The organism is Leisingera sp. NJS204, from assembly GCF_004123675.1.
Lineage (GTDB): Bacteria > Pseudomonadota > Alphaproteobacteria > Rhodobacterales > Rhodobacteraceae > Leisingera.
Map to the genome: position 1 here is coordinate 879483 of NZ_CP035417.1, position 57103 is coordinate 936585.

Annotated in this window: 49 protein-coding genes, 3 tRNA genes, 3 rRNA genes and 2 pseudogenes (2 of these 57 only partly in view); 26 read left to right on the plus strand and 31 right to left on the minus strand. The window is 60.4% G+C overall.

From position 1 onward, the window contains the following. The 5 genes from phnC to ETW24_RS04470 all read left to right on the plus strand — a co-directional run. Positions 1-81: the final stretch of a phosphonate ABC transporter ATP-binding protein gene (gene phnC, locus ETW24_RS04450; protein WP_129369940.1), read on the plus strand. 738 nt of this gene lie to the left of the window's left edge; only the last 81 of its 819 coding nucleotides appear in the window; its start codon lies off the left edge, out of view; its stop codon occupies positions 79-81. A 68-nt stretch (positions 82-149) separates the two neighbouring features. After that, positions 150-1052 carry a phosphonate ABC transporter substrate-binding protein gene (gene phnD, locus ETW24_RS04455; protein WP_129369941.1) on the plus strand — a complete coding sequence of 301 codons (903 nt, stop codon included), beginning with the start codon at positions 150-152 and terminating at the stop codon, positions 1050-1052. Between the two features lie 116 nt (positions 1053-1168). Further along, a complete protein-coding gene (gene phnE, locus ETW24_RS04460; protein WP_129369942.1) occupies positions 1169-2038 on the plus strand; it encodes a phosphonate ABC transporter, permease protein PhnE in 870 nt (289 codons plus the stop codon). Beyond that, positions 2035-3408, plus strand: a complete 1374-nt coding sequence (gene phnE / locus ETW24_RS04465) for a phosphonate ABC transporter, permease protein PhnE (protein ID WP_129369943.1) — start codon at positions 2035-2037, stop codon at positions 3406-3408. Before phnE (ETW24_RS04460) ends, phnE (ETW24_RS04465) begins: the two co-directional genes overlap by 4 nt. A 25-nt stretch (positions 3409-3433) precedes the next feature. Next, positions 3434-4048, plus strand: a complete 615-nt coding sequence (locus ETW24_RS04470) for a chloramphenicol acetyltransferase (RefSeq protein WP_129369944.1) — start codon at positions 3434-3436, stop codon at positions 4046-4048. A gap of 222 nt (positions 4049-4270) precedes the next feature. Here ETW24_RS04470 and ETW24_RS04475 read toward each other — a convergent pair whose 3' ends face one another. Together ETW24_RS04475 and gap are read right to left on the minus strand one after the other, a co-directional pair. Then, entirely contained in the window at positions 4271-5344 is a 1074-nt protein-coding gene (locus tag ETW24_RS04475; protein WP_129372841.1) for an Mrp/NBP35 family ATP-binding protein, read from the minus strand. A gap of 278 nt (positions 5345-5622) precedes the next feature. Continuing rightward, a complete protein-coding gene (gap, locus tag ETW24_RS04480) occupies positions 5623-6651 on the minus strand; it encodes a type I glyceraldehyde-3-phosphate dehydrogenase (protein WP_129369945.1) in 1029 nt (342 codons plus the stop codon). Positions 6652-6794: 143 nt separating this feature from the next. On the opposite strand from gap, the gene ETW24_RS04485 reads away from it, so the two are divergent. Continuing rightward, positions 6795-7799 (plus strand): LacI family DNA-binding transcriptional regulator, encoded by a 1005-nt coding sequence (locus ETW24_RS04485; protein ID WP_129369946.1) that lies wholly within the window; start codon positions 6795-6797, stop codon positions 7797-7799. 147 nt (positions 7800-7946) lie between these two features. Next, on the plus strand, positions 7947-8162 hold the full coding sequence (locus ETW24_RS04490; protein ID WP_129369947.1) for a hypothetical protein: 216 nt from the start codon (positions 7947-7949) through the stop codon (positions 8160-8162). 69 nt (positions 8163-8231) lie between these two features. Here the strand turns inward: ETW24_RS04490 and ETW24_RS04495 are convergent, their stop codons facing one another. The 7 genes from ETW24_RS04495 to ETW24_RS04525 form a co-directional block, all read right to left on the minus strand. Beyond that, positions 8232-9377, minus strand: a complete 1146-nt coding sequence (locus ETW24_RS04495; RefSeq protein ID WP_129369948.1) for an iron-containing alcohol dehydrogenase — start codon at positions 9375-9377, stop codon at positions 8232-8234. Between the two features lie 65 nt (positions 9378-9442). Then, positions 9443-10825, minus strand: a complete 1383-nt coding sequence (locus tag ETW24_RS04500) for an aldehyde dehydrogenase family protein (RefSeq protein ID WP_129369949.1) — start codon at positions 10823-10825, stop codon at positions 9443-9445. A gap of 100 nt (positions 10826-10925) precedes the next feature. Further along, positions 10926-12278 carry a glutamine synthetase family protein gene (locus ETW24_RS04505; protein WP_129369950.1) on the minus strand — a complete coding sequence of 451 codons (1353 nt, stop codon included), beginning with the start codon at positions 12276-12278 and terminating at the stop codon, positions 10926-10928. Between the two features lie 117 nt (positions 12279-12395). Further along, complete coding sequence (locus ETW24_RS04510; RefSeq protein ID WP_129369951.1) at positions 12396-13430, minus strand: TRAP transporter substrate-binding protein; 1035 nt, start codon at positions 13428-13430, stop codon at positions 12396-12398. Between the two features lie 52 nt (positions 13431-13482). Beyond that, entirely contained in the window at positions 13483-14985 is a 1503-nt protein-coding gene (locus ETW24_RS04515) for a TRAP transporter large permease (protein WP_129369952.1), read from the minus strand. Continuing rightward, entirely contained in the window at positions 14985-15581 is a 597-nt protein-coding gene (locus ETW24_RS04520; protein WP_129369953.1) for a TRAP transporter small permease subunit, read from the minus strand. Before ETW24_RS04520 ends, ETW24_RS04515 begins: the two co-directional genes overlap by 1 nt. Then, positions 15574-16359 (minus strand): N-formylglutamate amidohydrolase, encoded by a 786-nt coding sequence (locus tag ETW24_RS04525; RefSeq protein WP_129369954.1) that lies wholly within the window; start codon positions 16357-16359, stop codon positions 15574-15576. The genes ETW24_RS04520 and ETW24_RS04525 overlap by 8 nt, the downstream gene beginning before the upstream one ends. Positions 16360-16512: 153 nt before the next feature. On the opposite strand from ETW24_RS04525, the gene ETW24_RS04530 reads away from it, so the two are divergent. The 4 genes from ETW24_RS04530 (at position 16513) to ETW24_RS04545 (ending at position 19527) form a co-directional block, all read left to right on the plus strand. Beyond that, the gene (locus tag ETW24_RS04530; RefSeq protein ID WP_129369955.1) at positions 16513-17385 is read left to right on the plus strand and encodes a MurR/RpiR family transcriptional regulator; all 873 of its coding nucleotides are present in this window, start codon (positions 16513-16515) and stop codon (positions 17383-17385) included. An 87-nt stretch (positions 17386-17472) separates the two neighbouring features. Beyond that, the gene (locus ETW24_RS04535; protein WP_129369956.1) at positions 17473-17814 is read left to right on the plus strand and encodes a hypothetical protein; all 342 of its coding nucleotides are present in this window, start codon (positions 17473-17475) and stop codon (positions 17812-17814) included. A gap of 49 nt (positions 17815-17863) precedes the next feature. Further along, a complete protein-coding gene (locus ETW24_RS04540; RefSeq protein WP_129369957.1) occupies positions 17864-18214 on the plus strand; it encodes a RidA family protein in 351 nt (116 codons plus the stop codon). A 269-nt stretch (positions 18215-18483) separates the two neighbouring features. After that, a complete protein-coding gene (locus ETW24_RS04545) occupies positions 18484-19527 on the plus strand; it encodes an Ldh family oxidoreductase (RefSeq protein WP_129369958.1) in 1044 nt (347 codons plus the stop codon). A gap of 71 nt (positions 19528-19598) precedes the next feature. Here ETW24_RS04545 and ETW24_RS04550 read toward each other — a convergent pair whose 3' ends face one another. The 9 genes from ETW24_RS04550 to ETW24_RS04590 all read right to left on the minus strand — a co-directional run bounded on the left by ETW24_RS04550 (position 19599) and on the right by ETW24_RS04590 (position 28818). Next, complete coding sequence (locus ETW24_RS04550; protein WP_129369959.1) at positions 19599-20873, minus strand: aspartate aminotransferase family protein; 1275 nt, start codon at positions 20871-20873, stop codon at positions 19599-19601. 66 nt (positions 20874-20939) lie between these two features. Beyond that, positions 20940-22043, minus strand: coding sequence for a mandelate racemase/muconate lactonizing enzyme family protein (locus ETW24_RS04555; protein ID WP_129369960.1), 1104 nt, complete (start codon positions 22041-22043; stop codon positions 20940-20942). After that, positions 22040-22633 carry a dimethylsulfonioproprionate lyase family protein gene (locus tag ETW24_RS04560; RefSeq protein WP_129369961.1) on the minus strand — a complete coding sequence of 198 codons (594 nt, stop codon included), beginning with the start codon at positions 22631-22633 and terminating at the stop codon, positions 22040-22042. Before ETW24_RS04560 ends, ETW24_RS04555 begins: the two co-directional genes overlap by 4 nt. 4 nt (positions 22634-22637) lie before the next feature. Beyond that, positions 22638-23747, minus strand: coding sequence for a mandelate racemase/muconate lactonizing enzyme family protein (locus tag ETW24_RS04565; RefSeq protein ID WP_129369962.1), 1110 nt, complete (start codon positions 23745-23747; stop codon positions 22638-22640). Further along, positions 23744-23914: a hypothetical protein gene (locus ETW24_RS25160; protein ID WP_368075942.1), complete on the minus strand. Its 171-nt coding sequence runs from the start codon at positions 23912-23914 to the stop codon at positions 23744-23746. Before ETW24_RS25160 ends, ETW24_RS04565 begins: the two co-directional genes overlap by 4 nt. Positions 23915-24024: 110 nt before the next feature. Next, entirely contained in the window at positions 24025-24555 is a 531-nt protein-coding gene (locus ETW24_RS04575; RefSeq protein ID WP_129369963.1) for a hypothetical protein, read from the minus strand. A 17-nt stretch (positions 24556-24572) separates the two neighbouring features. Next, entirely contained in the window at positions 24573-25181 is a 609-nt protein-coding gene (locus ETW24_RS04580) for a dimethylsulfonioproprionate lyase family protein (protein WP_129369964.1), read from the minus strand. Further along, the gene (locus tag ETW24_RS04585) at positions 25178-26260 is read right to left on the minus strand and encodes an alcohol dehydrogenase family protein (RefSeq protein WP_129369965.1); all 1083 of its coding nucleotides are present in this window, start codon (positions 26258-26260) and stop codon (positions 25178-25180) included. The genes ETW24_RS04580 and ETW24_RS04585 overlap by 4 nt, the downstream gene beginning before the upstream one ends. Before the next feature lie 98 nt (positions 26261-26358). Then, positions 26359-28818: an FAD-dependent oxidoreductase gene (locus tag ETW24_RS04590; RefSeq protein WP_129369966.1), complete on the minus strand. Its 2460-nt coding sequence runs from the start codon at positions 28816-28818 to the stop codon at positions 26359-26361. 70 nt (positions 28819-28888) lie between these two features. Between ETW24_RS04590 and ETW24_RS04595 the strand changes: the two genes are divergently transcribed. The 10 genes from ETW24_RS04595 (at position 28889) to ETW24_RS04640 (ending at position 39332) form a co-directional block, all read left to right on the plus strand. Then, on the plus strand, positions 28889-29776 hold the full coding sequence (locus ETW24_RS04595; protein ID WP_129369967.1) for a MurR/RpiR family transcriptional regulator: 888 nt from the start codon (positions 28889-28891) through the stop codon (positions 29774-29776). After that, entirely contained in the window at positions 29773-30873 is a 1101-nt protein-coding gene (locus ETW24_RS04600; protein ID WP_129369968.1) for an aromatic ring-hydroxylating oxygenase subunit alpha, read from the plus strand. Before ETW24_RS04595 ends, ETW24_RS04600 begins: the two co-directional genes overlap by 4 nt. A 5-nt stretch (positions 30874-30878) precedes the next feature. Further along, entirely contained in the window at positions 30879-32333 is a 1455-nt protein-coding gene (locus tag ETW24_RS04605; protein WP_129369969.1) for an aldehyde dehydrogenase family protein, read from the plus strand. Between the two features lies 1 nt (position 32334). Then, positions 32335-32718, plus strand: a complete 384-nt coding sequence (locus ETW24_RS04610; RefSeq protein ID WP_129369970.1) for a carboxymuconolactone decarboxylase family protein — start codon at positions 32335-32337, stop codon at positions 32716-32718. A 947-nt stretch (positions 32719-33665) separates the two neighbouring features. Then, positions 33666-35131: ribosomal RNA gene (locus tag ETW24_RS04615) — 16S ribosomal RNA — on the plus strand. Positions 35132-35296: 165 nt separating this feature from the next. Next, positions 35297-35372, plus strand: a tRNA-Ala gene (locus ETW24_RS04620). Between the two features lie 143 nt (positions 35373-35515). Next, positions 35516-35592: transfer RNA gene (locus ETW24_RS04625), tRNA-Ile, on the plus strand. A gap of 435 nt (positions 35593-36027) precedes the next feature. Beyond that, positions 36028-38871: ribosomal RNA gene (locus tag ETW24_RS04630) — 23S ribosomal RNA — on the plus strand. Between the two features lie 223 nt (positions 38872-39094). Next, positions 39095-39209 (plus strand): 5S ribosomal RNA (rrf, locus tag ETW24_RS04635). Together the 16S, 23S and 5S rRNA genes with 3 tRNA genes alongside form the textbook arrangement of a ribosomal RNA operon. Before the next feature lie 46 nt (positions 39210-39255). Next, positions 39256-39332 (plus strand) — tRNA-Met (locus tag ETW24_RS04640). On the opposite strand, the gene ETW24_RS04645 is transcribed toward ETW24_RS04640, so the two are convergent. The 5 genes from ETW24_RS04645 to ETW24_RS04665 form a co-directional block, all read right to left on the minus strand. Then, positions 39311-41014 (minus strand): recombinase family protein, encoded by a 1704-nt coding sequence (locus tag ETW24_RS04645; protein WP_129369971.1) that lies wholly within the window; start codon positions 41012-41014, stop codon positions 39311-39313. The two genes, ETW24_RS04640 and ETW24_RS04645, sit on opposite strands and share 22 nt — an antisense overlap. After that, the gene (locus tag ETW24_RS04650) at positions 41011-41430 is read right to left on the minus strand and encodes a recombinase family protein (protein ID WP_129369972.1); all 420 of its coding nucleotides are present in this window, start codon (positions 41428-41430) and stop codon (positions 41011-41013) included. Before ETW24_RS04650 ends, ETW24_RS04645 begins: the two co-directional genes overlap by 4 nt. Positions 41431-42014: 584 nt before the next feature. Continuing rightward, a complete protein-coding gene (locus ETW24_RS04655; protein WP_129369973.1) occupies positions 42015-42464 on the minus strand; it encodes a hypothetical protein in 450 nt (149 codons plus the stop codon). Next, on the minus strand, positions 42461-43018 hold the full coding sequence (locus ETW24_RS04660; protein WP_129369974.1) for a hypothetical protein: 558 nt from the start codon (positions 43016-43018) through the stop codon (positions 42461-42463). The genes ETW24_RS04655 and ETW24_RS04660 overlap by 4 nt, the downstream gene beginning before the upstream one ends. A gap of 420 nt (positions 43019-43438) precedes the next feature. Continuing rightward, entirely contained in the window at positions 43439-44371 is a 933-nt protein-coding gene (locus tag ETW24_RS04665) for an IS5 family transposase (protein WP_129369975.1), read from the minus strand. Between the two features lie 686 nt (positions 44372-45057). Between ETW24_RS04665 and ETW24_RS04670 the strand changes: the two genes are divergently transcribed. Beyond that, positions 45058-45297, plus strand: coding sequence for a hypothetical protein (locus tag ETW24_RS04670; RefSeq protein ID WP_129369976.1), 240 nt, complete (start codon positions 45058-45060; stop codon positions 45295-45297). Between the two features lie 419 nt (positions 45298-45716). Here ETW24_RS04670 and ETW24_RS04675 read toward each other — a convergent pair whose 3' ends face one another. Beyond that, positions 45717-46736, minus strand: coding sequence for an IS110 family transposase (locus ETW24_RS04675; protein WP_129369977.1), 1020 nt, complete (start codon positions 46734-46736; stop codon positions 45717-45719). 183 nt (positions 46737-46919) lie between these two features. Continuing rightward, entirely contained in the window at positions 46920-47396 is a 477-nt protein-coding gene (locus ETW24_RS24430) for a hypothetical protein (RefSeq protein ID WP_205877354.1), read from the minus strand. Between the two features lie 314 nt (positions 47397-47710). Here ETW24_RS24430 and ETW24_RS04690 point away from each other — a divergent pair. Next, positions 47711-48920: pseudogene (locus ETW24_RS04690) on the plus strand (IS3 family transposase). A 306-nt stretch (positions 48921-49226) separates the two neighbouring features. Here the strand turns inward: ETW24_RS04690 and istA are convergent. Continuing rightward, positions 49227-49949 (minus strand): IS21 family transposase, encoded by a 723-nt coding sequence (gene istA / locus ETW24_RS04695; protein WP_164982687.1) that lies wholly within the window; start codon positions 49947-49949, stop codon positions 49227-49229. A 349-nt stretch (positions 49950-50298) separates the two neighbouring features. On the opposite strand from istA, the gene ETW24_RS04700 reads away from it, so the two are divergent. After that, complete coding sequence (locus ETW24_RS04700) at positions 50299-51339, plus strand: IS481 family transposase (RefSeq protein ID WP_129369363.1); 1041 nt, start codon at positions 50299-50301, stop codon at positions 51337-51339. Between the two features lie 74 nt (positions 51340-51413). Here the strand turns inward: ETW24_RS04700 and ETW24_RS04705 are convergent. From ETW24_RS04705 to ETW24_RS04725, 5 genes and pseudogenes are all read right to left on the minus strand, one after another. Next, positions 51414-51659: pseudogene (locus tag ETW24_RS04705) on the minus strand (transposase); the annotation flags it as partial. Positions 51660-51914: 255 nt separating this feature from the next. After that, a complete protein-coding gene (locus ETW24_RS04710; RefSeq protein WP_129369980.1) occupies positions 51915-52994 on the minus strand; it encodes a hypothetical protein in 1080 nt (359 codons plus the stop codon). Continuing rightward, positions 52972-53796, minus strand: a complete 825-nt coding sequence (locus ETW24_RS04715) for a luciferase domain-containing protein (protein ID WP_129369981.1) — start codon at positions 53794-53796, stop codon at positions 52972-52974. Before ETW24_RS04715 ends, ETW24_RS04710 begins: the two co-directional genes overlap by 23 nt. A gap of 100 nt (positions 53797-53896) precedes the next feature. After that, complete coding sequence (locus ETW24_RS04720) at positions 53897-55078, minus strand: AraC family transcriptional regulator (protein WP_129369982.1); 1182 nt, start codon at positions 55076-55078, stop codon at positions 53897-53899. After that, positions 55029-55901: a fumarylacetoacetate hydrolase family protein gene (locus ETW24_RS04725; protein WP_129369983.1), complete on the minus strand. Its 873-nt coding sequence runs from the start codon at positions 55899-55901 to the stop codon at positions 55029-55031. Before ETW24_RS04725 ends, ETW24_RS04720 begins: the two co-directional genes overlap by 50 nt. 265 nt (positions 55902-56166) lie before the next feature. Between ETW24_RS04725 and ETW24_RS04730 the strand changes: the two genes are divergently transcribed. Together ETW24_RS04730 and ETW24_RS04735 are read left to right on the plus strand one after the other, a co-directional pair. Beyond that, on the plus strand, positions 56167-56778 hold the full coding sequence (locus tag ETW24_RS04730) for a TetR/AcrR family transcriptional regulator (protein ID WP_129369984.1): 612 nt from the start codon (positions 56167-56169) through the stop codon (positions 56776-56778). A gap of 79 nt (positions 56779-56857) precedes the next feature. After that, a protein-coding gene (locus ETW24_RS04735; protein WP_129369985.1) for a bile acid:sodium symporter family protein crosses the window boundary here: on the plus strand, positions 56858-57103 show its start. It continues 630 nt past the right edge of the window; only the first 246 of its 876 coding nucleotides appear in the window; the start codon lies at positions 56858-56860; the stop codon falls past the right edge of the window.

Consider the following 57103-nt stretch of genomic DNA (forward strand, 5'->3'; position numbering starts at 1 on the left):
TTTTCCGAGGCAGCAACCTCAACCGAGATTGAAACACTGGAAAAGACGGACGCAATGTGCGCCGCCATTCCTGCCGAATAACCCCTGATTTGTTTTCATCGACCCCGGGGGGCTGCTCCCCGGGGCGTGACCAACCGGAGAGACTTGAGATGAAGAAACTGATTGCTGCCGTTCTGGCAACCACCGCGCTGACTGCCCCCGTTGCGGCGGAGGAAATCAAAGAGTTCCGCATCGGCATCCTGGGCGGCGAGAACGCACAGGACCGTCTGAGCAAGCAGGAATGCCTGCGCGAGAAGACCGAGGAACTGTTGGGGGTCGAAACAAAACTGTTTGCACCTGCCGATTATAATGGTGTGATCCAGGGCCTGCTGGGCGGCACCATCGACATGGCCTGGCTGGGCGCGTCGGGCTATGCCAAGACCTATCTGTCCAACCCCGAAGCGGTTGAACCGGTTCTGGTCAAGGTCAATGCGGACGGCGGTTTTGGCTATTATTCGGTTGGCTTTGCCCGCAAGGACAGCGGCGTTGCTTCGCTGGAAGACTTGAAGGGCAAATCCTTTGGCTTTGGCGATCCGAACTCCACCTCGGGCTATCTGATCCCGTCGATTGAAATCCCGCAAGTGACGGGTGCCACCATGGAAACGGGCGACTATTTTGGCGAAGTGAAATTCACTGGCGGCCATGAACAGACCATTGTTGCCGTGGCCAATGGCGACGTTGCTGGCGGTGTCAGCTGGGCCGATGGGCTTGGCGAATGGGAAGACGGCTACAACTCCGGCGCTCTGCGCCGTGCGGTGGATGCGGGCCTGGTGGACATGAACGATCTGGTTGAGATCTGGAAATCCACGCCGATCCCGGAAGGCCCGTTTGTGCTGCGCACCGAATTGCCTGCGGATGTGAAGGTCAAGATGACCGGCCTGCTGGCCTCGATGAACTCGATCGACCCGGATTGCATGTACAATGTGCTGGGCGGTGAATCGAAAGGCCTGATGCCGATCACCCATGACGCCTACGAGGTGATCATCGAAGCCCGTAAATTGAAATCCCAGTAATTTCAGTACCGTACCTTTGATACTGTGCTCTGCGGGGGGTCGGGCCTGGCTCGGAACCCCGCAATTTCCTTGATGGCACGTGAAAATTGCCACCACCTCAAGACTAGGACCCCTACATGGCAGATCTCACAGCCGCCCGGCCGGGCATCGAGGACATCCGGCAGCAATACACTGCTCATACCCAGCGCAAGCGGCTGTACGGTGGCATTCTGCTGGCCGTTTTTGTGGCGCTGATGGCTGCAGGTTTCCGCACCGCCGATGCGCGTAATGCAGGCTCCTTTGCTGATGGGTTCACCCGCGTTTTCGACTACCCGGCCGAGGTTCTGGCAGAGGCGTCCCAGAAGGCCGCCCAGCTGCCGGGCCATGTGGTGCATTTCTTCCCGGCCTTGGTAGAGACGCTGAATATCGCCGCGGCATCAACACTGGTGGGCGCAGTGTTCGGAACCCTGCTGTCGCTCTTGGCAACCCGCGGCATGGCGCCGTGGCCTGCACTGATCCCGCTGTTCCGCCGCATCAGCGATATTTGCCGGGCTGTCCCGGAAATCGTTATTGCGCTGGTGCTGATCTTTGTCCTTGGCGGCGGGCCGGTGCCTGCGATGATCGCCATTGCTATCCACACCGCCGGTGCGCTGGGCAAGCTGTTCTCCGAGGTGAACGAGAACGCCTCTTTGAAACCAGTGGAAGGCCTGTCATCGGTCGGCGCCACCTGGGCGCAGCGGATGGCGCTGGGGGTGATCCCGCAGGTCGGGCCGAACTACGTCAGCTACTCGCTGCTGCGGTTTGAGATCAATATCCGGGCCTCGGCCATTCTCGGTTTTGTCGGCGCAGGCGGCATCGGCTATGAGCTGAAGAACGCAATGTCCTGGGGGCAGGGGCGTTATGACGAGGCCGCCGCGATTTTCCTGCTGCTGTTCATCACCATCGTTGCCGTTGACCAATTGTCTGGCCTGCTGCGCGACCGTCTGACCCATGGAGCGAAAGCATGACCACTTTCGATACCACTCTCACCCCGGCAGAGCTGAAGCTGGATATCTCAAGGCTGTTCCTGAAGAAGCGGCTGCTGGGCTTCGCATTGCCCGCCGCGGTGCTGGTCTATCTGGCCTATGTCTTTGTGGCTTTTGATGTCTTTGGGTTGTGGGAGAAAGCAAGCCTTAAGAACGCCAGAACCCTGGTCAGCGACAGCTACAGCTACAAGACCCATGTGACCCGCGACAACCGCAACGGCGCGGTTTCGGTGTCAATCGAAGGGGAGCGCAAGGGCGCCTATCCCGATGGCTCTGCACCGGATTGGGTAGCCCTGGGCGAGACCACGGTGATTGATCTGGAGGACGGCCATACCGTCACCTTCGGCCCGGAGATCATCGAGTACAAAATCCCCGGCTATGGCACCGTGCGCGCCACCCCCAGCCGCAGCGCAGGTGTGCAGGCAGAACTGCCGCCGGGCGAAGTTCCGGAGTGGATCAGCGTCTCCAAGAACCGTCTGGCGGTCAAAACCGGGGCCGGGCGCCTGACGGTGACCCGCAACCGGGCTGAAGTGTTCCGCTATTTCGCAGGCTGGGAGCTGTTCTTTTTCACTCTCGACAGCCCGTACTACGAGATGGGGGCAGGGGAGCTGCTGCAGCGCGCGGCCACGGGTGAGGCAGGCGCGATTTTCCAGGAGTTCTGGACCAACAAGATGTGGCGTCATCAGGATGTGGCCTGGGCGATTGCGGAAACTTTGCTGATGGCCTTTCTGGGCACTATTGGCGCCGGGATCATCGCGCTGCCGCTGGCCTTTGCTGCCACCCGGAACTTTATGCCGTTCCGGGCGCTGCGCTTTGCCATGCGCCGGTTGTTCGATTTCTTCCGCGGCGTGGACTCGCTGATCTGGACCGTGGTTCTGGCGCGTGCCTTTGGCCCCGGCCCCCTGACCGGTGCGCTGGCGATCCTGGTCACGGATACCGGCACCTTCGGCAAGATCTTCTCAGAAGCGCTGGAAAACGTTGATCAGAAACAGATTGAGGGCGTCGCCTCCACCGGCGCAAAACCGCTGCAGCGTTACCGGTTCGGAGTGATTCCGCAGATCACCCCGGTGCTGCTGAGCCAGTTGTTGTATTTCCTGGAATCCAACACCCGCTCGGCCACCATCATCGGTGCAATCACCGGTGGCGGCATCGGCCTGCTGCTGACCCAGGCGATCATCACCCAGAAAGACTGGGAGGAGGTGGCCTATTATATCACGCTGATCATCCTGATGGTGATGCTGATGGATTGGTTCTCGGGCTGGCTGCGGCGGAAACTGATCACGGGCGGCAGCGGCCCGGCCAAACGCAAGGCATCCAAGGCACAAGAGGGCGGCACCTTCCTGCTGCCCTGACCCCGGAAGTTTCGGAGAAATGACCATGGCTCGTTTGCAGGCAGAAGCCCCGTTCCTTCACCCGGAATGCCAGATCACAGACAGCCGGTTCGGGCGCTATGTGGAGATCGGCGCCGGCAGCCGGGTCGCGAATTCAGCGGTTGGCGACTACAGCTATTGCGACCGCAGCTGCGATATCGCTAATGCAAAGATCGGCAAGTTTGCCAATATCGCCAGTCTTGTCCGGGTCGGCGCGACCGATCATCCGATGGAGAAGGCCTCGCTGCATCATTTCCACTACCGGTCCGGCGACTACTGGGACGATGCGGAACAGGATGCAGAGTGGTTTTCCCGCCGCGCCGGGCGCACGGCCTTTATCGGTCACGACACTTGGATCGGCCATGCCGCAATTATCAAACCGGAGGTGACCATCGGCCATGGTGCGGTTGTAGCCGCGGGCGCTATCGTGACCAAGGATGTGGCGCCCTACACGATAGTAGGAGGTAACACCGCTAATGTGATCCGCCGCCGCTATACCGAGGCTGTCGCCGGGCAGATGATGGAGCTGGCCTGGTGGGACTGGGACCACGGCACTTTGCGCGCCGCATTGCCGGATTTCCGCACATTGCGGGCGGAGGCGTTTCTGGAGAAATATGCCTGATCCGGCGGGCGGGAAGCTCCCGCCTGTTCCAGCGCATTCATAGAATGCGCCTCACAGTTGGGCGTGGCGCCGCTGCGCGGCGAAAGGGCCTGCCGAGACGCGCTTGAGGGGCAAATCTGCCCTTCAAACGCCTTGTTCATTTTAAGGTCTGCCATCCCCGCCTCAAGGGTGAACGGCGCTGCGCGCCGCTGCTTTGCGGCCTCTGGCCCGGGGACGGCAGGATTATGCGGCGCCTGCGTCTACCAGCTGGGTGGCGATATCAAGGAACACTTTGGCCTGGGCGCTGTCGGGCTGCGCTGCCACAATCGGGGTGCCGTTGTCGCCGGCCAGGCGCACGTCCAAGTGCAGCGGCACCTCGCCCAGCAGCGGAACGCCCAGCTTCTTGGCCTCCTGCGCCACGCCGCCATGGCCGAAGACATGCTCCTCGTGGCCGCAGTTCGAGCAGATGTGAGTCGACATGTTCTCAATCATGCCCAGCACCGGCACGTTCATCTTGCGGAACATGTCGATGCCTTTGCGGGCGTCGATCAATGCAACGTCCTGCGGGGTGGAGACCACAATGGAGCCGTCTACATGGGTCTTTTGCGCCAGCGTCATCTGCACATCGCCGGTGCCGGGCGGCAGATCGACGATCAGCACGTCCAGCTCGCCCCATTGCACTTGCAGCAGCATCTGCTGCAGCGCGCCCATCAGCATCGGGCCGCGCCAGATCACCGCTTGGTCTTCGCCGGTCATCAGACCCATCGACATCATGGTGACGCCATGGTTGCGTAAGGGAAGGATGGTCTTGCCGTCAGGGCTGGCGGGCCGGCCGCTGACACCCAGCATCTTGGGTTGCGACGGGCCGTAAACATCGGCGTCCAGCAGCCCCACCTTGCGCCCCTGCATCGCCAGCGCGCAGGCGATATTGGCCGAGACTGTGGATTTTCCGACCCCGCCCTTGCCGGAGGCAACTGCCAGGATCCGCGCCACACCCGGAACCTTCTGCGGCGCTGCCGGCTGTTGTGCCTGGGCGGGCTGCTTGGGCTTCAGATCCGGCGGCGCCTTTTGCGAATGGGCGGTCAGCATGGCCGAGACCTTCCCGACCCCCGGCAGCGCAGTCACAGCGGCGTCAGCCTGATCGCGGACCGGACCATAAGCCTCGGACTTGCCGGGGTCGATTTCCAGCACAAAGCGGACGGTGCTGCCCTCGACGGTCACTGCGCGGGCGATGCCAGCGCTGACGATATCACTGCCGCTGACGGGGTCGGCGACAGATTTGAGCGCCTCAAGGACGGTTTCACGGGAGATGGTCACGCCGGTCTTGCTCCTGTAGCTGGTCATGCCTTGCGCCTGTTCTGGCGCAATTCAGCGCGGTATGCCAGCGGTTCGCTGCCCGGAGTTTGATTTGGCGCATCCTGGAGTCAGCTTTTGTGCCAGCTGGCCTTGCCCATCGGGCGGCACGCAGGGCTAGCGGCAGAACGCAGCAGCGCCGCGCGTCAGCGCGGCGCCGGGCCCAACGGGAGGAAGGCACCGGCAGGCGCCGGACGACGGGCGGGAGGCTCCCGTCAACAGGCGTCCGCCGATTGACCCTGTCAGCTGGCCAGGGCGACCTCGGCGGACCTCATCACCTCGCCAATACGGCGGCCGGTGTCCACCATGCGGTTGGAAAAACCCCATTCGTTGTCATACCAGCTGACCACCCGCACCAATCCTTCGGTGGTGACAGCAGTCTGCGCCGCGGCAAAGCAGCTGGAATGCGGATCGTGGTTGAAATCGACAGAGACCAACGGGTCTTCTTCATACGACAGAATGCCCGCAAGCCCGCTCTCGGCAGCTGTCTTCACTGCGGCATTGACGGCTTCCACGGTGGCGGTGCGTTCCGGCACAAAGCTGAGGTCCACGACGGACACATTCGCGGTGGGCACCCGGATTGCCGAACCTTCCAGCCGCCCCTTCAGATGCGGCAGCACCTCGGAGATCGCCCGGGCCGCTCCGGTGGAGGTGGGGATCATCGACAGCGAGGCCGCGCGGGCGCGGTAGAGATCCGAGTGGCTGGTGTCATGGGTCGGCTGGTCGCCGGTATAGGCGTGGATCGTGGTCATGTAGCCGGTCTTGATGCCAAAGGCGCCGTCCAGCACTTGCGCCAGCGGTGCCAGGCAGTTGGTGGTGCAGGAGGCGTTGGAGACGATCACGTCGTCCGCCGTCAGATCCATGTGGTTGACGCCGAAAACCACGGTGCGGTCGGCATCTTTGCCGGGAGCGGAGATCAGCACCCGCTTGGAGCCGTTTTTCAGATGCCGCGCGGCGTCACCGCGGGCCGTGAACAGTCCGGTGCATTCATAGGCGATATCGACATCCTGCCAGGGCAGCTCTTCCGGGTTGCGGATCGCGCTCAGCCGGATGCTGTGGCGGCCCACGCGGATCAGGTCATCGGCCAGAAACACCGGCGTCTTCAGGCGGCCGTGCACGCTGTCGTATTTCAGAAGATGCACCAGGGTCTCGGGCGGCGACAGGTCGTTGATGGCAACAACTTCGATGTCTTTTTCGCCGCTTTCCAGAAGTGCGCGCAGCACCCCGCGGCCAATCCGTCCAAATCCGTTGATTGCGATTTTCAGTGTCATGCCTCACCTCTGGCTGCTGGGCCGGAATGATTCCGGTAACGATAACGGTTGCGGTACCGATAGCGATAACGGTTCTGGAAATCAACCCCCGTGCCGGCAGACCAGCCCTTGCGGCTGCGGACAAAGTGCTTGACCATGGGCAGATGACCAAGAAACTGCTGCTGAAGGACGTGGCCCATCTGGCCGGCGTCAGCGAGATGACCGCCTCCCGTGCCCTGCGCGGTGCCCCGGATGTGTCCGCCAAAACCAAGGCCAAGGTTGAAGAAATCGCCCGCAGCCACGGCTATGTGCCCAATCGGATTGCCGGCTCGCTGTCCTCGCAATCGGTCAATCTGGTGGCGGTGGTGGTGCCGTCGCTGAACAGCTTTGTTTTCCCGGAGGTGCTTTCGGGCATTTCCGCTGTTCTGAAGGACAGCCAGCTGAAGCCGGTGGTCGGGGTGTCGGGGTATGATCTTGAGGAAGAGGAAGGTGTTATCCGCGAAATGCTCAGCTGGCGCCCCTCCGGTTTGATCGTCGCAGGGCTGGAGCATACCGAAACGACACGGCGGATGCTGCAGCAGGCGGATTGCCCGGTGGTCGAGGTTATGGATGTGGACGGCGATCCGGTCCGCCATTGCGTCGGCATTTCGCATCTGCAGGCAGGCCGCGACATGGCAGAGCAGATTCTGGCCTGCGGTTACCGCAAGATCGGCTTTATCGGCACCAAGATGCCGCAGGACTTCCGCGCCCGGAAACGCTTTGACGGTTTCACCGACGGTTTGGCCGCCCAGGGTATCGCTCTGGGTGATATCGAGCATTATGCCGGCGAAAGTGCGATCCAGACCGGCCGCCAGCTGACCGCGCAGATGCTGGCGCGCAACCCGGATCTTGATTGCATCTACTATTCCAGCGACGTGATGAGTGTTGGCGGCTTGATGCATTGCCTGGCCGCAGGCCTATCGGTGCCGGGCGATATTGCGCTGGCCGGCTTCAACAATCTGCAATTCCTGCAGGGCATGCCGCAGCAGCTGGCCACAACGGATGCCTGCCGCCGTGAGATTGGTGAACGTGCCGCGCGGGTCATCCTGCAATCGCGCGAGGCCGGCAGCACGGACAGTCTGGTGTTCGACCGGTTGTGCCCCGCGATTAATCTGGGTGAGACGCTCTAACAGCCTCCCGGCGGCTGAAACCGGCGGCGTTTCCGCGATCCGGGGCTGGGCACGGTTGATTTTGGCGCTTTCCTGTGGCTTTGCGGCCCGCCATGGGGCAGCCTGTAGGCAGCCAGTTCAGTCCAGCCAGCCGGAAAAGGAGCCCAGATGCCCCAGTACAACGACATGTTCGAACTGTCCGTTACAGATATGGAGCTGATAGAGACCGCCCTGCAAGCCACAAGGGACACCCTGTCAGAGGCCCAACCGGCAGCGGGCAGCAGCGAGGACGAAACGCTGCGCCGTGTGCACGAGCTTTTGGGCCGGCTGCACAATCAGAAAATCTTCTACTACCCCAAAGACAAGGTCTACGTCAGCGGCTGACGCTGTAGCGGAACGAAACAGCGCTCCCCGCCGGGCGGAGAGCGCTGAAACCTGGCGAAATGCCGTTGTTTACAATGCTGCCTTGAACAGCTGGGTGAGGTTCTCCTCAGTAAGCTCAATCGGGTTGCCACCGCAGCTGGGGTCGATGATCGCGCCTTTGACCAACTCGGGGATTGCAGCCTCGGTGACGCCCAGATCTGCCAGCTTGCGCGGGATGCCCAGGGAGTCGTTCAGTTCCTGCACAAACGTGCGGAACCCGTCAAAACCGCCCTCGATACCGAGGTAGGCCGACGCCATGGTGAACCGGTCTGCGATTGCAGGCGCGTTGAACTCCAGCACCGCTGGCATGCAGACCGCGTTGGTGGTGCCGTGGTGGGTGTTGAAGTGCGCTCCGATCGGGTGGCTCATGGCGTGAATGGCGCCCAGTCCCTTCATGAAGGCGGTGGCCCCCATCGCCGCGGCGGACATCATCTGGGCGCGCGCCTCGATATCGGTGCCGTCGGCATAGGCGCGCGGCAGGTAGTCCTTGACCAGCCGCATGCCTTCCAGCGCGATGCCCTGGGACATCGGGTGATAATGGGGGCTGCTGAACGCCTCGACGCAATGGGCAAAGGCATCCAGACCGGTGCCTGCGGTGATGAACTTGGGCATGCCCACCGTCAGCTCGGGGTCGCAGATCACTACTGCGGGCAGCACCTTGGGGTGGAAGATGATCTTCTTCTGATGGCTGACACTGTCGGTGATCACGCTGGCGCGGCCCACCTCGGATCCGGTGCCTGCGGTGGTCGGTACCGCGATGATCGGCGCGATGGCATCGGCATCGGCGCGGGTCCACCAGTCGCCGATATCCTCAAAATCCCAGACCGGGCGGGTCTGGCCGGCCATAAAGGCAACCATTTTGCCCAGATCCAGGCCTGAGCCGCCGCCGAATGCGATCACGCCGTCGTGACCGCCCGCCTTATAGGCTTCGACACCGGCCTCCAGGTTCTTCTCATTCGGGTTCGGGTCCACGTCCGAGAACATGCCGCGGCCCAGCCCAGCGGCGTCCATGATGTCCAGGGTGCCTTGGGTGACAGGCAGATCGGCCAGCCCCTTGTCGGTGACCAGCAATGGCTTGGTGATGCCGGCAGCGGCGCAGGCATCACCGAGTTCGTTGATCCGGCCGGCGCCGAATTTGATTGCGGTCGGGTAGGACCAGTTTCCGTTAAGGCTCATATCGTGTTCCTTTGATGCAATGGCCCGCCCCGGGGAGGAGACGCCGGGGCGGGCGGGGCCGTCCGTCAGCCGGTCACCTTTTTCAGGTGATAGGACTTGGGACGGGTCAGATTGTGATAGCCGATGACCGACAGCCCGCCGCCGCGGCCTGTATCCTTGCAGCCGGTCCAGCACAGACCGGGATCCAGGTAATCGGCGCGGTTCATGAACACGGTGCCGGTCTCGATCCGGTCGCCTACCGCCTGCGCCCGCTCCAGATCACGGGTCCAGAGCGATGCGGTGAGACCGAAGTTGCTGTCGTTCATCAGCGCAATGGCCTCGTCGTCCGACTGCACCTTCATGATGCCGGCGACGGGGCCAAAGCTTTCCTCGCGCATCACCCGCATATCGTGGGTCACACCGGTCAGGATCTGCGGCGTCAGGTAGGCGCCGCCGTCATCCTCCGGCAAGGTTTCGATATGGGCCACTGCACCTGCCTCCACGGCCTCGGCGATCTGGCTGCGCACCTCATCAGCAAAGCGCACATTGGCCATTGGCCCGATGGTGGTCTCCGCGTCCAGCGGGTTGCCCAGCTTGTAGCCTTTGACGATGGCAATCGCCTTCTCCAGGAAGGCATCGTAAAGGCTTTCATGCACATAGATCCGCTCGATGCCGCAGCAGCACTGGCCGGAGTTGAACATGGCGCCGTCGATCAGCGTGTCCACCGCCGCATCAAGATCCGCGTCCTCCATCACATAACCCGGATCCTTGCCGCCCAGCTCAGTGCCGACGCCCACAAAGGTGCCTGCCGCCGCACGTTCCATCGCCTGGCCGCCGCCCACCGAGCCGGTGAAGTTCACGAAGTTGAACGCCTTCTCGGCAATCAGCGCCGAAGTGGTGTCATGGTCCAAAAAGACATTCTGGAACACATCCGCGGGCACGCCCGCCGAAGCAAAAGCCTGCGCCATGCGCTCGCCTGCCAGCAGTGTCTGGGTGGCGTGCTTCAGCACTACCGTATTGCCTGCGATCAGGGCAGGGGCCACAGTGTTGATTGCGGTCATATAGGGGTAGTTCCAGGGCGCCACGACAAGCACGACCCCATGCGGGACACGCTTGATATAGCGTTTGAAGGTGGCGTCCTCGCCAACCTCGATATCGGCCAGCGATTCCATAGCGATCTTGGCCATATGCGAGGCACGCTCGTTAAAGCCGCCGAACTCGCCGCCATAACGCACCGGGCGGCCCATCATATGGGCCAGTTCCGGCACAATCTCATCATTCATCGCGCCAACGGCAGCGACGCCTGCCATCACCAGGCCGATCCGCTCCTGCAAGGGGCGTGCGGCCCAGGCGGTTTGGGCCGCGCGGGCGCGTGCCACCGCGTCAAAAGCTGCCTCGCGCGATAGGGTTTCGCGTTCGGCAAAAACCGATCCGTCGATCGGCGAGATGCACTTCAGTGTCTGGCCCATGCCATCAACTCCATTCCAAGGGGCACTGCCGCCCCTGCTTCTTTCTGGTCAAAAATACCCCGGGGGTCAGGGGGCCGGCCCCCTGCCCACCAGCTCCGGATCACGCCCGCTCGAAGCCGCGGGCAATCTCGTAGTCGGTAACCACGCGGTCAAACTCCTCGATCTCCACCTCGGCGGCGCGTACATAATGGTCGACCACATCGTCGCCAAGGGCGGAACGCAGCATCGCCGAGCCTTTCAGCGCCACCGCGGCATCGCGCAGTGTGCCCGGTATCATGCCCGTGTCACCCTGGTAGACATCGCCTTTTAATGGGGGCTGCAGTTCCAGCTCTTCTTCGATCCCGGCAATGCCCGCCGCCAGCATGCCCGCCATCGCCAGATAGGGGTTCATGTCAGAGCCCGGAATGCGGCATTCGACCCGGATCGCCTTGGTCCCGTCGCCGCACAGGCGGTAGCCGGCGGTGCGGTTATCCACCGACCAGATGATCCGTGTCGGCGCAAAGGTGCCCTTCATGAAGCGTTTGTAGCTGTTGATATAAGGCGCCATGAAGGCAGTGTAATCGGGCGCGTATTTCAGCAACCCGCCCATGTAAGCCTTCATCAGCGGCGACATGCCCAGCTCATCCGACGGGTCATGAAACGCGGGCTTGCCGTCCTGCCACAGCGACTGATGCACATGGCTGGAAGAGCCGACCTTATCGTGGCTCCATTTCGGCAGGAAGGTCACCGCATGGCCCTGCTGGTGGGCGATTTCCTTCACAGCGTGTTTGGCGATCGTGTGGTACTCTGCAGTGTCCATAGCCGCGGCGTATTTGATGTTGAGCTCTTCCTGGCCGGTCTCCGCTTCCCCCTTGGAGTTCTCGATCGGCAAGCCCGCGTCCCACAGGTGGTTGCGGATCGGACGCATCACATGCTCTTCACGGGTGGTCTGCAGGATGTTGTAATCCTCGTTGTAGCCCGAGATCGGCGCCAGGTCGCGGAAACCGGACTTACGGATCTCGTCAAAGCTCTTTTCGAACAGGAAAAACTCAAGCTCGGTGGCGCACATGGCGTCATAGCCCATCGCCTTAAGCCGGTTTACTTGGGCTTTCAGAATGGCGCGCGGGGAGTGTGAAACTTCTTCATGCGTGTGGTGATCCAGCACATCGCACAGCACCATCACCGTGCCCTCCAGCCACGGCACCGGGCGCAGGGTCGCCAGATCCGGCTTCATCACATAGTCGCCATAGCCGTTTTCCCAGCTGGTCGAGGCATAGCCATCCGGCGTCGCCATCTCCAGGTCCGTTGCCAGCAAGTAGTTGCAGCAATGGGTCTCTTCCCAGGCTCCGGCAATAAAATGCTTGGCGTGGAAGCGTTTGCCCATCAGCCGCCCTTGCATGTCCACTAGACACACCAGAACCGTGTCGACCAGGCCCGAAGAAACCTGGGATTTCAAATCATCGAAGGAGAGCATGAGCAGCCCTTTGCGTGCTTGGGCCAAAACTTTTCCTCAAAAGTTTTGGCAAATTCCTTGGGTAAGGAATTTGGCCTGCTGCGCGGCAGGCCAAGTTCCGTTTTGTTTGCCCGTCCCTTAGCCGTAGCGGTAGGGGCGGCCCGCCTTTTGCATGTCGGCGTTGTACTTCTTGAAGATCTCGACAACCTTTGCCTTGGTCTCGGACTCGGCCGCGATCTCGTCCCAGAACTTCACTGCGGCGTCTTCGACCTGTGCCCATTCGTCATCCGGAATGGTGGTCAGCTTCATGTCGCTGCCGTTGACGCGCAGGTTGGCTTCACCGCCCCAGTACCACCACTGACGGTAATAATGCGACTGGTCGCAGCAGACGCGGAACAGGGTCTGCAGATCTTCGGGCAGTTCATTCCAGCGGCCCTGGTTGGCAAAGAACGACCCGGCCCAGGCGCCAGAGATGTTGTTGGTCAGGAAGTAGTCGGTGACCTTTGACCAGCCGACAGTGTAATCCTCGGTGATGCCGGACCAGGCGATCCCGTCCAGTTCACCGGTCTGCACCGCGACTTCGATGTCTTCCCAGGGCAGGGTGACCGGCACCACGCCGAACTGCGACAGGAAGCGGCCTGCGGTCGGGAAGGTGAAGACGCGCTTGCCCTTCAGATCCGCCAGCGAGTTGATCGGGTCCTTGGTGGCAAAGTGGCAGGGGTCCCAGGCGCCGGCCGAGATGTGCTTGACGCCGACCTTGGAATATTCCGCGTCCCAGATCTCGTTCAGGCCGTACTGGTTGAACAGCACCGGCACGTCCAGCGAGTAGCGCGAGGCAAAGGGGAAGTAGCCGCCGAACACGGTGACTTCGGTGGGCGAGGCCATCGAGTCGTCATCCGACTGCACCGCGTCGATGGTGCCGCGCTGCATGGCGCGGAACAGCTCGCCGGTGGGGACCAGCTGATCGGCGTAGTACAGCTCAATCTGCATCCGGTCGCCGGCAATCTTGTTGAACATGTCGATGGCGGGTTTGATCACATGCTCACCCAGCGCCGCACCGGCATAGGTCTGCATCCGCCATTTGATGGTGGACTGGGCCAGGGCCGGTGTGGCCAGCGGTGCCGCCATGGCGCCAACGCCGGCGGTCTTCAGAAACTTGCGTCTTGTTGTCATTATACTCACTCCTTGTTGAAATATCCGGTCCCTTGGCGGGACTCTTCCTTGGTTATTTTCCGTAGACATAATCCGGCAGCCACAGGGCGATTTGCGGAAAGATCATGATCAGGGCCAGGGCCAGCACCATCACCGCGGCAAAGGGGATGATCGAGACATAGATGTCCTTCAGCCCGATTTCCGGCGGCGCCATCGCCCGCATCAGGAACAGGTTATAACCGAATGGCGGCGTCATATAGGCGATCTGGGTGGTGATGGTATAAAGCACCCCGTACCAGATCAGATCAAACCCAAGCGCCCCCACCAGCGGCACATAGAGCGGCGCCACGATCACGAGCATTGCGGTGTCATCCAGGAAAGTGCCCATCACGATGAAGCTCAGCTGCATCAGGATCAGGATCATCCAAGGCGACAGCCCCAGCTTGGTGGTGAACAGGTCTTCGATGGCCTTGACCGCGCCGAGGCCGTCAAAGATCGCCCCGAAGGCCAGCGCCGCCAGGATGATCCACATGAACATGCAAGAGATGCCAAGGGTCGAGCGCACCGAAGTCTCAAACACATCCTTGGTCATCCGCCCCTTCAGCACCGCGGCGATAAAGGCGGTCATGGCACCGATGGCCGAGCTTTCCACCAGCGATGTCCAGCCGTTCACAAACGGCACCATCATCGCGGCAAAGATCGCCAGCGGCAGCACGCCGGAGAACAGCAAGCGGTATTTTTCCTTCATGAACACGTCTTTGTAGAACAGCGCGTTCTTGCGGGTCAGGAAGGACAGCGCGCCCAAGGCCAGCGCCACACCAAGCGCGGGTTTGGCCTCCAACGTGCCGGTTTTGATCAGCAGCGGCACCAGCACCAGCGCGCCCAGCACAATGTAGTTCAAGCGCAGCGGGTGGTCAGTGATTTGCTCGTATTCTGCCAGATCCTCGGGGTGCATGGCCGGACCCAGATCGGGCTGCATGCGGGAGCGGACGTAGATGTAGATGATGAACATGGTGGCCATCAGCAGGCCGGGGATCACACCTGCCAGCCACAGCTGGCCCACCGGCTGGCGTGCGATCATCGCATAAAGGACCAGCACCACCGACGGCGGCACCAGGATCCCAAGCGAAGACCCGGCCTGAATGGTGCCTGTCACCAGGATCTTGTCATAGCCGCGGCGCAGCAGTTCCGGCAGCGCAATGGTCGCGCCGATTGCCATGCCGGCGACCGACAGGCCGTTCATCGCCGAAATCAGAACCATCAGACCGATGGTGCCAATCGCCAGACCGCCCTTCACCGGACCCATCCACACGTGAAACATCCGGTAGAGGTCATCGGCGATCTTCGATTCAGACAGCACGTAACCCATGAAAATGAACATCGGCAGCGTCAGCAGCGGATACCATTTCATCAGCTTCATCGCCGCGGAGAAGGGGATCTCCACCCCGCCGGTGCCCCACAGGAGCATGCCCGCAACCGCACCGACAAAGCCGATGGCGCCAAACACCCGCTGGCCGGTCATCAGCATCAGCATCATGCCGGCAAACATGACGATAGCAATCCATTCGTAGGACATCAGATTTCAACTCCGCGCAGGCGTCCGATATCCCGGAACAATTCGGCAAGGCATTGCAGCAGCATCAGAAAGACACCGAAGCAGAGGATGGTTTTGACAGGCCACAGGAAGGGGCGCCAGGCGGTGGAACTGCGCTCGAGATAGCCGAGCTTTTCACCAGCAGCGGCAGGCCCTTCACTCAGCAGCGTCTTCAGCAGGTCCCAGAAGAACTGCACAGGCTCCAGCCCGAAGTATCCCAGCGAATAGGCCGTAGAACTCAGCGCGCCGTACATCAGGATCATCAGGTAGCTGATCAGGAACAGCACAGTGAAAGCATCAACCAGCGCCTTGGTTTTTGTTGACCAGCCGCCGTAAAACAGATCCATCCGCACGTTTGATCCCATCTGGATCGAATATGGCCCGCCCAGAATGTAATAGGCCACCATCACAAACTGCGCCGTCTCCAGCGTCCAGTGCGACGGGTCGAAGAACGTCTTGGAGACCGACGACCACAGTAAAACCCCGATCAGGGCAAAGATCAGATACATGGCGAAGCGGCCGATGAGGCGGTTCATCGCGTCAATGCCGCGGACATAGGCCCGGATTATTCTAGGCACCAAAGCCCCCTTCCGCCGCCAGCGCGGCCAGGGCCGGGCGCAGCAATGTCAGCATTTCTTCTGCCATGGCCTCTTCTTCTTCTGGCGTGGTCACCAGATCATTGCGGATTTCGATCATCACATTGGCCAGCCCGTGTGCCAGCCCGTGGATCTTCAGCGAATGGGTGACGCCATCCGCCGGGCCATAGGGTTCATTCCGTTGCACCCGGCGGTGCGGCAGGGCAGGGGCCGCGGCCAGCATGGCGTCAGCCAGGCGGCTGTCGGCGTCGTGCAGGATGCCGATCTCAACCGTGCGGGCCTCGCCGTAATAAACCGGGGTGAAGCTGTGCATGGTGACCAGAACGGATTGCAGCCCAGCATCCTTGCGGGTCTTGATCAGCTCGGAGACAGCGCTGCAGAACGGTGCATAAACCGTGTCCGCACGCTCCTGCCGCTGCGCGGCTGTCAGGTCTTTGTTGCCGGGCACCTCTACCAGTTCGGATTTCTCCGGCATCGCCGAGGCAGCTTCGGGCGGACGGTTGCAGTCGTAAACCAGCCGCGACACGGTGCTGGCCACCAGCGGTGCATTCAGGGCCTGGGACATATGCAGGGCCACCGCCCGCGCGCCCGGGTCCCAGGCGGCGTGGCTCAGCAGGTCCTCATCCCGCAGTCCCAGCCCGTCATAGCGCACGGGGATGTTGCTGGAGGCGTGCTCGCACAGCAGTAGAACCGGGCTGGTGCCCTCGCGGTTCACCACCTCTACTGTCTCCGCTTGAGCGTGAGAATCGCTCTCTCGCATATGCTGCCCCCCTGCGATTTGGAAAAATCTTTCCATGAAGAGATATTTGTGTCAATATATTTTCATGACCGGTTTCGCACAGAGATTCCTGAAACTTTCTTTTCAGGACGGATCCGGGTAGGAAAGTGTTTGTTCAAAAGCAGGAATGCCCCGTTGACGAAATCGCCAGCCACCGTTCGTGAATTGATCCGAGAGACCTATTCCTCGCTCACCCAGTCCGAACGCAAGTTTGCGAATTTGCTGTTGGAGAATTACCCTGCGGCAGGATTGGCTTCGATCACGATTGTGGCTGCTAATGCTGACGTTTCGACGCCCACAGTGGCGCGGATGGTGCAGAAGCTGGGCTTCAAAGGGTATCCGCAATTCCACCAGGCACTGCTGAAGGAGCTGGAGGCTAAAGTCTCAGGCCCGACCAAGCGGCGGGACAATTGGGCGACCGAGGCACCCGAAGGCCACCTGCTGAACAGATTTGCACAGGCCGTGACCGACAACCTGCAGCAGACGTTTTCCAACATCGACACCGCGCAGTTCGATGCGGCGGTTCATCAGCTGTCAAACACCGAGGGGCGGCTATATGTGGTTGGCGGCCGTATCACCCGGGCGCTGGCGGATTACGCCTTTACCCATTTCCAGGCGATCCGGCAGCGGGTCACGCATATGACGTCATCCTCGGCCACCTGGCCGCACTACGTGCTGGATATGGTCGAGGGTGACACGTTGCTGTTGTTCGATGTGCGCCGTTATGAAACCAACCTGCAGCGCTTGGCCGAACTCGCCTCCGAACGCGGGGTAAAGATTGTTCTGATCACGGATCAATGGGCCAGCCCGATTGCGTCGGTTGCCGAACATACCTTCAACTGCTGGGTCGAGATCCCGTCCGCCTGGGACTCCAACATCTCCACCATGATGCTGTTGGAGGCGATGATCGCCGCCACCCAGGAGGAAAGCTGGGACAAAACCAAGGATCGCTACGACCGTCTGGATGAGCTGTTTGATATGACCCGCCTGTTCCGCAAGTTCTCCTGATCAGAAGACCGGCTGCCGCATGGACATTGACCTCCGGTTGCGCCTTACTGGGCAACAGGCCGGTTTCTTTCAGGCAGGAGTATTCAAATGCGACTAATCGGAATTCTGGCGCTGGCAGCACTTGCTGCAGCACCCGCCGCGGCCAACCCGCTCAGCCGTATTCTGGCCAAGTCAGGGCTGACGCCGCAGGACACCAATATCATGCGCCAGGCCGAACAGTCTCTGCTGGCCGAGGCGCAGGCCGGCACTGGCAATCGGGCTGAATGGACCAATCCGGACAGTGGCGCACATGGCGAGGTCCGGGTGGCCGGCAAAGAGGGTGATTGCCTGCTTTTGCAGCATCAGGCCTTCCTCAAGGACAGTCAGGACCCCAAGCAGGTCCGGCGCAGGTTTTGCCCGTCGGGGACTGACTGGCTGTTGACCCAGTAACCGGGCACACAGCGTAAAACGTTCCATTCAGCGCAAGGGAGATAATATGATGACTGATATTACCCGCAGACACACCGGCCAGCGCATGAGCCAGATCGTGACCCATGGCGATACCATCTATCTGGCAGGCCAGGTCGGAACTGCCGGTGCCAGCGTGGCGCAGCAAACCCAGGATTGCCTGGACAAGATCGACGCGCTGCTGGCCGAGGCCGGCAGCAGCAAGACCCGCATTCTGCAGACGGTGATCTGGCTTGCCGACATGAAGGATTTTGCCGGGATGAACGCAGTTTGGGACGCCTGGGTCCCCGAAGGCCACGCCCCGGCCCGCGCCTGCGGCGAGGCAAAGCTGGCCAGCGAGGATTTTCGGGTCGAATTTATCGTCACCGCTGCCAGGGCCTGACCCCGGCGGCAGTCCAGTTCAGGACCCCTATCGCTCCTGCGCCGCCCGTGCATGCCCAAGGTTGCGCTCAGTGGCCTGAACCGCAGCAATCTGGTGAAACGGGGTAACAATCCTAGCAGTATAGATTGTTCCGTTTTGCCTTCTTTTCCCGCTGCTGCCCGGCGGTAGAGTGATTGGTGCAGGCAGGGGGACGGAGAACGCGGCATGGCAGATCAGTCTCTTTCACACAGGAGCCAAGGCCCAATACCCTGCTGGGGGCGCATGCGCTGATGCAATCACCAGCTTCCAAGCTCACCCTGCGGGGGAGCCGCACATCCGTCGAAGCGGCTGAGGCAGAAGGCCTGATCCGCAAAATTTTCACCAGCCTGGGGTACAGCGTGGATGTCTCGGCGCAAGTAGCGCATCATTTGACCGACACCAGCCTGTGCGGCGTGGAAAGCCACGGCGTCATGCGGGTGCTGGAATATGCCAATCAAACGCGGTCAGGCTATCTGGACCCCAAGGGCACAGCGCGTGCCTTCCGGGACAGCCGCGGTGTGATGCGGGTCGAGGGCGGCGGCGGCATCGGCATCCCGGCGATGCAGCTTGCCTATAAAACCGGCATCGCCGATGCGCTGGAGCGCGGGATTTCGGCGCTTTCCATCCGTCATGCAGGTCACACCGGCCGCCATGGCGCCTTTGCCGACATGGCGGCAGAGCAGGGTTTTCTGACCATCTGCATCGGCGGCGGCAACCGGCAGACCTGGCGCCAGGTGGCGCCCCATGGCGGGGCGCAGGCCAAACTGCCGACCAACCCCTGGTGCGCAGGCATCCCGGGCGGCGCCCTGGGTCCGGTGGTGCTGGACTTTGCGACATCCAAGATTGCGGGCGGCTGGATCTACGCTGCCAAATCCGCGGGCGCTTTGCTGCCGGAGGGCTGCGTGATCGACCGCAATGGCAACCCGACCCGCGATCCCGAAGACTATTTTGCAGGCGGTGCCATCCTGCCTGCCGGCGCGCAAAAGGGCTATGCGCTGGCGCTGGTGGCTGAACTCATCGGCGAGGCGATGCTGGGGCCGTCCACAACCGAATGCAACTGGCTGCTGATCACCCTGGAGGCCACCCGGTTCCGCGACGCGCCGGCCATGCAGGCTGCGGCCGAAGACGTGCTGGCCGATCTGCGCAGCTGCCCGCCTGCGCCGGGATTTGAGCAGGTAGAGATCCCAGGGGAGCGCGAACGCAACCACCGTGCTGCTTCAGAGGGGCGGATCGCGGTGCCACTGGAGACTTGGCGCCAGATCCAGGAGCTGGCCGAAAGCCTGGGGGCGGCATGATCCGATGAACGGCGGTGCTGCAGGGCCTGCCGTTACACCTGGGGTTCACAGCCCGGCAAAAGCCGCCTGGATCAGTCCAGAGCCATTGCCGCCTTGCGGATGGCTGCTGCGGTCTGTTCCAGATCCTCTTCTGTCAGTGCCAGGCTTGGGTAGGTCTTGCCTGGCGACTTGAAGATGCCCTCCGCGCGCAGCACCGCATTGTACCGTCTGGTGCGCTCCGCATTGCCCGCCTGGGTATTGCGGTAGTCCCGGACTTTGCTGTCCGTGAACACAACTTCGAACAGCGCAGGCTCCCCGACGATCCGGAACGGCACCCCGGCCTCTTCCAGCGCCGCACTGGTTGCCTGCATCAGCCGCTTGCCGGAGCCGTTCAGCCGGTCATAGGCGCCCTCGCGGCGCAGCACCTCCATGGTCTTGAGGCCCGCCGCCGCCGCCACCGGATTGCCCGACAGCGTGCCCAGCTGCATCAGCCAGCCCTCGGCGCCGACCTGCGCCTTGTCGAAATGCTGCATGACATCGGCACGGCCAACGATGGCTGCCAGGGGGAAGCCGCCGCCAATCACCTTGCCCAATGCCGCCAGATCCGGCGTCACGCCATACAGCTCCTGCCCGCCGCCGTAGGTGGAGCGGAACCCGGTCACCACTTCGTCAAAAATCAGCAGGCTGCCGTGTTTCCGGGTCTCCTCGCGCAGCAGCTCCAGGAAACCCGGCAGCGGCGGCACGATGCGCTGCAGCGGTTCGGCGATGATCGCCGCAATCTCGTGCCCGTGCTCTGCCATCAGCTGCTTGATGTACTCAAAATCGTTGAACGGCGCCACCAGCACCTCGGCGGCGACCGACGGCGGGATCCCGGCGCTGTCCGGCACTGCCTGCGGAAAGTTCACCCGTACCGAGGGCGCCAGGCTCATCTGCGCCTCTGCCGACATGCCGTGATAGCCGCCCTCGAACTTCACGATCTTGGTGCGCCCGGTGAAGGCCCGCGCCAGACGGATTGCATACATGTCCGCCTCACCGCCGGTGGAGACATAGCGCAGCTGTTCGGCGCAGGGCACGGCACGGCAGATTTCCTCGGCCAGCTCAATGCCGCGGGTGTTGCTGGCAAAGAAGGTCATACCCTTCGGCAGCTGCTCCAGCACCGCCTCCATCACTTCCGGATGGCCATGGCCCAGCATCATCGGACCGGAGCCGATCAGATAGTCGATGTACTCCTTGCCGTCTTCATCCCGCACACGCGCACCCTTGCCCTCGCGGATGACGATACCGGGGTCGAAATTGCCAAATCCGCCCGCGGGCAGCACCGCACGGGCGCGTTCGGTCCATTCAGCCTGGGAGAGGATCTTTTCCATGTCTTCAATTCCTGTTGAGGGCCGGGTTGCCCGAAGTTAGGTGGGATTTGACCAAAAAGTCAAAAATTAATGGATCACAGCTGCGGGAGCGCCCAGCCCCTCGCGGTCGGGACGTACACCCAGGCCGGGGCCTTCGGGCGGGGCGATGCGGCCATTGCTGCGCTTTGGACCCGCCGGGTCCAGCCGCGGGCTGACATAAGAGGACAGATCGCAGACGTTCATCACGCTGAGGGGCTCGGTGGCGGCGCCCAGATGCAGCAGGGCGGCGGTAGTGATGTCGGAACCCCAGGTGTCCTCGATGCACATTTTTGCACCCAAATGCAGGCACAGGTCGCGGGCCCGGCGCGAGGCTGACAGACCGCCGAATTTCGACAGTTTGATGGCGGCCGCATCCATTACGCCCGCAGCATGACCTGCCAGCAAGGAGGCCATGTCATGAACGTTCTCGTCCAGCTTCATCGGCAAGCCGCAGGCCGCGCGCACCCGCGCGCAGTCCTCGATGGTGGCGCAGGGCTGTTCCAGCATGATGTCCAGATCTGCAACAGCCCGGCCCACGCGGGAGGCATCCAGCGAGGAGGCACCGCAGTTCCAGTCGCCATAGACCAGCGGACCGCCGCCGACCGCTTTGCGCACCATCCGCAGCCGCGCCACGTCGGCCTGCCAGTCGCGGTCGGCGCCAAGCTTCACCTGAAACTGGGTGATGCCGGTGGCCTGCACCTCGCGGGCAATGCGGGCCATCTCCTCGGGGGCGACACAGGTGATCGAATGATAAAGCGGCATGTCCGCCTGCCGCTGTCCACCCAGCAATGCATGGAGCGGCAGGTTTGCTGCCTGCGCTGTCAGGTCCCACAGGGCAATGTCGATGGCGGATTTGGCATAGGCGTGCCCCTGCAGCCAGGCGTCCAGTTTCGCCATCACCGCCTCTGGCCCCACGGGATCGGCGCCCAGCAGCAGCGGCGCCATCTCCTCGACTGCGGGCACCACGCCGCGGGCATAGGCGGGCAGGTAATGCGGGATCGGGCAGACCTCGCCCCAGCCTGTGAGGCCGGTATCGGTGTCCAGCGCCAGCACCACGCTTTCGACCGTGTCGCAAGTCTTGCCCTCGGCCATGTAATAGGCGGTGTGGCTGGTCAGCGGCACATGCCACAGGGATATCCGGGTGATTTTCATGTGCGTGTCCCCAGGTCGGATTTCTTCAAAAGGTCGTCACCGCGCCAAAACGCCGCCGCCAGCAGCGGTCCCGGCACCATATCTATGGCGTGCTTCTGGTGCGGGGCGTGGTGGACTATGTCCCCAGGCCCCGCATCCCGCGCTGTGCGGCCTTCGGAGTGGAACCGGGCCTGGCCTCTAAGGATCAGGTAGGTCTCCTCCGGCGCATGCGAATGCTCGCCGTAATGCTGTCCAGCGCCCCAATAGCCGATGGACAGCCGCATTTCATCGCTTTGGTACAGCCCTTCAGGCGAGATCAGATTGGCCCAGCCGTAATTGTCCAGCCAGTCGCGGGAAAACCCGTCAGCCTCGGTGTATGTCTGCTGCCAGCGCAATCGGGGCAGGGCAGCGGCCAGCGCGGCCACTGCGGGCGTGGTCAATTTACAGAACTGCCTTCCGGCATCCGCAAGCTCTTCAATTTTCCCGCAGACCGGCAGGCGGCGCGGTTCCACCCGAAGCCGCGGCAGGCTCTGCATCCGCGCAGCAAACCAGCCCAGGCCTTCAGTCCGGGCAGCCAGTTGTGTCAGCTCATGCAGCAACTGTGCAGGCATCGCCTCAGCCTCCGTAGACCGCAACCGGGTCCCCCAGTGCGCCGTCTTCCGGTATCACACCAAGTCCGGGCAGGGAGGGTGGCACCGATACCCCTGCGTCATTGCGCGCGCCCTGGCCTGGCACCGGGTCCACGTCCAGATGATAGTGGCAAAGCCAGCTTGCCAGCCGGTTGGCGTCCGGTGTCGAGGCGGCCAGATGGATCGCCGCGGTATCGGCCAGCGCCGAGCCGCCCAGGTACTCGATATGCATCTGCCAGCCCACCGAGACGCCAAAGTCGCGGATCTGCCGCGCGCGGGTCAGCCCGCCGACCCGGTTCGGCTTCACCTTCACGCCCTCGCAGGCGCCGCGCCTCCAGGCCTCCAGATGGTCGCCGAAGTCATGCATGCATTCATCCAGCAGGATCGGATTGGAAACGCGGGAGGCGACATGGGCGCATTGGTCCAAGGTTTCGCAGGGCTGCTCTACCCAGTCGCGGGCCTTGACCGAGTTCAGCACCTCCACCGCGACCCCCGGCTGCCAGGCGCGGTTTACGTCGAAGGTCACCTTGTGGCCCTTGGGCAAGCCTTCCGAGATCGCTTCGATCCGGTCGATGTCGAGGCCGGTATCGGTGCCGCCGACCTTGGCCGAATGCACGGTATAGCCCTTTTGCGCGGCACGGGCGATCAGCGCCAGCATATCTTCCGGGCTGCCGGTGGAAATGGAGGAATTCACCAGCACCGGTGCTGCCTCGGCCCCGCCCAGAAGCTGCCACAGCGGCAGGCCTGTAGCCTTGCCGAGAATATCCCAGCAGGCCATGTCGACCGGTGATTTCACATATGGATGGCCCGGCAGCTGCACATCCATCACCTGGTTCACGTGATCCAGGCTGCGCGGATCCAGCCCGATCAACGCAGGCGACAGCGTTTCAATGCCGGCCCGGATCCCCGGCCCGTGTGCGGGCAGATAGGTATGCCCCCAGGGGCAGCCTTCTCCCCAGCCCGAGATGCCCTCGTCGGTATCAATGCGCACAAAGGTGCTGTCGAGTTTCTCGAACTTCAGCCGCCCGCCCGAGAGGTGATAGGGCTCGCTCAGCGGCAAAACGAGCTGGTAGACAGTGATCCGGGTGATCTTCATTTCAGCTCCACTTCCACAATGCTCATCGAGGCATCTCCGGCGTTGATCACATTGTGTTCGACGCCTTCCTCGCGGCCGTTGGCTGTCCCCGCGGGGACAGTGGTTTCCTTTATCTTGCCGCCCGGCGGCTCCAGCCGCATGCAGCGGTGTGTGACGGCGGTGATCACTTAGTCCATCGCCTGCTAATGCCAGCCGGTTTCGGCGCCGGGGGCAAAGTTGAAGCGGGTCATCCGCACGCGGACATCGCCGGTTATCCGGGTGGCCTGGGCTGCGATGGTCATGTGGGACGGTCCTTGTTGAGAGTGCGGGAGCCTCTGGCGGGGATATTTTCGGCCAGAAGAAGACCGGGTGTGTCATTTGGCGGTTCCGAATGCGGCCGCCGGCGTGCCGGGGCATTCGAAATCCGGTGCCGCGCCCAGCCCGGGTGCATCCGGCGCATAGAGCTTGCCGGTTTCAGCCCGATCGCCGCGGTCTTGACCTGGAACCGGCAGTATCCTTGTGTTCGGCAGCCGCCAATCCCGGCTATGGTCTCCGCAGTGCCCTTTCGGGGTGCCATCCGGTACATCGGCGCGCCGCCGGTCAGCGCGGGCGCTTTCAGCCGTGCCAGCGGCGGCACGCTTTCGGAATGCGCCGCGATGCAATTCCCGCCGCAGAGGGTGAACCCGCCGCAGCCTTGCTGCCCTGCGCCGGTGCCGGTGACAACGATTGAGGCGGTGGCGGTTTCAATGGCGTTGCCTGCGCCCCGGACATAGGCGCCGTCAGCATAAGGCAGGCCGGTCTGAAAGATGCGGATACAGTTGCTTTTCATCTCTGGCGCTCCTGTGGTCAGCCCGGGGACATTGCCGGATCATCCGCCAGCCCCTCGCCGCGCCAGAACACGAAGCAGAGGATAGGATGCTCGTTGGTGATCATCGCATGCGGCTGGCCGGGCCCGTGCATCTTGGTGCTGCCCGGCACCAGCCGGCGGACTTCCTCGCCCTTGGCCATGAAGTCGGCACTGCCGGAGATGATCGTATAGAGTTCTTCCGGCCCATGCTGATGCCAGGGATAGTTGAGACCCGGCCCCCAGTAGCCGATTGTCATCCGGCTTTGCTGCGAATGGAAGTGGCCGGTGGGGCCCACCAGCTCAAACCAGCCATAGCGCTGCAGGAAGTCCTTGCCGACTTCTTCCTCGGTATAGGTGAGGCGCCATTCCGCGTGCGGAGCCAGCGCCATGATCGCCTGTTGCAGAGCGCGCACCTCCGCCTCTGCCGGGATGCCTTTGGCAGCAAAACCCGGGTCGGATTGCACAAGTTCTGCGCCGGGAATTTGATGGCCTGCGCGACCTGCCCAAGTGATGTCATCGGGCCAGGGCTGGAATTCAGCTGCTGCGGGCAGCGCCGCATGGTAGGCCTTGGCGGCCTCTAGCGCCTTATCAAACAGCACCCGGCTCATGGGAGCACCACGATATTGCCGGTGTGCTTCTTGGCGATGAAGGCGGCCTGCGCCTCTTTCAGGTCCGACAGCGGATAGGCTGCGGCCAGTGCCGGTTTGATTTCGCCCTTTTCGATATAGGAGACCACGTCGGTGAAGTTGCGGTGCGGAGTTACGGTGGAGCCGGTGAAGGTCAGGTCACGCAGGTAGAAGGTGCGCAGGTCCAGCTCGACCAACGGTCCGGCAATCGCGCCGGAGCAGGTGTAGCGGCCGCCGCGCTCCAGCACGCCGATCAGCTTGGGCCAGGCCGCGCCGCCGACCACATCGGCCACCACGGTGACCTTTTCGCCGCCAAGCGCAGCCCGCAGGTTTTCCGGCGACCGCGGCAGGATCAGGTCGGGGCCAAGCCCGGCCACCTCTGCATGTTTGGCTTCCGGGGACATCGCGATCACCCGCGCGCCGCGGCGCTTGGCAAGCTGGATCAGCGCACCGCCAACCCCGCCCGAGGCGCCGGGGATCAGTACCGTGTCACCGGTGTCCACGCCCGCCCGGCTCAGCATCCCTTCGGCGGTGACATAAGAGCAAGAGAAAGTCGCCAGCTCCGCATCGGTGAGGGGGCTTTTGACCACCGCCACACCGCGCGCATCCGCCTTAGTGTATTCAGCAAAGCCGCCATCGCATTCGGAGCCGAAGTATCCGGCCTTGTCTTTGTTCTCGGGGTCGTCCCAGTCGCGGACCCAGCCGCCGACCATGACACGCTTCCCGATCAGGGCTGGATCGGCACCGTCGCCGACGGCCACGACTTCGCCGACCGCGTCGGCCCCCTGGATGCGCGGGAAGGTGAGAGGGCGGCCGCCCCAGCTCGGGTCGTCCTCGCCCACTTCGTCAAAGGCGCCGCCGGTGGTGGCGCCTTTGACTGATTTGGAGTACCAGCCGGATCGGGTGTTCACATCGGTGTTGTTCAGCCCGCAAGCGCCGACCTTGATCAGCACCTCCATTGGACCCGGCTGCGGCACCGGCCAGTCCTGGTGCCATTCGTATTTGTCCAGACCGCCGTGGCCGGTCAGAACCATCGCATTCATTGTGTCGGGCAGGGTCATTTTTTGTGTTTCCCTATTGGCTATGGGGAGGGGGCGCTGCCCCCGCCTTCGGCTCCCCCGGAGTATTTTTGAAAAGATGAAGGGGGCCTGTTGTTTGCTCATTCTGCCGGAGTGCGTTCCGCGTCGCTACGGGGCAGCAGGCTGTCGGGGTCATAAGCGGGGGCGCCCAGGATCCGGCCCTTGCGCGGCTCTCCGGCAACAATCACCTCGATCTGCGTGCCCGGCACATTGGCGTGCGGTTTTAGATAAGCAAAGGCTAGGATCTTGCCGACGGTATGGCCATAGGCGACCGAGGCGGTGGAACCCACGACCTGGCCCTCCAGCAGGACGGCTTCACCGCCATGGCCGTCGGTGATGCCGTCTGGCTCAATCTCCAGATAGGCGCAGACCCAGGGCTTATCAGCTGCGTTCAGCGTCTTGTCCTTGCCCAGATACGCCTTGTCGGTGCGGGCAAAGCGAAGCACGTCCGCCTCGGCCAGGGTCACTTCGTTGGTGAGTTCGCTCGCGCCCTTGAAACCCTTCTCCATCCGCATCGCATTCATCGCAAACGAGCCGTAGTCGGCAATGCCATGCGCCTCACCCGCTGCCCACAGCGCGTCATAGACCGCCAGGGCACTGCCGCGCGGGATGTGCAGCTCCCAGCCAAGTTCGCCAGCATAAGACATCCGGAAGGCCCGGAGCTTATGGCCCGCAACTTCGATCTGTTGCGCGGTCAGCCATTTGAAACCGGCGTTTGTCAGGTCCGCATCGGTGCAGGCCCCCAGGACCTCGCGGGCTTTCGGGCCGTTGAGAGCGATGGCAGCCCAATCGGTGGACAGCGTTGTGATTTCCACCTCTTCACCTGCGCGGTTCTGGTTCAGGTGGTCCAGCAGCCGCTGTTCAAAGAAGGCGGCGCAGACCAGGTAGTAGCTGCCCTCCGCCAGCTTCACCACGGTGGTTTCCAGCTCAATCCGGCCGCGGCGGTTCAGCATGTGGGTGAGGGCGATGCCGCCCGTCTTTTGCGGCAGGCGGTTGGCGGTCAGCCGGTCCAGCAGGGCGGCGGCGCCGGGGCCCGAGACCGTAACCTTGGTGAAGGCGGAGATGTCCATGATACCCACGCCCTCGCGCACGGCCTTGCACTCCAAGCCGACCATATGATGCACTTCGTTGCGCTTGAAGGAATAGTGGTCGCGTTGCTCCACGCCGTTCCTGGCAAACCAGCGCGGACGCTCGTGGCCAAAGACCTCTTCGTAGACAGCACCTTTGTCCTTCAGCCGCTCATAAAGCGGCGAAGGTTTGATCGGGCGGCCCGCCAGTCGGTTGAAATGCGGGAAGGGGATCTCGTGGCGCAGCTTGTAGTCCTCATGCGCCTTGGTCACCTGCCAGTCCTTGGTGGCATAGGAGCCAAAGCGGCGCGGGTCGTAGTCGCGCATCGAGATATCGGCGGCGCCATGCACCATCCAGCGGGCCAGCTCGCGGGTGAGACCCGGGCCCCAGCCGATGCCGATCTGGGTGCCGCAGCAGCACCAGTAGTTCTTGACGCCCGGCGCCGGGCCGATCAACGGGTTGCCGTCGGGCGGATGCGAGATCGCGCCATGCACCTCGCGCTGGATGCCGAGGTCAGCAAAGACCGGCATCCGGTTCAGGCTTTCCTCCAGCCACGGCATCACCCGGTCGTAATCTGCGTCAAACAGCCAGTTCTCATACTCCCAGGGGCAATGGTCGTGCCAGACCGAGTTGCTGCCTTCCTTCTCGTAGATGCCGATCAGCCCGCGCTTTTGCTCCATGCGGATGTAGCCGGAGACCTGTCTGTCGTCGCGGATCACCGGCAGTTCCTTGTCCAGTGCCTCGAACTCCGGCACCGGTTCGGTCACAAAATAGTGGTGGGTCATCGAGGTCATCGGCAGCTGCAGCCCGGACCATTCGCCCATCTGGCGGGCATAAGTGCCGCCGGCATTGACCACATGCTCGCAGCGAATGGTGCCTTTTTCCGATTCCACAATCCACTCGCCGCCCGGTCCTTGGGTGATGTTGGTGGCGCGGCAATGGCGGATGATGCGGGCACCCTTCTGGCGGGCGCCTGCGGCCATTGCCATGGTGACGTTGGTCGGGTCCACATGGCCGTCGTCGGGGGTATGAAGCGCCCCCAGTACCCCTTCGAGATTATAGAAGGGATGAAGCTCGGCAACTTTCTCAGGCCCGACCAGCTCAATGTTGAAGCCCAGCGAACGGCCCACTGACAGCGTGTGGCGCAGCCAGTCCATCTCATCCTCGGTATAGGCCAGGCGGAAGGAGCCGCAGCCGTGCCAGGTAACCGCCTGGCCGGTCTCTTCCTCCAGCTTTCCGGAATAGAGGCCGATGTTGTAATCCACGCATTTGCCAAGGCCAAAGGAGCTGGTGGAGTGGGTGATCTGGCCCGCCGCGTGCCAGGTCGAACCCGAGGTCAGCTCAGCCTTTTCCAGCAAAACCACCTCCGGGCCCCAGCCCTCATGCGCCAGGTGATAGGCCAGGCCCACCCCCATCACGCCGCCGCCCACGATGACCACACGGGCCTGTGCCGGGAATGCTTTTTCAGCCATTTCGCTGTTCCTGATTGCAATGCGCTTTTCTGCTCGACAGGCTAATTCCATATTTGTACCATCGTCAATCATGAATGGCACAAATGTATCACTGACTGTTTTGGAGCGCCTCACGGAAGAGTGGGATGCGCTGACCCCCGAGGCCCAGAAGGCGGCCCGCTATGTGCTGGAAAACCCTGCCGATGTGGGGGTTTCCACCGTGCGCGAGATTGCCGAGGCTGCCAATGTGAAGCCCAACACCTTTGTCCGCATGGCGCGGCAGGTGGGCTTTGACGGTTACGAGGATTTCCGCGCCCCGTTCCGCGAGGCGATACGCAAGGGCGGGGTGTCCTTCCCGGACCGGGCGCGCTGGCTGCAGGATACGGCCAAGTCCGGTGAACTGGGCGGGCTTTATGCCGATATGGTTGGTGCCGCGATCCGCAATATCGAAGACACCTTTGCAGGGATCGACGCCAACGCTTTGGAGGCAGCAGCGCATGCGATTTGGAATTCCCGCCAAGTGTTCACGCTGGGTGTCGGCGTCAATAACGCCAATGCCCGCAATTTCACCTATCTTGCCTCAACCGGCATGAAGCAATTCCACGCCATCCCGCGGCCCGGCTCGACGGCGGTGGATGATCTTGCCTGGGCGGACGGCCAGGATGTGCTGATCGCGATGACCTGCAACCCCTACCGGGCCGAGGTGATCGAGGCGATCCGGATAGCACGCGAACAAGGGGTCATAATCGTCGGTATTTCCGATAGCCCCGCCAGCCCCGTGATCCTCAATGCGGACCATGGGTTCACTGTCGCGGTGGACACGCCGCAATTCTTCCCGTCATCCGTCTCGATGATCGCTCTCTTGGAAACATTGCTCTCCTTTGTGATTGCGGTCTCCAGCGAGGAAATCGTCGAGCGGGTTGAGAAGTTCCACAAACGCCGGCACCAGCTGGGCATCTACGCGGAGGACCCTGAATGAACGCAGCCCTGATCCATTCTCTTGAGGCGCGGTATTACATCGACCCGGTCCTCTTTGAGGCCGAGCGCAAGGGCCTTTTGGCGCGCAGCTGGCAGTTTGCCGGCCACGCCAGCCAGCTGGAAAACACCGGCGACTATTTCGCATTTGAGATGGCCGGCGAAAACCTGTTCAGCATCAAGGGGCGCGATGGCGAAATCCGCACCTTCTATAACGTCTGCCAGCACCGCGCCCATCAGCTTGTCTCGGGCGAGGGCACCACGCGGGTTGTGGTCTGCCCCTATCACGCCTGGACCTATGAGCTGACCGGCCAACTGCGCGCCGGGCCGAACCTCAATTCGGTTCAGGGGTTCGACAAATCCAAGGTTTGCCTGACCGAAGTCCGCACCGAGGTTTTCCTTGGCTTTATCTTTGTGAACCTCGACCCGGAGGCGCGGCCGATGGAGGACTGGTTCCCGGATGTGCGGGCTGAGCTTGAAAGCTTTGTCCCCAATTGGGCGGACCTGAAGCCGCTGGAATGGGTGGGTATCCCTGAGGCCTGCAATTGGAAAGTTTCCGTTGAGAACTACTCTGAATGCTACCACTGCAGCTTGAACCACCCGACCTTCTCCACTGGGGTGATCAAGCCGGAAACCTATGACATCCAGCCCCAGGGCTATTGCCTGCGCCACACGACTGAGTGCAATTCGCTGGACCAGATGACTTATGACATCAACTCCGGTTTTGAAAACAACGAGAAATACTCCAGCTGGTTCCTCTGGCCGATGTTCTCCTTTCAGGTCTACCCGGGCAATCTGCTGAACACCTATCACTGGCGGGCCGTGGACGCTGATCACGTGGTGGTCTGGCGCGGCTGGTATTCCATCGGCGGCGAGGACAATGAAACCGTGCGCCGGATGGCGGTTCAGGACCGGGCAACCACGGTAGAGGAGGATATCCACCTGGTTGAATCCGTGCAGCGCGGCCTCAAAAGCCGCGGCTATGTTCCCGGACCCTTGGTGGTTGATCCCTCTTGCGGAGTGAACTCGGAACATTCAATCCTGCATCTTCAGAAGTGGATGCGTGAAGCGGCAGACCATGATCTTGCAGCAGGGACCTAACGAAAATGACACAGCTAGATGCCGAATGGCTGAACTACATCGACGGCGCCTTGGTGCCCGGCGGGGCAGGGTGGATTGATGTCACCAACCCGGCGAATGGCGAACTGCTGGCCCGGCACGCGCTGGCTGATGCCGCCGACGTGGACCGTGCCGTGCAGGCCGCCCGCCGGCTGCATCTGTCAGGGGAGCTGTCATCGCTGCGCCCGATTGCGCGCGGGCGCATGGTGCAGGCGATGGGTCGCTACCTCTTGGACAATCTCGACGAGATCGCGCGCGTCCTGACGCTGGAACAAGGCAAACCGCTTTGGGAAGCCCGGATCGAGATCGAAGGCGCGGCCCTCTATTTCGAATATTACGGCAATCAGGCCAGCACTGTCGAAGGCCGCTCGATCCCGCTGGGCGGCGGCTATTTTGACTGGACCGAGAATGAGCCGATGGGCGTCTCCGCCCAGATCATCCCCTGGAATTACCCGGTGGAGATGACGGCGCGCTCGCTGTCGGCTGCACTTGCCACCGGCAACGCTTGCGTGATCAAAACGCCGGAACTCACCCCGCTCACCAATGCCTGGCTCGCCCGCGCGGCGGAGGCTGCCGGTTTCCCGGCTGGTGCAGTCAATATCCTCTGCGGTTTTGGCCACGAAGCGGGCGCGGCACTTTCCGGTCACAGCCAGGTCAACCAGATCGTCTTTACCGGCTCTGTTCCCACTGGCATCCGTATCGCCACCGCAGCGGCACAGAACGTAGTGCCTTGCGTGCTGGAACTCGGCGGCAAGTCCGCTGCCATCGTGCATGAGGACGCCGACCTCGACGCGTTTGAGAATGACATCCGCTGGGGCATCTATTTCAACGCAGGTCAGGTGTGCAGCGCCATGAGCCGGGTGATCGTGCACGAAAGCCGCCATGATGAGCTGGTCGAGCGCGCGGTGAATGTGGCCAGCAGTCTGAACGTTGGCCCTGGCATCGACCGGCCGGAGTTTGGCGCCAACATGGGCGCCATGGTTTCCATGCCCCAGCGCGACCGCGCCCTGGGCATCGTCCAGCAGGCGCAGGCAGACGGCGCCACCGTTGCCACCGGTGGCACGCCCGTTGGCAATGCGGGTGCGTTCCTGGCCCCGGCCATCGTCTCCGGCATCACCCCGAACGACAGCATCGCCAACGAGGAAATCTTCGGCCCCGTCCTCTCGGTGCTCAAGTTCCGCTCCGACGCCGAGGCGGTCGCGATCGCCAACAGCACCGAATACGGGCTGGTTGGCGGCGTCTTCACCCGCGACCTGGACCGCGCCACCCTCTGCGCCCGCCAGCTCCGCGCAGGCCAGGTCTTTGTGAACGAATGGTATGCCGGAGGGGTCGAAACCCCTTTTGGCGGCTACGGCAAATCCGGCTACGGCCGCGAAAAGGGCCGCGAGGCGCTGTGGAACTACGTTCAGACCAAAAACATCGCCATGAAACTGAGAGGCTGAGATGAGCGCATTTGACGAAGATCTGTTCCTGAAGGGAATGGAGCAGCGCAAGGCAACCCTTGGCGCCGAGTATGTCGAAAAGAACCTGACCGCGGCGGATGATTTCACCCGGCCCTTCCAGGAAGCAATGACCGCCTGGTGCTGGGGCTTTGGCTGGGGCGACGATGTGATCGACGCCAAGACCCGGTCAATGATGAACCTCTCTATGATCGGTGCGCTGGGCAAGATGCACGAATGGGAGCTGCACTGCCGCGGCGCCCTTAACAACGGTGTCACCAAAGAGGAGATCCGGGCGATCATCCATGTGATCGGTATCTACTGCGGTGTTCCGCAAGCGCTGGAATGCTTCCGGGCCGCCCGCAAGGTTCTGGAAGAGCAGAACTGAACCTTATTCTATTGTTGGTATTTGAAAGGCGGTCCTGTTTGGGCCGTCTTTTTATTTTGGTCTGTTCTCCTCGCTGTTTTGCGGCTCCCGCTGAGCCGTTCTAGCGGGAGGGACCTGGGTGGGGGGATGCTGGTTGGCCTTTTTGTCTGGATTGTCGAGTTTCCGGGCGTGGCGACTCGTTTTCCGGGGTGATTTGCTGTGATTCCTGGCGGCGGGTCTGTGGATAAGCTGGGCTGGTCTGTGGGTAAGTCCTGTGGCGGGGTGTTTTGGGTGTTCCGGGGTGTTTACGGCCGCAGCATCCGGGTCAGTATTGCTGACTTTTTTGACGCGTAAGCTGTTGATTTTGTTTTATTTTCATCTTTTCTCTTCGGAAAGTTCGGTTTTTGCTGTTTTTTGGCTTGCGGGTTTGTTGGTCTAACCTTAGAACCCCCCTCACCGGCAGCGACGAGATGCTGCTGAGACACACCGGACGGGACGGCGGGAACGCAGGACGGGACGGGAAACACACCGGAGAGACGGTGGGACGGGCTGGAGAGGCGGCCGGACGCTCAGGAGAGACTGAGGCACTTTGATAGATCTGACAGGCGGGCGCGCTGGGGAATACTGGCGCATCGGTCTTGTTTTTGGCCTCTTGGTGCTGCTCTTTGACATTGATGGATAACTGAAGAGATATGTGGGCGGTTTGGTTCGTTTCGATGGATCAACGTCTGTATATCAACGCTCATAGGAAGTTCGCTTCCGATGATTGAGTGTCAGCTTCACTGTCTTGTTCGGCTTCGGTTTCTTTTGAAACCAAGCACAACAGACAGAGAATAATTGGTTGCAGTTCCGGTTCCTAGCCGGGTCGGATCGCAAGGCGTCTCAAGCCCCCGTGTTTGAGCGTTTTGTTAAAGCAACCAGTGATGTGCAGAGGTTCGAACGTCAAGGATAAGCTGGCAACAGCTTTTCAACTTGAGAGTTTGATCCTGGCTCAGAACGAACGCTGGCGGCAGGCCTAACACATGCAAGTCGAGCGCTCTCTTCGGAGGGAGCGGCGGACGGGTTAGTAACGCGTGGGAACGTGCCCTTCTCTAAGGAATAGCCACTGGAAACGGTGAGTAATACCTTATACGCCCTTCGGGGGAAAGATTTATCGGAGAAGGATCGGCCCGCGTTAGATTAGATAGTTGGTGGGGTAACGGCCTACCAAGTCTACGATCTATAGCTGGTTTTAGAGGATGATCAGCAACACTGGGACTGAGACACGGCCCAGACTCCTACGGGAGGCAGCAGTGGGGAATCTTGGACAATGGGCGCAAGCCTGATCCAGCCATGCCGCGTGAGTGATGAAGGCCTTAGGGTCGTAAAGCTCTTTCGCCAGAGATGATAATGACAGTATCTGGTAAAGAAACCCCGGCTAACTCCGTGCCAGCAGCCGCGGTAATACGGAGGGGGTTAGCGTTGTTCGGAATTACTGGGCGTAAAGCGCGCGTAGGCGGACCAGAAAGTAAGGGGTGAAATCCCAGGGCTCAACCCTGGAACTGCCTCTTAAACTCCTGGTCTTGAGTTCGAGAGAGGTGAGTGGAATTCCGAGTGTAGAGGTGAAATTCGTAGATATTCGGAGGAACACCAGTGGCGAAGGCGGCTCACTGGCTCGATACTGACGCTGAGGTGCGAAAGTGTGGGGAGCAAACAGGATTAGATACCCTGGTAGTCCACACCGTAAACGATGAATGCCAGTCGTCGGGTAGCATGCTATTCGGTGACACACCTAACGGATTAAGCATTCCGCCTGGGGAGTACGGTCGCAAGATTAAAACTCAAAGGAATTGACGGGGGCCCGCACAAGCGGTGGAGCATGTGGTTTAATTCGAAGCAACGCGCAGAACCTTACCAACCCTTGACATCCCTGGACCGCTGGAGAGATTCAGCTTTCTCGTAAGAGACCAGGTGACAGGTGCTGCATGGCTGTCGTCAGCTCGTGTCGTGAGATGTTCGGTTAAGTCCGGCAACGAGCGCAACCCACATCCTTAGTTGCCAGCAGTTCGGCTGGGCACTCTAGGGAAACTGCCCGTGATAAGCGGGAGGAAGGTGTGGATGACGTCAAGTCCTCATGGCCCTTACGGGTTGGGCTACACACGTGCTACAATGGCAGTGACAATGGGTTAATCCCAAAAAACTGTCTCAGTTCGGATTGGGGTCTGCAACTCGACCCCATGAAGTCGGAATCGCTAGTAATCGCGTAACAGCATGACGCGGTGAATACGTTCCCGGGCCTTGTACACACCGCCCGTCACACCATGGGAGTTGGGTTTACCCGAAGGCCGTGCGCCAACCTCTTCGGAGGGGGCAGCGGACCACGGTGAGCTCAGCGACTGGGGTGAAGTCGTAACAAGGTAGCCGTAGGGGAACCTGCGGCTGGATCACCTCCTTTCTAAGGATGTTCCTGGCCAGATCAGCGTGCTGATCTCGTGGAACACTTAGCATGGGCAGCAAACAAAGCTGCCCGCATCGGAAATATCGCAAGATGTTTCTTGGACCGGACCGTCCTCATATCTCTTCAGTCATATCGGATCCTGGCGCTGCCAGGGTTCAGCAAGGGGCCTTAGCTCAGCTGGGAGAGCGCCTGATTTGCATTCAGGAGGTCAGGAGTTCGATCCTCCTAGGCTCCACCAAGCATTGGCACCTTGAACCACATTCGGCGGCAGCCGGGTCTTGCAGGATCTTGGTGACATAACTGCCGGGTGCTGCTCGCGGGCATTGCTTCGCAATACCCTGCCGCCCACTGATTTTGTTTTGCTGAAGCAAAACGAAAACCGGGTCGGTAGCTCAGGTGGTTAGAGCGCACGCCTGATAAGCGTGAGGTCGGAGGTTCAAGTCCTCCTCGACCCACCACTTCCCTGGGAGTGGCGATACGATTTGACCGTTAAGCACTGTGCAGTGTTTAACCGTCCAATCGGACGGAAATTGACATCGTAAAGAGAGATACAATCAACAAGACTGTTGGTCGCCCGAGTGTGGGATTGACCTCAGTCAGGTGCTGACTGTCCTTCGGGACGGGATGCGAGCTTCAGAATACGTCATGTTTCCTCAGACGTCCTGAAGTCTGCCTGATTGAAAAGACAGTGTTGTCCAAGTCAAGTACACTAACCCGGTTCAATATCCGCAAGGATTTGAACCCGCATGATCGCACGATCATGCAATAAGTTCCTGGTCGCAATTGTGGCCGGGAGCGGGATAGTTTGCTTTTTGGTTCAGGAAAACATGCTGCGGTTTCTTACCAGCTTCCGCAGCTGAGCGTGTTTTAGAACACTCTCTTTTTCTGGATCAAATCAAGCGCGAGAAGGGCGTTTGGTGGATGCCTTGGCAGTAAGAGGCGATGAAAGACGTGATACCCTGCGATAAGCTTGGGGGAGCCGGGAATAGGCTTTGATCCCAAGATCTCTGAATGGGGGAACCCACCTGAAAGTTTGTTATAATAGCCGCCGGTTCATTCCGGATGGCTGCTTATAATGGGCTTAACCAGGTACTTATAGACTGAATACATAGGTTTATAAGAGCAAACCCGGGGAACTGAAACATCTAAGTACCCGGAGGAAAGGACATCAATAGAGACTCCGTTAGTAGCGGCGAGCGAACGCGGACCAGCCGAGCCTGATGAGTGAGAAGAACATGTTGGGAAGCATGGCCATAGCGGGTGACAGCCCCGTATTCTAAGCTCTGAGGGACGTATTAAGTAGGGCGGAACACGTGAAATTCTGTCTGAAGATCGGAGGACCACCTCCGAAGGCTAAGTACTCCTTACTGACCGATAGCGAACCAGTACCGTGAGGGAAAGGTGAAAAGCACCCCGGCGAGGGGAGTGAAACAGTACCTGAAACCGAACGCCTACAATCAGTTGGAGGCCCCTTGAGGGCTGACAGCGTACCTTTTGTATAATGGGTCATCGACTTGGTCTCACAAGCAAGCTTAAACCGTTAGGTGTAGGCGCAGCGAAAGCGAGTCTTAATAGGGCGAATGAGTTTGTGGGATCAGACCCGAAACCGAGTGATCTAGGCATGGCCAGGTTGAAGGTGCGGTAACACGCACTGGAGGACCGAACCCACATCCGTTGAAAAGGATCGGGATGAGCTGTGCCTAGGGGTGAAAGGCCAATCAAACTCGGAGATAGCTGGTTCTCTGCGAAATCTATTTAGGTAGAGCGTCATCCGAATACCCCGGGGGGTAGAGCACTGGATGGGTAATGGGGCCCCACAGGCTTACTGATCCTAACCAAACTCCGAATACCCGGGAGTACTAGATGGCAGACACACGGCGGATGCTAACGTCCGTCGTGGAGAGGGAAACAACCCTGACCTCCGGCTAAGGCCCCCAATTCATGGCTAAGTGGGAAAGCAGGTGAGACGTCCAAAACAACCAGGAGGTTGGCTTAGAAGCAGCCATCCTTTAAAGATAGCGTAACAGCTCACTGGTCTAATCAAGATGTCTTGCGGCGAAGATGTAACGGGGCTCAAGCCATGAGCCGAAGCCGAGGATGCACATAGTGCATGGTAGCAGAGCGTAGTGTGACATAGTTCCATGCGTCCTTATCTTCCTGCGGGAAGAATTGGACGCAAGGAGCTTTCGATGAAGCGGGCGCGTGAGCGATCCCGTGGAGAGATCACTAGTGAGAATGATGACATGAGTAGCGACAAAGAGTGTGAGAGACACTCTCGCCGAAAGTCCAAGGGTTCCTGCTTAAAGCTAATCTGAGCAGGGTAAGCCGGCCCCTAAGCCGAGGCCGAAAGGCGTAGGCGATGGGAACCACGTTAATATTCGTGGGCCAGGAGGATGTGACGGATTGTGAAGGTAGTTCATCCTTATCGGATTGAATGGGCTGCTGATCAGTCCCTGGAAATAGCCCTCCATCAGACCGTACCCTAAACCGACACAGGTGGACAGGTAGAGAATACCAAGGCGCTTGAGAGAACGATGTTGAAGGAACTCGGCAAAATACCTCCGTAAGTTCGCGAGAAGGAGGCCCGGGTCCTACGCAAGTGGAATCCGGGGGCACAAACCAGGGGGTGGCGACTGTTTATTAAAAACACAGGGCTCTGCGAAGTCGCAAGACGACGTATAGGGTCTGACGCCTGCCCGGTGCCTGAAGGTTAAAAGGAGGGGTGAGAGCTCCGAATTGAAGCCCAGGTAAACGGCGGCCGTAACTATAACGGTCCTAAGGTAGCGAAATTCCTTGTCGGGTAAGTTCCGACCTGCACGAATGGCGTAACGACTTCCCCGCTGTCTCCAACATCGACTCAGCGAAATTGAATTGCCTGTCAAGATGCAGGCTTCCCGCGGTTAGACGGAAAGACCCCGTGCACCTTTACTACAGCTTCGCACTGGTATCAGGATTGTGATGTGCAGGATAGGTGGTAGGCATCGAAACCGTGACGCAAGTCGCGGTGGAGCCTCCCTTGAGATACCACCCTTCGCACTCTTGATATCTAACCGCGGTCCGTTATCCGGATCCGGGACCCTGCGTGGCGGGTAGTTTGACTGGGGCGGTCGCCTCCTAAAGAGTAACGGAGGCGCGCGAAGGTTGGCTCAGAGCGGTCGGAAATCGCTCGTTGAGTGCAATGGCAGAAGCCAGCCTGACTGCGAGACTGACAAGTCGAGCAGAGACGAAAGTCGGCCATAGTGATCCGGTGGTCCCGAGTGGAAGGGCCATCGCTCAACGGATAAAAGGTACGCCGGGGATAACAGGCTGATACTGCCCAAGAGTCCATATCGACGGCAGTGTTTGGCACCTCGATGTCGGCTCATCTCATCCTGGGGCTGGAGCAGGTCCCAAGGGTACGGCTGTTCGCCGTTTAAAGAGGTACGTGAGCTGGGTTTAGAACGTCGTGAGACAGTTCGGTCCCTATCTGCCGTGGGTGTAGGATACTTGAGAGGAGTTGCCCCTAGTACGAGAGGACCGGGGTGAACGAACCACTGGTGGACCTGTTGTTGCGCCAGCAGCAGTGCAGGGTAGCTATGTTCGGACAGGATAACCGCTGAAGGCATCTAAGCGGGAAGCCCCCCTCAAAACAAGGTATCCCTGAGGGCCGTGGAAGACCACCACGCCGATAGGCCGGAGATGTAAGTGCAGCAATGCATTCAGTTGACCGGTACTAATCGCCCGATAGGCTTGATTTGATCCAGTAACAGACAGTGTTACTCAAAACCAAACAAGCAAACACATCCCATAATACAAGACCTGGACAACGTTGATTGTAACCGACGCAAGTTGCACGTGCCTGCCGCCACCCGGCGGTGACACAGCAACCGGGCGGCATCTCGCGCATTTGCTGAAGCAAATACGCTGCCTGCCGCTCGCCAGCCTTGCTTCGCAAGGCCGTCGGAATTGGATTTTTCTTGGTTTGGTGGCTACAGCACAAGTGAAACACCCGGTCCCTTCCCGAACCCGGAAGTTAAGCACTGTCGCGCCGATGGTACTTGGGCTCAAGCCCTGGGAGAGTAGGTCACCGCCAAACCTAGTAAAATCCAATAATCTCTCAATACGGTCTCAAAAAAACCTGACGCGGGATGGAGCAGCCAGGTAGCTCGTCAGGCTCATAACCTGAAGGTCGCAGGTTCAAATCCTGCTCCCGCAACCAACTTCCGCGAAAATCGCATCACCACGCACGGCGTCGAGATCTCTCGGCGCCGATTTGCGTAGCATCTCCAGCAGGTTGCCCTCGATCGAGAGCCAGTGGCCCTGCGCCTCTTCATCCCAATGCACGACCACGCGATCGACGAGCTCATGCAGCTCATCAGCGGCCCGGCCGGCAACGGCTTCATCCGACAGCGATGCTGCCAGGTCCGCCACCATCGCCCGGTACAGTTCCGGCAGGTCTTCGGGCAGCTCCACCGCCGGCGGCACAATCTCCACCCGCTTCTCCCGCATCTCCACCAGCTCACTGTGCACGGTGTTCAGGCGCTCGTTGATCACCGGTGAGAAGGCCCCGTCTTCGATGGCTTTCAGGAGGTTGCGTTCCTTCGTCTCCAGCTCGTGCAGGCGTGCGTCGTGGAGGCGCAGCCTCTCCTCGGCGGCGCCCTGACTCTCGACGAGGCGCTTTTGGAACCGCTGCCGGAAGTGCTCGTAGGCCTCGGGCTTCATCAGCTCGCGCCGAAGCCCTGACAGGACGAGGGGCTGGGCCACGCTCTCCCGAAGGCCACGGAACCCGGAGCAGACGCTGGGGCCCATCTCCTTGGCGTTGGCGCAGTAGTAGGTTTTGTATTTGCCGCTTCCGGCGACAGTCATCTTGCCGCCGCAGAGACCGCAATGAAGGAGGCCGGACAGGAGGTACTTCCTCCGGCGAAGGGTCTGCCCGGCCGAGAGCTTGTTGCGGACGCTGGCCTTGATCTTTGCGCTGCGCTTCGACAGGGCGGCTTGCCGGGCTTTCACTTCATCCCAGAGGTCCTGGCCGATGATGCGCAGCTCTGGCACCTCGGCGGTGCGCCACTCGCTCTCCGGGTTCAGCTGAGAGACCCGCCGTTCTGTCTGCGGGTTCTTGACGTAAGACAGCCGGTTCCACACCAGCCGCCCGATGTAGAGTTCGTTGTTGATGATGCCGGTGCCGCGGTCCCGGTTGCCGTTGATGGTGTTCTGCTTCCAGCGTCCTGACGACCTGCGGTTGGTGCCGGCGGAGGGGGAGGGGATGCCCTCTTGGTTCAGGCGATTGGCGATGGCGATCGGTGAGAGCCCTGCGGCGTAGTCGCGGAAGATGCTGCGCACAACGGCGGCTTCGATCTCGTTGATGGCGCGTTTGCCTTTGACCGGGGCGCCGCGCTCGTCAGTGCCCTGCCGGTAGCCATAGACCTTTCCGCCGGCACTCAGGCCCTTCTCGACGCGGCCTTCCAGTCCCCGCCGGGTCTTGTCGGCGAGTTCTTCCAGAAACATCGTGGCGAATATCGATGAGAGCCCCAGAGTCAGCGCGTCGATCTTGCCGCGACCGGTCGTGTGCAGCTCGACTCCGTTGAAGCGGGCGCGTTTGTAGAAGGCTGCGATGTGCTCGGCGTCGCGAGAGATCCGGTCTACGGATTCCGCGAGCACTACATCGAACTTGCCGCTGGCAAGGTCCGCCGACAGGCGTTGAAACTGTGGGCGGGCGCGGCTCACCGTGCCGCTGACCGCATTGTCCGCGTAGTGGCCCGCGATCGTCCAGCCGCGGTCCTTGGCGTAGCGTTCGGCCAGCCGGAACTGATCCTCGACCGACATCGGGTTCTGCATGTCGGTGGAGTAGCGCGCGTAGAGGGCAACGCGGCGCGGGCGTTCCACCGGTGAGTGATTGCTCAACCTCTACCCTCCATGCGTGCCAGCTCTTCCGCGCGCAGCCTGTCAAAAAGTGCTTTGAACGATTCATCCGCGGCGGTTGGTTGATCGGCCCAAACGAGCTCGACACCATGCTGTTCGCAGAACCGGCGGAACTCATCGGCCTTGTCGATGTCACGATAGATGCGCGCGGGATCTGTCGCGATCACAACCTCGGCACGACCGCTTTCGATGCATGTCCGGAGCGCCTGCAATCCGCTGCGCTCTGCCATGCCGCTTGCGCCGTTGTCGGAGAAGACCTCACCGACGGAAAAGAACTGCGCCTCTGCATGGGCGGAAAATCTGCGGCGCTGGTCTTCTATCGCCGCATCATCCGCGACTGCGGAGCGCAGATAGAGGGCGGCGCGGCGTTGGGTCGAGGGCGTGTTCGGATTGGTCATCAATACCTCATTGCGGGCCGGGGGCTGTGAGTGCTCTACGACAGATATGTCTCAAAAGATTGCGGAAAAGTTGTGTCCGCGGGTGAAATCTCTTGTAGGTTGAAGGTGTCTCGTCAGGTGTTGCTTCCTGCTTCTCCCGCTCTTGCGAGAGCTTGCGGACGGCGGCTTCTGCGAGGAGGTCGATCAATCTTTCGAGGGGCATCGGCGGAGTCCTTTCCTGGTCGGGCACTGAGCAACCGGCACAGCGGACGCCCAACCGGGCCATCGAACAGAAGTGGCCACCAGCACCCGCGGTATCCCCGCGGGTGCGTCTCGTTCAGCAGAATAGAAGTGCGACCTGCACAAGCAGCAAGGTCAGGGCGCCGCGCATAAGCAGCGTCGGGTGCCTGCGGCAGATGATGTGTTGGAAGCGGAGTAGGCTGTCTCCTTTGGTCTCCTGAAAGGAAGGGACGGCGCGCCGGCGTCTTCGTAGCAGCGAAGGAGTGGTGAGCATCACCGGCGCGCCTGGTGCTGGGGATCCAATCCGGCACCCCAGGGGCATGGTGCCCCCTCAAGGGACGGCGCCCAGGCCGGGCGCCGTCAGGTCAGCCCTCGTCGAACATCCGGAGGCTAAGCTTGACGGCCTCGGCGAAGTTCAGCGCATTCCGCACCGCCTGATAAAGCTGTTCAACCGCGGGCAAGGCCGCCTGAAGCACCTCCGCAGCCGGGGTGACTGACTTGCATGTGTCGAACGCCTCCGCGCAGCCGATCAGCTGCGCGCGCGGGATCGCGACCTGTTCCGCGGTTGTCCCTGCGGCGATCTCCATGCGTATCTCGGCGAGCACGGTATCGAGGTTGTATGCGAGATCCGGGGTGATGCTATCCTCCTCGTCGAGAAATTCGACCAGTTCCTCGACAGCAGTCCGTTCGGGCTCGCCGAGATGCGGCAGCACGCGTGAGATCAGGTGCTGTTGCATGCCTTCCCGGTGGTCCAGCACCAGCCGGGTAAGCTCAACCTGCTGCTCCAGCAAGTTCTTCTGCGGTGCATTGTTCATTGCTGCACCGCCTTTCCGGCCGGAAGGGGCCGCCGCGGCACGCGCCGCTCGACGGTGAAGCTCTGGCCGCGAACTGACTTCCGCCGGTGATGCCGCTGCATGCGATGTTCCGCTGCGATGTCGCGTTCTGCGTGAATGCGCCCGCGCACCGCGTTCATCGCCTCGAACGGCGAGCCATCGAGTCGGCCAAGGACCGGTGACCCGTGGTCTTTGGAGATCGCGAAGCCCCTGTGCGTCAGCGGCACCAGCAGGCGGCGGGCGCCGACGAAGCGGGTCGGCTCGTGAAGCCCGGCGGACAGGTAATCCGCCCGGCGGCGAACGTGCACCTCGTAGCCGACATTGGAACGGCGGCGTGAGCTGGTGCCGTAGGCAAGAAGTGCATACCGCTGCCTTCCGTGCTCCTCGATGTCGAGGACGAGGCAGGGCCGCGCCTTGGGGTGGCCGCTGTGTTCCTCGCCGGGGAGAGGAAAGCGGAAAGAGACGATGTCGCCGGGCGAGATGTGGTCCCGCCAGGCGGCAGTCATCGTAAGGTTCGTCTGAATTGCGTCGAGCATGTCGGCTCCTTGTGTAGTTGAATGACCGACGCGTCCGGCCTTCCCCTTTCCTGTCGGCCGGGGCCTTCTGCCGTGCGCGTCACAAGGCGCGCGCACGGCAGGAGGAGCTGGCCCTGCCCCCCCCGTGCTGCCAATCTGCCTTGCGGTGTTGGGGAGAGCGTCGAGAGGGAGCCCCTCTCGACCCCGCCGGGGGGCGAGCGGAGATGGGTTCGGGAAGAGGTGCGGAACGTTCTTTCCGGGAGGGGGAGGAGGTTTGGAGGAGAGCGCGGAGCGGCATCCTCCGGGAGCCATGGGGTCCTGGGGCAGTGCGGAACGAAGCCCCGGGCCTGTCGGGAGACGCCAGGGGGTGCAGGGGGGGTGGCGAACGGCGCTGTTGCACAAATCAGCTGATGAGCGCAGTTCCCCTTTCCCCGAACGCACTTATCCCAGGGCCATGGTGACCGGGATGCCGAGGGCAGTGAAGCGGTTCATGACCGCCGCACGGATCTGAACTTCGGCAACCTGGCGGTCGAAGTCGCGGGACATCAGCCTCTGTCCGAGCAGCTTCACGCAGTTCATTTTCGTCTCCACCCTGCTTCGTCGGTGGTAGCCGCTCCAGTTCCGCCACAGCGTCCGACCAAGATGCTTTGACGTCCGCAGGATCTCGTTCCGCGCCCGGGCTCCTGCCGTGTCCGGCTTCCAGGGCCTTGCGTTGCGGCGGGGCGGGATGATTGCTGCCGCTCCGCGGTCGGCGACGGCGTCATGGCAGGCGCGCGTGTCGTAGGCACCGTCCGCTGTCACGGTGGCGATCTCCTGATCCGGAGGGATCTGGGCAAGCAGGCCCGGCAGCATCGGCGCGTCGCCGACATTGCTGGAGGTGACCTCGACCGCCCGGATCTCCAACGTTTCCTCATCAATCCCGAGGTGGATCTTGCGCCAGACCCTTCGTTTCGAGCCGCCATGCTTGCGCGTGTGCCACTCGCCTTCGCCTTCCACCTTGATGCCGGTGCTGTCTACGAGCAGATGCAGCTGCCCCTTGGAACCGCGATACGGGATGGTCACGTTCAAAGTCTTTTGGCGACGTGACAGAGTGCTGAAGTCCGGCACGGACCAGCCCAGCCCGGACAGTTCGAGTAGGCTCGCCACGAAACCGGTCGATTGGCGGAGCGGCAGCCCGAGGAGGGCCTTGAGGGTGAGGCAGGCCTGGATTGCAGCGTCGCTATAGGCCTGCTGACGGCCACGGCGCCCCGACGGAATGGCTTCCCACTGCATCGAGGGGTCGAACCAGACGGTCAGCGATCCACGCTGCCTCAATGCTTGATTGTAGCTTTGCCAGTTGGTCGTCTTGTAGGTAGTCTTCGGAGGTCTGCTCATGCCTTCCGGCTACTACATTGGATTCACGAGGTGAATCCCTCACCCCTTTGTGCAACAAGGCCCCTGCGCCTCACACAATAAATGTAGAGGAGCGCCTGCGTGCGAAGCTTTTTGATGGCGATCCAACAAGCCAAGCGGAATACATAGCGCGTGCTCTCTCGCCTACGAACGGCGCTCTTTCACTTGACCCCGCTCGCGCCATTGAAATGTTCGATTGTCTTGCCGAATGGCTGCCTGCGCCTCTTCCCGAGCAGGACCCTATGGACAGGATATTCGGGCGCGACCTCAAGCGAGAGAGAGAGCAAAAAAGGCGGGCGATATCTGAAGCACTCGGCAATCTATGCTGGCATCTCGATGACAATGATCGCACGCCTGAGCGATCAGAGATTCTACTTTCATTTGTGCAAAATACAGGCTCGGAGGAAGCGATTGCCGGAGGCCTTGCCTTTCCAGATCACCCCGAAATTGTCAGATCCCTAAGACGCCTCGCCTCTACAGGGGGCTATCGGCAGACGTATGCATTCTCAAGTGCGATTACGGCCGCAGTGCGTCGTGGGCGTGCCATACCACGCGAGTTAGTCGACGCGACGGTTACGGCTACCACCTTCTAGCCGCCGGCGGCTATTCATGTCCTTCTAAGATTGGGCAAAACTCTTGCGGAGGCCGAACTTTTAGGGGATGCGGACGTGGCCAGCTTCGAGTCCGTGCTCGACGATCTATTCACTCGACTTGATTATTCAGCGTTAAATGAGCCCGGCATCACCTCGATCCAGACCATGATTTCAGCATCCCTCACACGGGCCGCCGCGGTGAGCCTCGCGGACGCTCTCGGCCGTAAAGGTGCTACCAGGGATGTGATCGACCGATGGCGAAGGTGCGCCGATACCGATCCGCTTCCTGAAGTCCGCCATGCTCTGGAGAACTGATCTGATCAGTTGGCTCAAAGATCGCGGGTCTCCGCTTGAACAGATTATGCGAAACTACTCTTAGGTGTAGGTGGCGATTTGTTTTCTTCAGGAGTGCTCGCCACGTTCAGCGCGAATGGCCGGATTGGAGAAGCCGCGCCGCAGCGAAGCGGGGTTGCGCCAACGGCATCTGTGGGTGGCTCCTGCATTGCAAGTGTCTTCTGGTGATGTTCGCGGTTTTTTTGTCAGTACTGTCGTCTGTCCGGCCTGTTTATGTTTTGGCATTGCCTCCACTGGCCCTGATGAATTCCGCGAGCGAGGTTCCAATCGGCTTATCGACCTCAGAGGGCCGCTGCCGTTGCCGGAGTGTCCTTACTCTTGGTTGACTTAATTCCGCATCATCACTTCAACGTCTTGCACCTCGCAGGCAATCGGAGCGCTTAGAACGCTGGTTGCCGGTATTCCTGTTTCTTTGTCAGCATCGCCCAGACGGCCCGGGCTGCCTTGTTTGCCTTGGCGACTGTTGCCAGCCGGAACGGTTTGCCGGCAATGATCTTGGCTGTCCAGAGATCGACCTTCTCTGGCGAACGTTTCGCCATCACAGCGCGTGACGTCATGCCCACGACCAGCAACTTGCGAATGTAGCGATCACCCTGCTTCGTGATCTTTCCAAGGCGTTCCTTGCCGCCGCTGGATTTATTGAGAGGGGTCAACCCCAGCCATGCCGCCAGATCGCGCCCTGTCTGAAACTGATGCGCGTCACCGATTGTGGCGACAATCGCCGATGCCGTGACCGGCCCAATTCCAGGCATGCGCATTAATCGGCGTGCATCTGCGTTCAGCATTGCGTGTTGCTCGATCATCTTGGAATAGCCAGAGATGCGTTCGTTCAGGCCGATGAATTGGTAGCACTGGATGCCGAGCATGCCGTTCGCGATGTCGGGCATGTCCGGGTGATCACCGTCATGGTGACGCCTTGCAAAAGCCGTAACTGCTTCGATCCCAATCGGCAAAATATGCCCAAACTCGCGCAACAGGCTACGGATCATGTTGGCCAACTGGGTGCGTTGCCGGACTGCCAAATCCCGGGTGCGATGGATCGACAAAATAGCCTGTTGATCTTCAGTCTTGATCTCAACAAACCGCATGGTCGGGCGTCTGACGGCCTCACAAATGGCCTCAGCATCAACGGCATCGTTCTTCCCGCGCTTCACGTAGGGTTTGACGTAGCTGGCAGGCATGAGCTTCACGTCATGGCCAAGCTTGCGCAGCTGGCGGCCCCAATGGTGGGACGATCCACAAGCCTCCATGCCGACAACACAGGGTGGAAGCGTCTCAAAGAAGGCAAGCAGCTTCCCGCGTTTTATGGCCCTATTGAAGATGACCCGGCCATTCTCCGAAATGCCGTGTACTTGAAATACATCCTTGGCCAGATCAAGGCCGACTGTTTTAACTGTCATTGGGTGGCTCCTTTCCTAGCAGTCATTGATAACTGCACTTTGGCACATTCGATGCCGGTGGAGCAGGAGCCACCCACCTCATCCGGACTGGGCCGATCAGGTTCCGAAGGGCGAAGACGGTTCGCAACTTTGCAGCGGCAGCTTCCTGCGCAAAGGTGCCGTTAGCTGTGCGCTATCATGGGTTTATATGATTGCGGAGAGGGCAGGTAGGATACGGCGGTTGCCTGCTCCCGCAACCAACTTCAGAGAACTTTCCAAGTCGGCGTCACCACCCAGGGATTTTCCGTGCGGCTTGCCGATCAGTTCCAGAAGATCACCCAGCATCTCGAAGTCGTGGCTACGCTCGTCTGCGTTCCAGGTGATGATGACCTGATCCAGGAGCGCATGCAGCTCATCACTGGCGCGGCCTGCAACGCCTTCGTCGGAAAGGGTGTCGGTGATATTTGCGATAAAGTCCCTATAGAGGGCGGGAAGATCCTCCGGCAGCTCAATTGGCGCAGGCACCAGGGCTTCCCGTTCAGCTCGTCGCCTTTCAAGCTTCGCATCAACAGCGTTTAGCTCACTGATGATGGCGTCGGAATGCAGACCGTTCTTCACCGCGCGCAGGAGGTTCGCGCGATCCTGTTCGAACTGTTTTGTCTCCTGGTCAAAGAGGCGCATCGCATCGCCTCTTGGGTGGGGCAGCATGAATATCCTTTCAATGGAAGTAGTCGGCGCGTCCCGCCGAAGGCGGGCCATGTGTAACAGGCGCCCCTTTGGGGGCGGCGGATGTTGGGGTGGGTGATTGCAGGCTCCTCCGCGGCGCGGGTGCCGGGCTTGCGTTCCAGCCCGTTCTTCAGGATCGAATGGACCGATGAATAGGAACGGGCGTTGATCTCGAGCGCCCGCTTGCAGGCGGCGTCGAGGCGGTCTGGACGTGTCGCGGTTTGATGCCGCTCCTTTGATAGCATTTATTGCAGCAAAGGAGACGAACTATGGGACTGAAACGGACAGAAGAATTCCGGGCCGATGCGGTGCGGATTGCGCTGACGAGCGGGCTGAGCAGGAAGCAAGTGGCCTCTGATTTGGGTGTTGGCCTTTCGACCCTGAACAAGTGGATCACAGCGCATCGCGACACCGAGGTGGTATCCGACAAAGACCTCGACCTTGCCCGAGAGAATGAACGGCTTCGACGGGAGAACCGCATTCTCAAGGAGGAGAGGGAGATCTTAAAAAAGGCAACGCAGTTCTTCGCGGGCCAAAAGCCATGAGGTTCAGGTTCATCGAAGAACACACTGATACCTTCAGCGCCAAGCGGATGTGCAATGTGCTGGATGTCAGTGAGCGCGGTCTACGGGCCTATCGCAGCCGCCCGGCCAGTCAAAGGCAGCGCACTGACATGGTCGTTCTGGCGCATATCAAGGAACAATCTCGCCTCAGCCTGGGCAGTTATGGCCGCCCACGGATGACCGAGGAACTGAAGGAGTTGGGCCTGAACATTGGCCATCGTCGCGTCGGGCGTTTGATGCGTGAGAATGGCATCCGTGTCGAACGATCTAAGAAATACAAGGTGACGACCATTGCCCGGCAGACGATTGCGAAGCAATCAGCCGAGAGGGGGACAGCAACCACGCCTTCAACATCGCACCCAATCTGCTGAACCGGGATTTCTGCGCAGATGCGCCCAATCAGAAATGGGCAGGTGACATAAGTTACGTGTGGACGCGCGAGGGCTGGCTCTACCTGGCGGTGATCCTTGATCTGCATTCCCGGCGGGTGATCGGTTGGGCCATCAGCAATCGGATGAAGCGGGACTTGGCGATCCGGGCGCTGAACATGGCTATAGCCTTCAGATCACCGCCTATGGGCTGCATTCATCATACGGATCGTGGATCGCAATACTGTTCTCATGACTATCAGATAATCCTGCGACAACACGGGTTCAGCGTGTCCCCCTCTCATGCATGTAAACATGCACTGCCGGGGCAGTGGATGAGCGGCAAGGGAAATTGCTACGACAACTCGGCGGTCGAAACGTTCTTCAAAACGATCAAGGCAGAGCTGATCTGGCGAAGGTCGTGGCCAACGCGTAGGGCCGTTGAACTGGCCATCTTCAACTACATCAATGGCTTCTACAATCCGCGACGGCGGCACTCAGCATTGGGCTGGAAAAGCCCCGTCGCATTCGAACGGAAAGTGGCCTAAACGAGCACTTGGAGCGGCACGAAAACGGGACACGTCCAGATCCGCCGGCAGCGGCTTCAGGGCGGGCCTGTCCAACTGATCGAACAGCTGCCGGCGGCTCGCGCCAAGGTGGCGGGAGACCTTGCTGTTGAGCCTGTCCAGCAACGGGCGGATGGCGGCATTTACTTCCTCAAGGCTAAAGAATTGCCGGTTGCGCAGCCGTGCCAGGATCCAGCGTTCGACCAGCAGGACAGCGCTCTCGACCTTCGCTTTGTCTCTTGGTTTGCGCGGCCTCGCGGGCAGTGAGCCCGTGAAGGCGCCACTGGTTCAAGCCCACTGGCGAACGGCAGTATCGTAGTGCGCGGCCAGATCCGCGCAGGTGCGGTTGAGCTCGGGATCGTAGAAACGGGCTTTGTTGACGCCGGCCCGAAGATTATCGGGTACAACTTGAGCGGTCACACCGCCAAAAAAGGAAAAGGCCCGCACGTGGCTGGAGATCCAATCCGGCAGCGTCTGGGTCCAGGTCGCCTCGGCGAAGGTGAAGTTGGAAGCACCGAGGGTAGCGACAAACAGCTGCGCCGCGCGGACCTCGCCGGTCTCGGGGTCGATCACGTCAATCGTGGCACCGGCATAGTCGACAAACAGCCGCTCGCCTGCGGGATGGCGCTGGCGCATGACCGGCGACAGCTTACCTTCCCAGCAGGAATAGAGGTCACAGAAACGGCTGTATCCGTAGCCATCGGGGTGGGCCGCGCGGTACTCCTCCCAGAGCAGGGAAAGCGTGACGCCCTTGCGCCGCAACTGCAGGTGGACATAGGACCAGTCCGGTTGAGAGGCGCGCCGGGCTGCCTCCCGGGCAGTGCGCGGATAGAGGTGTCGTTCAAGCTCGCTGTCCGACATCTCCGCTGGCAGCGGCCAGCTTAAGCCTGCCTCATGAGCGCGATCCAGATACCCTTGCAGCGTGGTGCGGCCAATCGCCAAGCTCGACGCCATCTGGCGGGTCGATAAACCCTCGGCTGAAAGTCGCAGTACGTCTCGTATCTTCCGCATCGGTAATCTCTTCATCGTGCTTCCTTCGGTCGGGAAAACCGAAAGGGAGCGAGTTGAAAGGTGCCTCGCAGCTGGGCGTCAGAAGGGTGGCCGGATGTTCCGGATTCAGTGGCCGGAAAAAATCGGAATCAGTGGCCGGATGTTTTTGGAATGGGTGGCCGGATCAAACTGGAATACGCAGCCAGGGCCTCAGACCGCAGATCCTTCACTTCAGGTGAATTAGTCTCGATGTGATCTGACACCGCCCCCATTTTTTCAAATTGGATTGGGGGCGGTGGTTCCCTTGAAGGGAGATGGTTGTCCGTTTTGATGGTGGTGCCAACCAAACCATCGAAACGAGGAAACCACGATGTTGAATACTACCGACAAGATCATCAAACACAAAACCGGCCTGCTGAATCTGGCCGAGGAACTGGGGAATGTCTCGAAAGCCTGTCAGGTGATGGGCTATAGCCGGGATACTTTCTATCGCTACAAGTCAGCCGTTGAAGAAGGCGGCGTGGAAGCGCTGTTTGAGCGCACCCGGCGCAAGCCCAATCTGGCAAACCGGGTGGACGACGCGACCGAGCAGGCCGTCATCAAATCCGCCACTGATTTCCCGGCCTACGGTCAGGCCCGCACTTCGAACGAGTTGCGTAAGCTGGGTGTCTTCGTCTCACCCTCGGGTGTCCGGTCGATCTGGCTGCGGCACGATCTGGCGAACTTCAAGGCCCGGCTGAGGGCGTTGGAAGCCAAGGTGGCCGAGGACGGCATGATCCTGACCGAGGCCCAGGTGCAGGCGCTGGAGAAGAAGAAGCTCGACGATGAAGCCTGCGGCGAGGTGGAAACAGCCCATCCCGGCTATCTGGGATCACAGGACACGTTTTATGTCGGCACCCTCAAGGGCGTCGGGCGGGTCTATCAGCAGACTTACGTGGACACCTATTGCAAGGTGGCGCATGCCAAGCTCTACACCACCAAAACACCGATCACCGCAGCCGACCTGCTCAATGACCGAGTGCTGCCATTCCATGACGAGCACGACCTGCCGGTGCTGCGGATCATGACAGATCGCGGGACGGAATACTGCGGGCGCGTCGACAAACACGATTTCCAGCTCTTCCTGGCGATCAACGATATCGACCACACCAAAACCAAGGTGAAATCACCGCAGACCAATGGCATCTGCGAACGGTTTCACAAGACGGTGTTGCAGGAGTTTTATCAGGTCGCGTTCCGCAAGAAGCTCTACGACAGCATCGAAGCCTTGCAGGCCGATCTGGACGAATGGCTGCACCACTACAACCACGAGCGCACTCATCAGGGCAAAATGTGTTGCGGCAGAACGCCGTTTCAGACCATGATCGAGGGCAAAGAAATCTGGAAGGAAAAGTTTCTGAACCAAACTTGACCTGACAGACGCCGCCGGAAAAACGGCCAACTGTCAGATCACATCGGAACCACTACACTTCAGGCGATGTCGCCTGCCGGGGCCGTATCGCCGGACAGACGGCGTTTCCCTGCTTCGAGGAACTCCTTGGACCAGCTGTAATACAGGCTCCCGGAAATGCCTTCGCGCCGACACAGTGCCGAAATGCTTTCCTCACCTCGAAGGCCGGCCAAAACAATGCGGATCTTCTCCTCCGCCGAATAGGCCTGACGGATCTTGCAGCGGATGCTCTTGACCAGCTGGTCAGCCGCGGCTTTGCTGGTTCCGGATTTCTTGTTCATCTTCACTCCTTGACGGTTACGATGAACCAGAAATCCTCCGTTGTTCAAATCCTCAAATCTGTCCCACAGGTGCTGACGTCAGACACCTTTGTGGATCGTTGCAGACCCACCTTGGCACAGTGATGCCGTCGGGGGCGGTCACATCATCAGAGCCTCATGGAGAGCAATGCCGGAAGCCTGCATGGAGGATCCTTTTTGCGGGCCTCCCCCACTCTTGGGGAGGGGGAGACCGGCTGATTGCAGGCATGTCCCGGATTAAAGGGGGCAAACCTTGATACCGGACTGAAAGGCGGTCCCCAACAGAATCTTGTCCTTATATGGGGCTGCAACGCTGACTGAGGACTGCAGAGAGCCGTCATTCTCCAGCATCAGCTTGCTGTCCCCGGTGGCCGGATCAACGCGGTAGACCTGGAAGGGTGACAGTGCGCTGGCATCTTTGATGTGGCCGTCAAAGGCCATCAGGTTCAAGTGGCTGGCCACCCAGAGGCTGCCGTCTTCGGCAACACTGATATTGTCAGGTGCTTCGCCAACAGAGATTTCGCGCACCAGGGTCAGAGTGTTTGTGACCGGGTCACGTTTGAACTCCTTCAGGACGCTTTCGCGCATGGCGGTTGCGTAAACGGTTTTTCCTTCGTCGATTGTAGCCACGCCATTAGCAAAGGCCATGGGCGCGGAAAGGGAGACCTCACCCTGATCGTAAACGGAAACATCGGCAATTTTCTGGGCCAGCATCATTTCGACGAGGTTGGCAAAGTTACCGAACCTGCCGCGGTCGTTGCTGAAATAGACGGTGTTCAAGTCAATGGCTGCCAGATCGTTGGGGGAACGGATGCCGCTGTTCTGATAATGCTCTACAAGATTCAGCGTATTTTCGCGCACCTCAAACACAAAGATATCATGCCCGGCAGCGGGATCGGTTGCGCTGCGGTGGTTTAGTGCAAAGAGATACTGGGTTCCACCGATTGTTTTCAGGTCAACTCCATGGGGGAAAAACGGAACAGCTGCATCCAGACCGGTTACGTTCATTTCGGTCAGAGAGTTGCTGCCATCCAAGTCCAGCCGGTGGATTGCGCCGGTGGCGATATCCCCGGCCATACCTGCACGCCTGTCTAGTGAGGAAATGAACGCAACCCCAGCGTCATAGTCGATTGCTAGGTCTTCTGGGCCTGCCATATCGCCGACACTGGTGCAGGCGGCGTCATATTGTGTTGTGATGCTGTTGAATGCACCCATCGAGGACATGAGTGCTGCACCGCCTACCCCTGAAAGGGCGATAACCGCAGTTCCGATTAAAAGCCAGCGTCGCATATTTTTATCCTTTGAGTTGATTGTCATGTACAGGCAGTGCGTAGCGAGTAGCTGCCAAGATGATGGATTTGATCACGGGAACATGCTCGGGCTTGGCTGGTGCATAGAGCATGAGAAAGGTGTCTGTGGGGAAGATACGCTTGAAACGCGCCATCGAATGCAGTTCACCCCAGCCTTTGTCTATGACCTGTTTGGCGTCGCTGGGACTTAGTATTGTGTGCATAGAGCCGTCCGATGGGTGGAAGTGCCCTATTTCCCCTTCCTTGCCGGTTGCTGGATTGCCGCCATCAACATCCTGCAGCCAGATCGCCTGATTGTGCTTTTCGTGACGGCTGAGCTTGTACTGGAGGCGGGCCGCATTCTTCGCGACGATATCGTCGAAGGCTGCGGAGAGATCACTCATTGTTGCGGTGTCTGGAAACTGGTCGATCTGGCGGTGTGGCACTGCGTGCGGCGCAACAGTCGGTCGCGGCATATCCCGGCCCGGCAGGCAATCCAGATAAGCGACATCAGCCTCACTGCCCAGCCTGGAAGAAAAGACGGATTGGTCCAGAGGATCTCCGGCCAACGGCCGCATTGCGGTCACTGTAAGCCAGCCGCGCAGATTAGAAGGGAGGCCTCCTTCACCTAGTGCGATCCAGGCGCGGTAATCCGCTATACAGACAAGGATTAGGGCGATCGTACCCAAGATCAGAGCGGCAGCGCCAAAGATCCAGCTCACAATTGCTGCTTCATCATTTAGCCAGCCTAGAAAGCCGTGGCAGGTTTGAAGAATGCCCAAGGCGGCCAGGATCAAACCGGCCAGCCATAGCGTAATGTTCACCCGCATTTCATACCTCCCTTTGGAACGTCTTAGTAACGTCCCTAGGGATATCTCATGCCGATCAGCTCACCATGTGCCAGAAGTTCAGATGTCTGGTTCAACTGGCTCAAAACTTGCTAAGTGAGTTGCGGTATACGCCAGGGGATATGCCGAAGTTGCGGCGAAAGGCTTTGGACAGGTTGCTGGAGTTTTCGTAGCCCGCCCGATATGCGATTTCGTCCAAGGACAGGGTCGTAGAACGCAGTAAGTCGCGGACAACGCCAAAACGCTGCGCGTTCTTGACGGCTAGAAAAGTCTCTCCCTTTTCACCCAGCCGTCGCTTCAACGTCGCAGGCGAGACCCCAAGAAGCTCTGATGCGGTCTCAATTGTGCTGCCTTTGAAGCCGGTCTTGTGGATTGCCCAGCCAACACGGCCAACTATATCCATTGTTTCCGGCGGGAGGGACAGTTCTTGCCTCAATTTGGAGACTGCGGCGGAGTTGATTTGTTTCCCGCCTGACCTTACCCGCAGTCGCATCATGGCCAACGGAAGGCTGAAGTAACTTTCTTTGTGGTTAAAGACTGTTCTGGTTCCAGGCGGCAGATATGCGGTCCATCCATCTTCGCTCGGCGCAGGCCAGACCAAAAAAATAGTGTCACTCAACTCGGTTCTGGATGTGCCGGTCAAGGTGCGGCTGATCCATGCCATGTTGACCAGGCTGGCAATAGTGTGGAACTGGACAACACGATCTGGAGTATTGCGATTACCCGATTTGATCAGAATATCGAAGGTTTCCGTATCACGCCGGGTTTGCAGGACCTGGCTGCCACCGGTGCGCGTGGAAAAGAACTCTGGCAGATATTCATAGGCCTTGGACAATCGGGTAGCGCTGCGCAGTGTAAGACCGAACATGCCATGAGGTTGGAGGCTCAACAGTCGACCGAATTTCCAGGGCAGCAGCGGATCTCCAGTAGCGGCGCAAAGATTGCCTGCCAGAGTACTGTAACTGTCGCTGCGGATATACCGGGGTTGGGACAGCAGATCAGGAATCGTAAGCCCGGTTCCCGTCAGCAGAGTGCTGGCGGGAACCCCTTGGTCCGAGGCAAACGTTATCAGGAGCTCGGCGTATTCGAAGGGCAGGGAAAAATCCCCAATGCCCACACCAGTATTCTGTGCCATCGGCCGAGACACTAGCCAGATAGGCTTTTTCAGACAAGAGCGATGAGTACCGGAAGCGGGCAAGGGAATTTCATGATTTTCAGGTGATTGTAAAGGAGTGGCTGCCCAGCCATTCGGCGTCAGCTTCAATCACATCTCCTGGCTTCAGATAGTCAGAGTTTGCCTTCCCGGCAGAGACCATAGCGCCGATCAAAAAGCGGGCGGGTAGGGCTCGGGCGATCTGGCGCTTGAGGCGGTTGACCTTAAAGGTCACCCCTGCCGGAGTTCCGGTTACCAGCAGGTCTCCGGCGTTGAGCCTGCGGCCGGGGGCAAATCGTGCGGCATGGGTCAACAGCTCTCTGGGTGTGTAAATGAGGCTGCTGACCGGTTCCTTCTGCCGCGTCTTACCGTTAACCTTCAGGTGCAGCGTCACATCCGGGAATTTGTCGCGAGCGTCCTCGTCGGGCACCCAAAGCGTATCGGCTGTGGGAAAGAACCCGTCGAAGCTTTTGCATTCAGTCCAACAGGGCAGTCGGCTGTCGCAAAGCTGGCCAAACAGCTGCACCGTTCTTGTGGTGACGTCATTTGCCAGAAAATAGCCAATCCTGGGCAGTGGCGCACCTGCTTCAAGATCTTGAAGCTTGCAGTCCTCGAGAATCTGAACACCCAGTTCGATTTCATAGTCGAGCATCGGGCCGATCTTGTCGCGCAAAGGCTCAACCTGATCCCGGATTGCTGGTTCAATCTTGAAAGTTGCCTGCAGCATTTCGTCAATACTGGGTGTCTTGACGGTTTCCTGGTTCACTACAGGAGTTCCGTGCTTCAGGAAGATGACTGGTTTTTCCGGAATGGTCTCGGCGGTTTCGCGTATGTGGTCGGCATAGGCGAGACCGAAGGCGTAGGAAAAAGCAGCTTCACTTTGGAATTTCGACAGTTGGCCATGGCTGATGTCGCAAACTGGGGCCTTCTTCATCGGATGGTCTCTTTCACTGATAGCGATGTTTCATGGATATGCCGGTGAATTTGGCTCCTGACGGAAGGCTTGTGTAGGCGCGAAACGATCAGCGTTATGGTGATTTTGGCGCAGGTGCCGGTAAATGCAGTCAGGTGGCAGAAGTGCAGTGAGACTGCAGGAGCATTGGCGGCAATCGCACAGCTGCCTGCAGTAGCAGGGAATTGACACGGCGGGGTAGCCGCCCGACAAGGGCGGTCGACAGTGTTTATTCTGAGGCGGTTTTATGAAGTTCGACAGGGCATCAGCACCACGCAGCCAGATATTAAAGGCAACAAAGAGTCTGCTGCAAAAGGGCGGAGTCACGGCGGTGTCTATGCGCTCTGTCGCTGGTGTCATCGGTGTATCGCAGATGATGCCCTACAAGCATTTTCCGAGCAAAGATCATATCCTGATGGAGTTACGCCTCGAGGCGTTTGAGAGCCTGACAAAACAGATGCGCAAGGCACAGGGCACCACGGAGGATCCATACGATGCATTGGTACAGGTAAGCCGGGCATACGTGCTGTTTGGCCTGGCGCATCCAAACGAATACCGCCTGATGTTCGACCCCTGGGAGTTTGACGCCTATGAGCGGATTCTCAGTGACTTTGGTGAATCCGCCAATCGGGAATCGCTGAGCTGGCAAGTGAATCTGGACGTGGTTTCCGCGTTTTGTGCTGCGGAAAATCTGCCGGTTTCACCGAATGCAGCGGCGCATTGGTTATGGTCGTCCCTGCATGGGGCGCTGCAGCTTCACCTGTCGCGAAAACTTGTTTTTAATATTGATATACAAGAACTTGCGGACATTATCTGCCGGTCTGCTCCGGCGTCGATAAGGGCTATGCAGTTGGATTGACGCTACGTCCCGGGAGAACTGGCTAGGTTATTTTTGCCCTTCAGGTTTACAGTGTAATCCTAATATGAAGGAGGAGCCGATGGACATCGGGGCAATCATCACCAGCATCGCGCTTGCCGGGTTAGTGTCGGTCATGTTTTCCATGGGAACGTCGCTGTCGGCGGCCGACTTTCTACGCGTTTTGCGGCAGCCCAAAGCGCTTTTTCTGGGCATCACCGGACAGATCCTGCTTCTGCCGCTGGCGGCTGCAGGTATAGCTATTGCCATGGACCTGTCCCCGGCGGCTTCAGTGGGGTTAATGGTCATTGCGGCTTGCCCGGGAGGG

Excerpts from the sequence above, each read along its gene's own strand:
- ETW24_RS04485 (WP_129369946.1), top strand. The coding sequence starts at position 6,795 with ATGACCAAGAAACTGCTGCTGAAGGACGTGGCCCATCTGGCCGGCGTC.
- ETW24_RS04665 (WP_129369975.1), bottom strand. The coding sequence starts at position 44,371 with ATGAGCAGACCTCCGAAGACTACCTACAAGACGACCAACTGGCAAAGC.
- ETW24_RS04590 (WP_129369966.1), bottom strand. The coding sequence starts at position 28,818 with ATGGCTGAAAAAGCATTCCCGGCACAGGCCCGTGTGGTCATCGTGGGC.
- ETW24_RS04700 (WP_129369363.1), top strand. The coding sequence starts at position 50,299 with ATGTTGAATACTACCGACAAGATCATCAAACACAAAACCGGCCTGCTG.
- ETW24_RS04575 (WP_129369963.1), bottom strand. The coding sequence starts at position 24,555 with ATGAAAAGCAACTGTATCCGCATCTTTCAGACCGGCCTGCCTTATGCT.
- ETW24_RS04545 (WP_129369958.1), top strand. The coding sequence starts at position 18,484 with ATGCAATCACCAGCTTCCAAGCTCACCCTGCGGGGGAGCCGCACATCC.
- ETW24_RS04675 (WP_129369977.1), bottom strand. The coding sequence starts at position 46,736 with ATGACAGTTAAAACAGTCGGCCTTGATCTGGCCAAGGATGTATTTCAA.
- ETW24_RS04535 (WP_129369956.1), top strand. The coding sequence starts at position 17,473 with ATGCGACTAATCGGAATTCTGGCGCTGGCAGCACTTGCTGCAGCACCC.
- ETW24_RS04490 (WP_129369947.1), top strand. The coding sequence starts at position 7,947 with ATGCCCCAGTACAACGACATGTTCGAACTGTCCGTTACAGATATGGAG.
- ETW24_RS04660 (WP_129369974.1), bottom strand. The coding sequence starts at position 43,018 with ATGCTCGACGCAATTCAGACGAACCTTACGATGACTGCCGCCTGGCGG.
- ETW24_RS04610 (WP_129369970.1), top strand. The coding sequence starts at position 32,335 with ATGAGCGCATTTGACGAAGATCTGTTCCTGAAGGGAATGGAGCAGCGC.
- ETW24_RS04470 (WP_129369944.1), top strand. The coding sequence starts at position 3,434 with ATGGCTCGTTTGCAGGCAGAAGCCCCGTTCCTTCACCCGGAATGCCAG.
- phnE (WP_129369942.1), top strand. The coding sequence starts at position 1,169 with ATGGCAGATCTCACAGCCGCCCGGCCGGGCATCGAGGACATCCGGCAG.
- ETW24_RS04715 (WP_129369981.1), bottom strand. The coding sequence starts at position 53,796 with ATGCGGGTGAACATTACGCTATGGCTGGCCGGTTTGATCCTGGCCGCC.
- ETW24_RS04500 (WP_129369949.1), bottom strand. The coding sequence starts at position 10,825 with ATGGGCCAGACACTGAAGTGCATCTCGCCGATCGACGGATCGGTTTTT.
- ETW24_RS04550 (WP_129369959.1), bottom strand. The coding sequence starts at position 20,873 with ATGGAAAAGATCCTCTCCCAGGCTGAATGGACCGAACGCGCCCGTGCG.
- ETW24_RS04650 (WP_129369972.1), bottom strand. The coding sequence starts at position 41,430 with ATGACCAATCCGAACACGCCCTCGACCCAACGCCGCGCCGCCCTCTAT.
- phnE (WP_129369943.1), top strand. The coding sequence starts at position 2,035 with ATGACCACTTTCGATACCACTCTCACCCCGGCAGAGCTGAAGCTGGAT.
- ETW24_RS04605 (WP_129369969.1), top strand. The coding sequence starts at position 30,879 with ATGACACAGCTAGATGCCGAATGGCTGAACTACATCGACGGCGCCTTG.
- ETW24_RS04600 (WP_129369968.1), top strand. The coding sequence starts at position 29,773 with ATGAACGCAGCCCTGATCCATTCTCTTGAGGCGCGGTATTACATCGAC.
- phnD (WP_129369941.1), top strand. The coding sequence starts at position 150 with ATGAAGAAACTGATTGCTGCCGTTCTGGCAACCACCGCGCTGACTGCC.
- ETW24_RS04560 (WP_129369961.1), bottom strand. The coding sequence starts at position 22,633 with ATGCCTGCACAGTTGCTGCATGAGCTGACACAACTGGCTGCCCGGACT.
- ETW24_RS04565 (WP_129369962.1), bottom strand. The coding sequence starts at position 23,747 with ATGAAGATCACCCGGATCACTGTCTACCAGCTCGTTTTGCCGCTGAGC.
- ETW24_RS04655 (WP_129369973.1), bottom strand. The coding sequence starts at position 42,464 with ATGAACAATGCACCGCAGAAGAACTTGCTGGAGCAGCAGGTTGAGCTT.
- ETW24_RS04505 (WP_129369950.1), bottom strand. The coding sequence starts at position 12,278 with ATGCTCTCCTTCGATGATTTGAAATCCCAGGTTTCTTCGGGCCTGGTC.
- istA (WP_164982687.1), bottom strand. The coding sequence starts at position 49,949 with ATGCGGAAGATACGAGACGTACTGCGACTTTCAGCCGAGGGTTTATCG.
- ETW24_RS04730 (WP_129369984.1), top strand. The coding sequence starts at position 56,167 with ATGAAGTTCGACAGGGCATCAGCACCACGCAGCCAGATATTAAAGGCA.
- ETW24_RS04710 (WP_129369980.1), bottom strand. The coding sequence starts at position 52,994 with ATGACAATCAACTCAAAGGATAAAAATATGCGACGCTGGCTTTTAATC.
- gap (WP_129369945.1), bottom strand. The coding sequence starts at position 6,651 with ATGACACTGAAAATCGCAATCAACGGATTTGGACGGATTGGCCGCGGG.
- ETW24_RS04725 (WP_129369983.1), bottom strand. The coding sequence starts at position 55,901 with ATGAAGAAGGCCCCAGTTTGCGACATCAGCCATGGCCAACTGTCGAAA.
- ETW24_RS04580 (WP_129369964.1), bottom strand. The coding sequence starts at position 25,181 with ATGAGCCGGGTGCTGTTTGATAAGGCGCTAGAGGCCGCCAAGGCCTAC.
- ETW24_RS04585 (WP_129369965.1), bottom strand. The coding sequence starts at position 26,260 with ATGACCCTGCCCGACACAATGAATGCGATGGTTCTGACCGGCCACGGC.
- ETW24_RS24430 (WP_205877354.1), bottom strand. The coding sequence starts at position 47,396 with ATGCGCCTCTTTGACCAGGAGACAAAACAGTTCGAACAGGATCGCGCG.
- ETW24_RS04595 (WP_129369967.1), top strand. The coding sequence starts at position 28,889 with ATGAATGGCACAAATGTATCACTGACTGTTTTGGAGCGCCTCACGGAA.
- ETW24_RS04555 (WP_129369960.1), bottom strand. The coding sequence starts at position 22,043 with ATGAAAATCACCCGGATATCCCTGTGGCATGTGCCGCTGACCAGCCAC.
- ETW24_RS04515 (WP_129369952.1), bottom strand. The coding sequence starts at position 14,985 with ATGTCCTACGAATGGATTGCTATCGTCATGTTTGCCGGCATGATGCTG.
- ETW24_RS04510 (WP_129369951.1), bottom strand. The coding sequence starts at position 13,430 with ATGACAACAAGACGCAAGTTTCTGAAGACCGCCGGCGTTGGCGCCATG.
- ETW24_RS04495 (WP_129369948.1), bottom strand. The coding sequence starts at position 9,377 with ATGAGCCTTAACGGAAACTGGTCCTACCCGACCGCAATCAAATTCGGC.
- ETW24_RS04525 (WP_129369954.1), bottom strand. The coding sequence starts at position 16,359 with ATGCGAGAGAGCGATTCTCACGCTCAAGCGGAGACAGTAGAGGTGGTG.
- ETW24_RS04540 (WP_129369957.1), top strand. The coding sequence starts at position 17,864 with ATGACTGATATTACCCGCAGACACACCGGCCAGCGCATGAGCCAGATC.